This is a genomic window from Streptomyces sp. QH1-20, from assembly GCF_041283565.1.
GTDB lineage: Bacteria > Actinomycetota > Actinomycetes > Streptomycetales > Streptomycetaceae > Streptomyces > Streptomyces syringius.
The window spans coordinates 2,686,791-2,744,242 of record NZ_CP166299.1 but is presented as its reverse complement, the minus strand read 5'-3'; the positions used below and the strand labels follow the sequence as shown (position 1 = coordinate 2,744,242).

The window sequence follows — 57,452 nt, the reverse complement described above, 5'->3', positions numbered from 1 at the left end:
AGCTCCTGACCGTCCACGGCGTCCTCCACCTCCTGGGCTACGACCACGAGGAGCCGGACGAGAAGGCCGAGATGTTCGGCCTCCAGGCGGCGATCATCGACGGCTGGCGTACCGAGCGCGGGATCGAAGGAGCCTCCCCGGCTCCCACGATCACGTGACCGGGCAGCTGATCGCCGCCGCGGTCCTGCTCCTGGTCGTCGCCTGGCTCGCCGCCTGCGCGGAGGCGGGCCTGGCGCGCACCACCCGGTTCCGTGCAGAGGAGGCCGTCCGGGCGGGCCGCCGCGGCAGCGCCAAGCTGATGGCCGTCGCCGCCGACCCGACCCGCTATCTCAATGTGGCGCTGCTGGTGCGCGTGGCCTGCGAGATGGCGGCCGGCGTCCTGGTGACGTACGTCAGCCTGCGCGAATTCGACAAGACCTGGCAGGCGCTGACGGTCGCCATCGCGGTGATGGTCCTCGTCTCCTATGTCGCTGTCGGCGTCTCCCCGCGCACCATCGGCCGCCAGCACCCGCTGAACACCGCGACCGTGGCCGCGTACGTCCTGCTGCCGCTCGCCCGGATCATGGGCCCGGTGCCGCGGCTGCTGATCCTCATCGGCAACGCCCTCACCCCCGGCAAGGGCTTCCGCATGGGCCCGTTCGCCTCCGAGGCGGAGCTGCGGGCCATGGTCGACCTGGCGGAGAAGGAGTCGCTGATCGAGGACGACGAGCGCCGGATGGTGCACTCCGTCTTCGAGCTCGGCGACACCCTCGTCCGCGAGGTCATGGTGCCCCGCACGGATCTCGTCGTCATCGAGCGCGGCAAGACCATCCGTCAGGCGCTGACCCTGGCACTCCGCTCGGGCTTCTCCCGGATACCGGTCACCGGCGAGAGCGAGGACGACATCGTCGGCATCGTCTACCTCAAGGACCTCGTCCGGAAGACGCACATCAGCCGTGACGCCGAGTCCGAGCTGGTCTCGACGGCGATGCGCCCGGCGGTCTTCGTGCCCGACACCAAGAACGCGGGCGACCTGCTGCGGGAGATGCAGCAGCAGCGCACCCACTGCGCGGTCGTCATCGACGAGTACGGCGGCACCGCCGGCATCGTCACGATCGAGGACATCCTCGAGGAGATCGTCGGTGAGATCACCGACGAGTACGACCGCGAGCTGCCGCCCGTGGAGGAGCTCGACGACGACCGTTACCGCGTCACGGCCCGTCTCGACATCGGCGACCTCGGCGAGCTGTACGGCCTGGAGCTGGACGACGAGGACGTCGAGACGGTCGGCGGTCTGCTCGCCAAGTCCCTCGGCCGCGTCCCCATCGCCGGCGCCACGGCCGAGGTCGACCTCACCGACGACACCACCGACCCCACGCTGCGCGCCCTGCGCCTGACCGCCGAATCCGCGGCGGGCCGCCGCAACCGCATCGTGACGGTTTTGGTCGAACCGGTACGCGTGCCGGAACCGGACGAGGACTGAGCGAACACGACACCACGACACCGATGCCCGGCTGCCCCTTGAGGCAGCCGGGCATCAGCGTTAGCCGGGTCTGCGCGGAGGCTGACCGCGTGGGCGGCGGACCGCCGGTCTACTCTGACGGGCCTGCTCCCGTCGCTCACCCAAGGAATCCCTGTGCGTCCTCACCCGCGCCGTGGCGCCTACGCCGCCCTCGCCGCCTCGGCCCTGCTGCTCGTCTCCGCCTGCGGCGGGGCGCCCGGCCGGGAGAGACCCACCGACGACGGGAGCCGCCCGGCGGCGACGCGCGACGCCGCGAACGGTCCGGCGAACGGGACACCGCAGGCGAAGCCCCTCACCGGCGAGCAGGCGAAGGCCGCTGTGCTCACCGCCAAGGACCTGCCCTCCGGCTGGAAGGTCATGGGTGACGCGAGTGACGTCTTCGGCCCGGGGCTGCTGCAGATCGGCACGACGGAGAAGAAGCCCTGCCAGCCGCTGCTCGACGCCTTCGTCGGCCGGAGCGACGGCCCGAAGCCGGCGGTCCACGCCATGGCCGAACTGGTGCAGGGCGGCGACGCGGGCTCCATGCTGGTCAACGGCGTCACCTCCTACCGCGAATCCGACGCGGTGAAGATCATGCGGAGCCCGCTGGACGTCGACGCCTGTGAGAGCTTCAGTGGCAAGCTGGGCGACGACCGCAAGGCCGACTTCACGGCCGAGCGACTGGACGTCCCCAAAACCGGCGACGAGTCGCGCGCCGTTCGCGTGACCGTCGCGGAGACCGCGAACGAGGTCAGCATGCAGCACGACATCGCGGCGGCCCGGGTCGGCGCCACCATCGTGACCGTCGTACGGACCAGCTTCAGCACGGCCGACAGCTCCAGCTTCGAGGACGCGCTCGGCAAGGTCGTCGAGAAGGTGAGGAAGGCGGAGAAGGCCGCGCGCCCGTAAGGCGTCCCGGCCCGGCGCCCGGGGCCGGGGCGGCGTTCAATATGCTCCGCCGTATGACGGACAACGCCACGCTGGACCCCGAAGACCGCAAGCTGATCACGCTCGCCCGATCCACGCGCGCCCGTAACGCCGTGGCCGAGGGCGCCGCCGTGCGTGACGAGAACGGCCGGACGTACGTCGCCGGGACCGTCGACCTCGACTCGCTGAAGCTCAGCGCGCTGGCCACCGCCGTCGCGATGGCCGTGGCCAGTGGCGCGAAGTCGCTGGAGGCCGCCGTCGTCGTCTCCGAGGCCGAGGCCGTCTCCGACGCGGACCGCGCGGCCGTTCGTGACCTGGGCGGGCCCGCGACGCCCGTACTCCTCGCGGGCCCGGACGCGACCGTGCGCGCCGCCCGCACCGCGGGGTAGCCGGGCCGCTGGTCGGCGGGGGGCCGGGGATCGGGGAGAATACCGAGTATGGACAGTGCTGCCTCCCCCTCCCAGGCCCCTCACCGCGCGGGCTTCGCGTGCTTCGTCGGCCGCCCCAACGCGGGCAAGTCGACCCTGACCAACGCACTGGTGGGGACGAAGGTCGCGATCACCTCCAACCGGCCGCAGACCACCCGCCACACCGTGCGCGGCATCGTGCACCGCCCCGACGCCCAGCTCGTCCTCGTCGACACCCCCGGGCTGCACAAGCCCCGCACGCTGCTCGGCGAGCGCCTCAACGACGTCGTGCGGACCACCTGGGCCGAGGTCGACGTGATCGGCTTCTGCCTGCCCGCCGACCAGAAGCTCGGCCCCGGCGACAAATTCATCGCCAAGGAGCTCGCGGGGATCAAGAAGACCCCGAAGATCGCCATCGTCACCAAGACGGACCTGGTCGACTCCAAGCAGCTCGCCGAGCAGCTCATCGCGATCGACCAGCTCGCCGTGGAGCTCGGCTTCGAGTGGCAGACGATCGTCCCCGTCTCGGCGGTGGGCGACAAGCAGGTCTCGCTGCTGGCCGACCTCATCGCCCCGCTGCTCCCGGAGAGCCCGCCGCTCTACCCCGAGGGCGACCTCACCGACGAGCCCGAGATGGTCATGGTCGCCGAGCTGATCCGCGAGGCCGCGCTGGAGGGTGTGCGCGACGAACTGCCGCACTCGATCGCCGTCGTGGTGGAGGAAATGCTCCCGCGCGAGGACCGGCCGGAGAACAAGCCGCTGCTCGACATCCACGCCAACGTCTACATCGAGCGGCCGAGCCAGAAGGGCATCATCATCGGCCCCAAGGGCGCGCGCCTGAAGGAGGTCGGCATGAAGTCCCGCAAGCACATCGAGGCCCTGCTCGGTACGCCGGTCTACCTCGACCTGCACGTCAAGGTCGCCAAGGACTGGCAGCGGGACCCGAAGCAGCTGCGGAAGCTCGGCTTCTGACGGGACACCCTCGGCCGGCCGGAGGACGGCGCAGTCGTCCGAAGCCCGGGAGGCCCCCTGGGGCCGAGCGGTGCGAGGGCGGCAGGGGGGAGAGGCCCCGAAGCAGCTGCGGAAGCTGGGCTTCTGACGGGCTCGGCTTCTGACCCTTACCGCGCGCGTTACGCGCCTTCCTTCAGCACCAGCCGGATCAGCTCCCGCTGTTCCGGCGTGAGGTGCGGGTCGGCGCAGTGGACCGTACGGCTGTCCACCGTGATCTCGTAGTGGAAGCCGTCCGGCACACCGCGCGCGGTGGCGCCCGCCTCCGGGCTCACCGCGAGTGCACGGTGGGCCAGGGCCTGCACATGGGTCGCGTCGGACCGGCCGCTCGTTTCCAGCTCGGCCCGACGCTCGATACCGGCGAAACCGCCGGTACGGGTGATGGCAATCCGCATGACGCCATCCTTACCCCGATCGCCCGGCTCTACGAGACGGGCACTCCCACCGACGACCACGCCTTGAGCACGGCCTCGAGCTCGGCCCCCTCGCCGAACCGGGCCCGTGCCGCCCCCACCGTCAGTCGCGCGAAGTCCTTGAAGTCGGCGTCCGAGGCCAGCTCGCCGCCGGTCAGCGTGTCGTACCAGATGTGGCCCGCGCGCTCCCAGGCGTTGCCGCCGAGGGCGGTGGCCAGCAGATAGAAGGCGTGGTTGGGGATGCCGGAATTGATGTGCACGCCGCCGTTGTCACGTGAGGTGCGGACGTAGTCGTCCATGGTGGCGGGCTGCGGGTCCTTGCCGAGGACGTCGTCGTCATAGGCGGTGCCGGGCGCCTTCATCGAGCGCAGGGCCTCACCGCGGTCCACATTGGGGCCCAGCAGGCCCGCCCCGATCAGCCAGTCGGCCTGATCGGCGGTCTGCCCGAGGGTGTACTGCTTGATGAGCGAGCCGAAGACATCCGCGACGGACTCGTTCAGCGCGCCCGACTGGCCGTAGTACTCCAGGTTCGCCGTGTGCTGGACGACGCCGTGGGTCAGCTCGTGGCCGATGACGTCGACGGGGATGGTGAAGTCGAGGAAGAGGTCGTTGTCCCCGTCGCCGAAGACCATCCGCTCGCCGTCCCAGAAGGCGTTGTCGTAGTTCTCGCCGTAGTGGACCGTCGCGTTCAGCGGCAGCCCGGCGTCGTCGATGGAGTGCCGTCCGTAGACCTTGAGGAACAGGTCGAAGGTCGCGCCGAGCCCCGCGTGCGCGCGGTTGACCGTGGCGTCCTGGGTCGGCTGGTCGCCCTCGGAGTGCACCTTCCGGCCCGGGATCGTCTCCTGGTGCTCGGCGTCGAAGATCGTGCGCTGCGGGGTTTCGGAAGGGGTGCCGAGCGGGGCCGCGACACCGCGCAGAGCGGTGATCCGGCGGCGGGTGCGCTGGAGGGAGTCGTGTTCCAGGGTGCGCCGCGCGGGTCCGGAGAGCCGCTCGTCCTCGGACTGTGCGAGCTTGTCCAGCACATGCGGCGGAACGATGGTGCAGAAGACCTTGTGAGATGTGGCGTCCATGGCCTGAATGTGGCACTGGGTTTCCGTCGTGTCACTCCTTGCGGTCATGATTAATGAAATCGAGTGGTTGGGCTCCTTTTGGGTGGCAGGCGTTCCGGATCCGGTCCGTATGACGCACGTGCATCCCGCATGCTGATACGGGGCCTGTCCATACCGGCCATCTCGGTTAGTGTGCTGTGCATCATGCGTTACGGGCTGCTTCTTCTTAGCTGCCGCGGCGAGGGTCTGTAAGTCGTAGGCCGACCCCCTCCCCGCGGAGTTCGGTGGTGCGCCATCCCGCCCCCGTCGGCCGCTCGTTGCAGCGGACACATGAGGAGCCCTACGCAGATGACCGAGATTTCCGTCGGCAGGCCCACGCCCGTCACCGCGGCCACCGTGACCCAGAAGCCGTCCGGGATGCCGATCCACAAGTACGGCCGCTACGAGGCCGTGGACATCCCCGACCGCACCTGGCCGGACAACCGCATCACCGTCGCCCCGCGCTGGCTCTCCACCGATCTGCGTGACGGGAACCAGGCGCTGATCGATCCGATGTCGCCGGCCCGCAAGCGCGAGATGTTCGACCTGCTGGTCCGCATGGGCTACAAGGAGATCGAGGTCGGCTTCCCCTCCTCCGGGGCCACCGACTTCGACTTCGTACGGTCGATCATCGAAGAGGGCGCGATCCCCGAGGACGTGACGATCTCCGTCCTGACCCAGGCGCGCGAAGAGCTGATCGAGCGGACCGTCGAATCGCTGCGCGGGGCGCACCGCGCGACCGTGCACCTGTACAACGCCACCGCGCCCGTCTTCCGCCGCGTCGTCTTCCGGGGCTCGCGGGAGCAGGTCAAGCAGATCGCCGTGGACGGCACGCGGCTGGTCATGGAGTACGCCGAGAAGATCCTCGGCGACGAGACCGCGTTCGGCTACCAGTACAGCCCGGAGATCTTCACCGACACGGAGCTGGACTTCGCCCTGGAGGTCTGCGAGGGCGTCATGGACGTCTGGCAGCCCGAGGCGGGCCGCGAGATCATCCTCAATCTGCCGGCCACCGTGGAGCGGTCCACCCCCTCCACCCACGCCGACCGCTTCGAGTGGATGTCGCGGAATCTGTCGCGGCGCGAATTCGTGTGCCTGTCGGTGCACCCGCACAACGACCGGGGCACGGCCGTCGCCGCCGCCGAGCTGGCGCTGATGGCCGGGGCGGACCGGGTCGAGGGCTGCCTGTTCGGGCAGGGCGAGCGGACCGGCAACGTCGACCTGGTCACCCTGGGCATGAACCTGTTCAGCCAGGGCGTGGACCCGCAGATCGACTTCTCGCAGATCGACGAGATCCGTCGCACCTCCGAGTACTGCAACCAGATGGAGGTCCACCCGCGCCACCCCTACGCGGGCGACCTGGTCTACACCGCCTTCTCCGGCTCCCACCAGGACGCCATCAAGAAGGGCTTCGACGCCATGGAGGCCGACGCGGCCGCCCGGGGCAAGACCGTGGACGACATCGAGTGGGCCGTGCCGTACCTGCCCATCGACCCCAAGGACGTCGGCCGCAGCTACGAGGCCGTCATCCGCGTCAACTCGCAGTCCGGCAAGGGCGGTATCGCCTACGTCCTGAAGAACGACCACAAGCTGGACCTGCCACGCCGGATGCAGATCGAGTTCTCCCGCACCATCCAGGCCAAGACCGACGCCGAGGGCGGCGAGGTCACCCCGCAGCAGATCTGGTCGGTCTTCCAGGACGAGTACCTGCCCACGCCGGAGAACCCGTGGGGCCGTATCGCCCTGCGCGACACCCAGACCTCGACGGCCGGCGACGGCGTCGACTCGCTGACCGTCGAGGCCGTCCTGGACGGCCGGGACACGGTGCTGACCGGTACGGGCAACGGCCCGATCTCCGCGTTCTTCGACGCGCTCGGCTCGGTCGGCATCGACGCCCGTCTGCTGGACTACTCCGAGCACACGATGAGCGAGGGCGCCAGCGCGCAGGCCGCCTCGTACATCGAGTGTGTGATCGACGGTGTGGTCCTGTGGGGCATCGGCATCGACGCCAACACCACCCGCGCCTCGATCAAGGCCGTCGTCTCCGCCGTCAACCGCGCGTACCGGAAGTGACCTTGGCCTGATCCCGGCCTGATCTTTTCCGGACGGAGGCCCGGCACCGATGCGGTGCCGGGCCTCCGTCATGCCCGTCGTCAATCACGAGCCGCCGAAACCACCGGTTCTGATGGAGTCGGTGGCATGTTCAACCTGCTCTTGCCCGAAGACCCCCCGCAGGAGGTGCTGACGGACATGACCGATGTGGCTAACATCACGTCAACGCGGCGACGAGGCCGTGGCGTTATGGAGGTGCGCCGTGATGCACGCGCAAGGCCGACACAGCCCGGACCGGTGTGTGGTGGGCGTACGCACCGTATGGCGCACCGTCGGGGACGGCGAGTTCTTCTGCCCCGGCTGTGGCGGTGACCGCAACTACCGGCGCCGCACGGGCCACCGTCGCCTCGTCGCCTTCGGGGTGCCCCTGCTGCCGCGCGGTCCCGTCGGGCCGATCGTCGAGTGCGCGGCCTGTCACGCCAGGTTCGGCATGGACGTCCTCGACCACCCCACCACCACCCGCTTCTCCGCGATGCTCCGCGACGCCGTGCACACCGTGGCCCTCGCCGTCCTCGCCGCGGGCGGCACCGAGGCGCGTACGGTCCGCAGGGCCGCCGTCGGCGCGGTGCGCGCGGCGGGCTTCGCCGACTGCAGCGAGGAGCAGCTGATCACCCTGATCGAGGCGCTCGCCGCCGACACCGGGCGGCTGCCCGGCATGTTCGCCGGCGGCGCGTTCCCGGCCGGCACCGGGGGAGGCCGCGGCGGCTTCGACCCGTGCGGCACGGCCCTGGCCATCGAGCTCCACGAGGCCCTGGAACCCCTGGCCCCGCACCTCGCCCCTGCCGGGCGCGAGGCGATCCTGCTCCAGGGAGCCCGTATCGCCCTGGCGGACGGCCCCTACCAGCCCGCGGAGCGGGAAGTCCTGTCGACGGTGGGGCGGGCTCTGCTGATCTGCCCGGAAGACACGGATCGCCTGCTGGCGGCGGCGCGGATGCCCACGTAGTTCGTTCGTGTGTCCTCAAGCGCCGGACGGGCTGGCTTCCAGCCCGTCCGGCGCTTGAGGACCCCGGCCCGAGCCACCCCGCCCGTACGGGACAATGGCTTCATGAGTCTCTTCCGCGACGACGGCATCGTGCTGCGCACGCAGAAGCTCGGCGAAGCGGATCGCATCATCACGCTGCTCACCCGCGGTCACGGCCGCGTACGCGCGGTAGCCCGCGGTGTACGGCGGACCAAGTCGAAGTTCGGGGCGCGGCTGGAGCCGTTCTCGCACGTCGACGTGCAGTTCTTCGCGCGCGGCAGCGAGCTGGTCGGGCGCGGGCTGCCGCTGTGTACGCAGAGCGAGACCATCGCCGCGTACGGTGGCGGGATCGTCACCGACTACGCCCGCTACACCGCCGGCACCGCCATGCTGGAGACCGCCGAGCGGTTCACCGACCACGAGGGCGAGCCCGCCGTGCAGCAGTATCTGCTGCTGGTCGGCGGACTGCGGACGCTCGCCGCCGGCGAGCACGCGCCGCACCTCATCCTGGACGCCTTCCTGCTGCGCTCCCTCGCCGTCAACGGCTACGCGCCCAGCTTCGAGGCGTGCGCGAAGTGCGGTATGCCCGGGCCGAACCGATTCTTCTCGGTCGCGGCCGGCGGGGTCGTCTGCGGGGAGTGCCGGGTGCCCGGAAGCGTCGTACCCTCCTCGGAGTCGATCGAACTCCTCGGCGCATTGCTGACCGGGGACTGGGCGACGGCGGACGCGTGCGAGCCGCGCCATGTCCGGGAGGGCAGCGGTCTGGTGGCCGCGTATCTGCACTGGCACCTGGAGCGGGGGCTTCGCTCCCTGCGCTACGTGGAAAAGTAACTGGTATCGAGGAGAAGTGGCACGCATGGCACGACGCGGGATTCTGGGCCGTTCCCGACGCGAGTACCTCACCCCTGAGCCGCACCCGTCCGGGGCGCGGCCGCCGAAGATCCCGGGCGAGCTGGTGCCCAACCACGTGGCGATCGTCATGGACGGCAACGGCCGCTGGGCGAAGGAGCGCGGGCTGCCGCGCACCGAGGGGCACAAGGTCGGCGAGGGCGTCGTCATGGACGTGCTCAAGGGCTGCCTGGAGATGGGCGTCAAGAACCTCTCCCTGTACGCCTTCTCCACGGAGAACTGGAAGCGCTCGCCCGAAGAGGTGCGCTTCCTGATGAACTTCAACCGGGACGTCATCCGCCGCCGCCGCGACGAGATGGACGAGCTGGGCATCCGGGTGCGGTGGACCGGCCGGATGCCGAAGCTGTGGAAGTCGGTGGTCGAGGAGCTCCAGGTCGCCCAGGAGCAGACCAAGAACAACGACGCCATGACCATGTACTTCTGCGTCAACTACGGCGGTCGCGCGGAGATCGCGGACGCGGCGGCGGCGATCGGCCGGGACATCGCGGCGGGCCGGCTGGATCCGTCGAAGGTGAACGAGAAGACCTTCGCCAAGTACCTCTACTACCCCGACATGCCGGACGTGGACCTCTTCGTGCGGCCCTCCGGTGAGCAGCGCACATCCAACTACCTGATCTGGCAGAGCGCTTACGCCGAGATGGTCTTCCAGGACGTGCTCTGGCCGGACTTCGACCGCCGTGACCTGTGGCGCGCCTGCCTGGAGTACGCGCAGCGCGACCGCCGCTTCGGCGGCGCGGTCCCGAACGAGGACGAGCTCGCCAAGGACCCCGCGTCGAAGGCGTGAGCCCCTCGCTGAGGCGAGACCACGGATATGGCACTGCTCCGGGCGTCGGCCGACGCCCGGAGCAGTGCCATATCCGTCGCTGTGCTCGTCAGCTCCGGGAGCGCGCCGCGGCGCAGTCCCCGCAGGTGCCGAAGATCTCGATGGTGTGGGCCACGTCGACGAAGCCGTGGTCGGCGGCGATGGAGTCCGCCCACTTCTCCACGGCCGGGCCCTCGACCTCGACGGCCTTGCCGCACACCCGGCAGACCAGGTGGTGGTGGTGCCCACTGGAGCAGCGGCGGTAGACCGCCTCGCCCTCGCTCGTGCGCAGCACGTCGACCTCGCCGGCGTCGGCGAGGGACTGCAGCGTGCGGTAGACGGTGGTCAGGCCGACCGAGTCGCCGCGGTGCTTGAGCATGTCGTGGAGCTCTTGCGCGCTGCGGAACTCGTCCACCTCGTCGAGCGCCGCCGCGACAGCGGCTCGCTGCTTGGTGGACCGGCCGCGTACCGGGGGACCCGCGGTCGCCACAGTTGCCTCCTCAAGCTCGCCTGAACACGCATCCGTACGTAGTGCCCGGCCAATTGTGCCAGGCCCGGCGTCATCTCCCGTACGACTGAGCGTCCCCGGTCACCTGCGGGCGGCCGCGGGCGGGACCCGTCAGGCCTCCACCCGTACGTCGTCCGCGGGGGTGCCCGGCACGTCCAGCGTGCAGTGCTTCTCTGCGTCGGCGGTGCGCCTGGCCCGTTTGCGGGCCAGTGGCGCGGCGAGCGCGGTCAGGGCCAGGAAGACGCCGATCGCGAGCAGCACGATGGTCGCGCCCGAGGGCACGTCCACGTAGTACGAGGTGGCGGTCCCGGAGACGGTCACCAGGACGCCGATGGTGACGGCCAGCGCGAAGGTGGTCGCGAAGCTGCGGGCGACGGCCTGGGAGGCGGCCACCGGGATCACCATCAGGGCGCTCACCAGGAGCAGGCCGACCACGCGCATCGCGACGGTGACGGTCAGCGCGGCGGTGACCGCGACCAGCAGGTTCAGCAGCCGCACGGGCAGCCCGGTGACGCGGGCGAACTCCTCGTCCTGGCAGATGGCGAACAACTGCTTGCGCAGCCCCACCGTGGTGAGGATCACGAAGGCGGCCAGCACGCAGATCGCGAGGATGTCCTCCTCGGCGACGGTGGTGATCGAGCCGAAGAGGTAGCTGATGAGGTTGGCGTTGGAGCCGCCGGACAGGTGCATCAGCATGACGCCGCCGGCCATGCCGCCGTAGAAGAGCATGGCGAGCGCGATGTCGCCGCGCGTCTTGCCGGAGGAGCGGATCAGCTCCATGACCACGGCGCCGACCACGCACACGGCGGTGGCCACCCACACCGGGCTGGTGTTGAGCAGGAAGCCGAGGCCGACGCCGGTGAGGGCGACATGGCCGATGCCGTCGCCCATCAGCGCCTGGCGGCGCTGGACGAGGTAGATGCCGATGGCGGGGGCGGTGATGCCGACCAGCAGGGCGGCGAGCAGCGCCCGCTGCATGAAGGCGGGATTCAGGATGTCCATCAGGTGAGCAACCCCGTCCGGATCGGTTCGGCAGCCGGGTCGGCGTGCGGGTGGACATGGTCGTGGCCGGGCAGCGCGTGCTGGCCCACGGCCTCCGGCGGCGGGCCGTCGTGCACGACGCAGCCGTCGCGGAGCACGACGGCGCGGTCGATGAGCGGCTCCAGGGCGCCCAGCTCGTGCAGGACGAGCAGGACGGTGGCGCCCCGGGAGACCTGCTCGCGCAGGGCGCTCGCGAGGACCTCCTGGCTGGCCAGGTCGACGCCGGCCATCGGCTCGTCCATGATCAGCAGCTCGGGTTCGCCGGCCAGCGCGCGGGCGATGAGCACCCGCTGGTGCTGGCCGCCGGAGAGCGCGTTCACGGAGTCCTTGATCCGGTCGGCCATGCCGACCAGCTCCAGGGACCGGACCACGGCCTCCCGGTCGGCCTTGCGGGTCAGGCCCAGCTTCGTACGGGCCAGCCGCCCGGCGGCGACGACCTCGCGCACGGTCGCGGGGACCCCGCTGGCGGCGGTGGTGCGCTGCGGTACGTACCCCAGGCGGGCCCAGTCGCGGAAGCGGCGCTTGGGGGTGCCGAACAGCTCCAGCTCACCGCCGGTGAGCGGCACCTGGCCGACGATGGCCCGGACGGCCGTGGACTTGCCGGAACCGTTGGCGCCGAGCAGCGCGACGACCTCGCCGCGCCGCACGGTGAGATCCACGCCGCGCAGCACGGGACGGGAACCGAGCGAGGCCGTGGCCCCGCGCAGCGCTATGACGGGCTCCGCCCCTTCACGCGCTCGGCTCGCCTCCGGGCGCTTCGATCCGCTCATGTCGGCCTCCGCCGGGTTCGTCTGAGTCACTTGGTGCCGAGTGCCTTCCGCAGGGCGGCGAGGTTGGACTCCATGACCTCGAAGTAGTCGTCGCCCTTGGACTTGTCCGTGATCCCCTCGAGCGGGTCGAGCACGTCGGTCTTGAGCTTGAGGTCGGAGGCCAGGGTCTTCGCCGTCTTCGGGTCGGCGAGGGTCTCGAAGAAGATCGTGGAGACGTGGTGCTTCTCGGCGACCTCGTGGAGCTCCTTCATCCGGGCCGCGCTGGGCTCGGCCTCCGGGTCCAGGCCGTTCACGGCCTCCTCGGTGAGGCCGTAGCGCTCGGCGAGGTAGCCGAAGGCGGCGTGGGTGGAGATGAAGGTGTCGGAGGCCCGGTTCTTCAGGCCCGCCTCGAACTTCTTGTGCAGCCCGTCCAGCTTATGCGCCAGCGCGTCGGCGTTCTTCTCGAAGTCCGCCTTGTGGTCGGGGTCGGCCTCGGCGAGGGTCTTGGCGACACCCTTGGCGACCTCGGCGTACTTCACCGGGTCGAGCCAGATGTGCGGGTCGCCGCCCTCGTGCTCGTGCTCGTGACCCTCGTGCTCGTCCGCGTGCTTGTCCCCGGACTCGTGCTGGTGGCCGTCGACCTCGTCGCCGTGCTCCTCCAGCTCGGTCAGGGAGGCGGCGTCGACGACGTGCTTGGCGCTCGACTGCTTGATCGCCTTGTCGACGCCGGGCTGGAGGCCCTTGAGGTAGACGACCGCGCCCGCCTCGTCGAGGGAGGCGGTCTGCTTGGGGGTGAGCTCCAGGTCGTGGGGCTCGACGCCGGGCTTGGTCAGGGCGGAGACGCTGACGTGAGCGCCGCCGATCTCCTTGGCCAGGAACTCCAGGGGGTAGAACGACGCCACCACCTTGAGCTTGCCCTCCGAATTTTTTCCGTCCGTTTCCGAGGAGCAGGCGGTGAGGGAGAGCAGCCCGAGGGCGGCGAGCGCGGCGATCGCGCCGGTGGTTATTCGGGCGGATCGGGCGGATCGGGGAGAGGTCGGGCGTACGTTCATGACACTCATTTTCAACAAAAGTGGAAACGATTGTCAACAAGACGTTCGCTCGGGGGTCGGGGTGAAGCCCAGGCCAGTGCCGATTTGATTAGGGGGGTGGCGCCGCCGGTAACCTGAAGCATTCGCTGTTCGTCGTCGCAATGAAGAGAGCACCGTGGCCGCCGACAAGATCGACACCATCGTCAGCCTGAGCAAGCGCCGTGGCTTTGTCTATCCGTGCAGTGAGATCTACGGCGGCCAGCGTGCCGCCTGGGATTACGGACCCCTCGGCGTGGAGCTCAAGGAGAACATCAAGCGCCAGTGGTGGCGCTCCATGGTCACCTCGCGCGACGACGTCGTCGGCCTCGACTCGTCGGTGATCCTGGCCCGTGAGGTGTGGGAGGCGTCCGGTCACGTCGCCACCTTCTCGGACCCGCTGACCGAGTGCACCTCCTGCCACAAGCGCTACCGCGCGGACCACCTGGAGGAGGCGTACGAGGCCAAGCACAACAAGCTGCCCGCGAACGGCCTCGCCGACCTCAACTGCCCGAACTGTGGCAACAAGGGCGCCTTCACCGAGCCCAAGCAGTTCTCCGGTCTGCTGGCCACGCACCTCGGCCCGACCCAGGACACCGGTTCGGTCACCTACCTGCGCCCCGAGACCGCGCAGGGCATCTTCACCAACTTCAGCCAGGTGCAGCTGACCTCGCGCAAGAAGCCGCCGTTCGGCATCGCCCAGACCGGCAAGTCCTTCCGTAACGAGATCACGCCGGGCAACTTCATCTTCCGCACCCGCGAGTTCGAGCAGATGGAGATGGAGTTCTTCGTCAAGCCGGGTGAGGACGAGGAGTGGCACGAGTACTGGATGGCGCAGCGCTGGAACTGGTACACCGGCCTCGGCATGCGCGAGGAGAACATGCGGTGGTACGAGCACGCCGCTGAGAAGCTCTCCCACTACTCGAAGCGCACCGTCGACATCGAGTACCGCTTCAACTTCGGCGGTTCGGAGTTCTCCGAGCTGGAGGGTGTGGCCAACCGCACCGACTTCGACCTCAAGGCCCACTCGAAGGGCTCCGGCCAGGACCTGTCGTACTTCGACCAGGAGGCCGGCGAGCGCTACTTCCCGTACGTCATCGAGCCGGCGGCCGGTCTCAACCGCGCCATGCTCGCCTTCATGCTCGACGCGTACAACGAGGACGAGGCGCCCAACGCCAAGGGCGTCATGGAGAAGCGCACCGTCATGCGCCTCGACCCGCGCCTCGCCCCGGTGAAGGTCGCGGTCCTGCCGCTGTCCCGCAACCCGCAGCTGTCCCCCAAGGCCAAGGGCCTCGCGACGGACCTGCGGAAGAACTGGAACATCGAGTTCGACGACGCCGGCGCCATCGGCCGCCGCTACCGCCGCCAGGACGAGATCGGTACCCCGTTCTGCGTGACCGTCGACTTCGACACCCTCGACGACAACGCCGTGACCGTGCGCGAGCGCGACACGATGAAGCAGGAGCGGGTGTCCCTCGACCAGATCGAGGCCTACCTGGGCGCGCGCCTGCTGGGCTGCTGACCCCTGCCTGACGACCGAAGGCCCCGACCCCGCTACGGCGGGGTCGGGGCCTTCGGGCTGTGTCAGGCCTGCCAGTCGGCGGTGCCGAGCTCGCAGTCGAAGGGGGCCGGGATCTGGACCTTGTAACCCTCAGTGGGCTCCGAGGCGTGGCCTATCGTCCGAGGCGGTGTCTCGACCATGGTTGCCGTGATGCTCCTACGGGCGTCGGTAAGCGTCCTGACACACAGCGTAGTGGCGCCTGCTGGCAGTCGAGCCCGGCCGTCGGCACCTGAAGGCGGAGCCGTCATGCTCAGGCGTGCAGGCCCCGCAACACCAGCTCGCACACCGCGTCGAAGGCCGCGTCGATGCCCGGGCGGGACCAGTCGGCCGCGTAGGCCGGGTCGTGGAAGCGGTTGGTCGCGTCCCAGACCGCGCGGGCCGCCGTCGTCGGGTCGACGGGGCGGAACTCGCCCTGGCCTATGCCGTTCTCGACGATTCCCGCGAGCTGCTCGATCATCGTCTCGATGTGCCGGTCGACGACGCCGCTGTTCTCGCCGACGAGCACCATGTACGTCGCGAACAGCTCGGGATCGCTGCCCGACTTGCGGCGCTTGGCGGCGAAGAGGGCGGTGAGCCACGCGCGCAGCCGGGGCCCCGCCGGGCCGGCCGCTTCGGCGACCGCGGACAGCTCGGCGTGCGACTGGTCGAGCCAGCGCTCGGTGACGGCCTCCCGCAGCGCGGCCTTGCTGCCGAAGTGGCGGTAGACGCTGCCGTGGCTGACGCCCAGCGCCCGGGCCACGTCGACCACGGTGGCCTTGGCCGGGCCGAAGCGGCGCAGCACGTCCTCGGTGGCCTCGAGGATGCGGTCGGGGGTCAGGGTCTCGGGCGGCATCGCGGGCAGTGCCTTTCGGTCGGGGCGGGGCGGTGGGACGCCCCCTGGTAGAGGACCGTACCCGGCGGTGCCCCGGAGGGCCGAGGAGGCCGGACTGCGTCGGTACGGCAGGCCGCCGGGCTCCGCCGTGACCCGGCCGCCGCTGCCGACCGGGCTGCCCGGGCAGGGGGCGCCCCTTCCCCCGCAACCGGCCCGGAGGGCTCACCGCTCGCTGTCGAGGTGCGCCATCTGGTCCGTCGGGTAGCGGTCGCCCGCGGCGGCCCCCGCCGGGACGGCTCGCTCGATGGCGGCAAGGTCGTCGGCGTCGAGGGTGACGTCCAGCGCGCCGAGCGCCTCGGTGAGGCGGTCGCGGCGGCGGGCGCCGACGAGGGGGACGATGTCCTCGCCCTGGGCGAGGACCCAGGCGATCGCTGTCTGCGCGACACTCGCGCCCTTCGACTCGGCGATCTTGCGCAGCGCCTCGACGAGGTCGAGGTTGTGCCGGAGGTTCTCGCCCTGGAAGCGCGGGCTCATGCCACGGAAGTCGTTCGCGGCGAGCTGCCGGTCGGGCGTGAAGTGGCCGCTGATCAGGCCGCGCGAGAGCACCCCGTACGCGGTGACGCCGATGCCCAGCTCGCGGACGGTCGGCAGGATGCTCTCCTCGATGCCGCGCGAGATCAGCGAGTACTCGATCTGGAGATCGGAGATGGGCGCGACGGCGGCGGCCCGGCGGATCGTCTCGGCGCCCACCTCGGAGAGGCCGATGTGCCGGACGTGCCCGGCCTCGACCAGCTCGGCGATGGCGCCGACGGTCTCCTCGATCGGCACCTTCGGGTCGAGGCGGGCGAGGCGGTAGACGTCGATGTGCCCGGTGCCCAGGCGCTGGAGGGAGTACGCGGCGAAGTTCTTGACTGCCTCGGGGCTGCCGTCGACGCCGGTGAAGCCGCCTTCGACGGTGCGCAGGGCGCCGAACTTGACGCTGGTGAGGGCCTTCTCGCGGGCCCCGGCGGGCGCGGTGCGCAGGGCTTCGTTGATGAGCAGTTCGTTGTGGCCCATGCCGTAGAAGTCGCCTGTGTCGATCAGGGTGACGCCGGCGTCCAGCGCGGCGTGGATCGTGGCGATCGACTCGGTGCGGTCGGCTTCGCCGTACAGGGCGGACATGCCCATCGCGCCGAGGCCGAGGGCGGATACCTGGGGGCCGGTGGTGCCGAGAGTGCGGTGCAGCACGGGGGACTCCTTCACAGGGGCGGGGAGGGGACGTCGGCGAGAGAGGGGCCGACACCAGAAGAGTGACACATGGAATGACAGATTTCAATATCTGTCATTCCATGTGTCATCGACAGGCGGCAGGCCCTCGGGAGGGTTCCCCGGCTTCCTCCGACGCCCCCCGCTCACCCCACCGCGCGCGGCAGTCGCAGGCTCAGCAGCAGCGTCACGGCCACCGCCGCCAACTGCGCCCCGAGCGTGATCGTCAGCGCGTCGCGCATCCCGACCGAGGGGGCCAGGGAGAGGAAGAGCGTGCCGAGCGTGGCGACGCCGAGCGCCATGAACGACTGCTGCGTGGTGATCATGACGCCGCCCCCGACACCCGCCTGGGTCGCCGGCACCTCGCTCAGCACGGTCCGCAGCGTCAGCGGCAGCAGCACCCCCTGGCCCAGCCCCAGCACGGCGAGCCCCGGGGCCAGCCCCAGCGCGCCGAGCCCGTCCCAGCCCCAGTGGAAGGTCGCCACCAGGGTGATCAGCCCGGTCGCCTGGATCAGCGTCCCGGCCGTCACCGCCCGCCGCCCGTACCGCGCACCCAGCCGGGGCCCGACCATCGAGCCGAGCAGGAACGTCAGGCACAGCGGCACCAGCGCCACCCCCGCCGCGAGCGGGCCCAGCCGCAGCCCCTCCTGCAACGCCACCGCGACCACGAACATGAAGCCGCCCCAGCCGATGGAGAACGGCACGAGGAGCGCCAGCCCGCTGCGCACCGAGTGGATCCGCAGCAGCGACGGCGGCACCAGCGGCGTCCGCCCGGCGCGCTCCTCACGCCGCTCCACCACCACGAACGCCACGGCCGCGAAGGGGAACACCGCCAGCAGCACCCACGACCACACCGGCCACCCCGCCGAACGGCCCTCCGTCAGCGGCAGCAGCAGGGACACCAGCGTCAGCGACAGCAGCGCCGTACCGCGCCCGTCCACCTTCGTCGGGTGCTCCGAGCGCGTCTCGGGCACCGTGCGGACCGTCAGCAGCAGCGCGAGCGCCGCGACCGGGGCGTTGACCAGGAAGATCGAGCGCCAGCCGGTACCGAAGAGGTCGACGGAGACCAGCACCCCGCCCAGCACCTGGCCGACCGCGCTCGCGACCCCGGCCGTGCCGCTGTACATGCTGAGCGCCTTGGTGCGGCGCGCGCCCTGAGTGGTGGCCTGGATGGTCGCCAGCACCTGCGGCATCATCAGCGCGGACGCCGCGCCCTGCGCGACCCGCGCCGCCACCAGCGTCCAGGCGTCGGGCGCGAGCCCGCACGCCACCGACGTCACGCCGAAAGCAGCCGTGCCCCACAGGAACAGCCGCCGCCGGCCCACCATGTCGCCCAGCCGTCCGCCGAGCACCAGCAGCACCGCGTACGCGACGCCGTAGCCGCCGACCACCATCTCCAGCATGGCAGGGCCCGCGTGCAGATCGTGGTCGATGGTGGGCAGCGCGACATTGACGATGAAGAAGTCCACCATCGGCAGCGCCGCGCCCATCAGCACGGTGAACAGCCCGAGCGGGCTCAGCGCGGCTCTGCCGGTCGGGGAGACCGGGGAGGCCGGGGCAGTGGGGGAGATAGGGGCGGACGGGACGGGCTTCGCTATCGGGATTCGACTCACGGATACGACGATGACGGCTCGCGGAGCCAGGTACCAGAGTGCCTTTATCCTGGTACAAGCAGTACCTGGCAACCGACTGGGGCGTCCCGCACCCTTGGAGAATGACCACGATGGTGCAGGAGACCCCGGCAGTCACGACAGCCATGCCGGCCACGACAGCCCCGGCGGCCTCGTCAGCCATGACCGCCTCGGACGTCCGCCGCAGCGAACTCGCCGCCTTTCTGCGCAGCCGCCGCGAGCGCATCTCCCCCGAACAGGTCGGCCTCCCGCGCGGCCGCCGCCGGCGCACCCCCGGGCTGCGCCGCGAGGAGGTGGCGCAGCTCGCCGCCGTCGGCGTCACCTGGTACACGTGGCTGGAGCAGGCCCGGGCCATCCAGGTGTCCGCGCAGGTCCTCGACTCCATCGCCCGCGCGCTGCTCTTCGACCCCGGTGAGCGCGCCCACCTCTTCGCCCTGGCCGGCACCGCCGACCCGATGCCCGACACCGCGTGCGCGGGCGTCTCGCCGCCGCTCCGGCAGATCCTGGAGCAGCTGGACCCCTTCCCCGCCTGTGTGCAGAACGCGCGGTACGACATCCTCGCCTACAACCGCACCTACGCCACGCTGATGTGCGACCTCGACGCCCTGCCGCAGGAGGAGCGCAACTGCCTGTGGCTCACCTTCACCAACCCCGACTGGGCCGCGAGCGTCGTCGACCGGGAGGAGCAGATGCGCGGCATGGCCGGCAAATTCCGGGCTGCCATGGCCGAGCACATCGCCGAACCCGCGTGGAAGTGCCTGCTCAAGAGGCTGCTCGACGCCTCGCCCGAGTTCCGGCAGATATGGGCGCGACACGAGGTCGTCCAGCCCGTCGCCTACCGGACGAAGACCTACCAGCAGGCCCGCGTGGGCCTGCTGCGCCTGGACCACAACGGTCTGTGGACCGGCCCGCACCCCGGAGCGCGCCTGGTGACCTTCACCCCCGCCGACGAGGAGTCCCACGAGCGCCTGCGGCGACTGCACGCCCTGGCCCTCGCCGACGCCTGACCCGCCCCCTTACCCGAATGGGGGACAATGGACGGTCGACCCCCTCCGCACGAGCCCGAGGAAACCCGCTTTCATGACGCAGCTCCAGATCGGCCCGCACTCGGTGCAGCCGCCGGTGGTCCTGGCCCCGATGGCCGGCATCACCAACGCGCCCTTCCGCACGCTGTGCCGTGAGTTCTCCGGCGGCAAGGGGCTCTTCGTCAGCGAGATGATCACCACCCGGGCGCTCGTCGAGCGGGACGCCAAGACCATGCGGCTGATCCACTTCGACGGCACCGAGAAGCCGCGCTCGATCCAGCTCTACGGGGTCGACCCGGTCACCGTCGGCCGGGCCGTCCGCATGATCGTGGACGAGGACCTCGCCGACCACATCGACCTGAACTTCGGCTGCCCGGTCCCCAAGGTCACCCGCAAGGGCGGCGGCTCCGCGCTGCCGTTCAAGCGGAACCTGCTGCGCGCGATCCTGCGCGAGGCCGTCGGCAACGCGGGCGCGCTGCCCGTGACCATGAAGATGCGCAAGGGCATCGACGACGACCACATCACCTACCTCGACGCCGGCCGGATCGCCGTCGAGGAGGGCGTCACCGCCATCGCCCTGCACGGCCGCACGGCCGCCCAGCACTACGGCGGCACGGCCGACTGGGACGCCATCGCCCGGCTCAAGGAGACCGTCCCCGAGATCCCGGTGCTCGGAAACGGCGACATCTGGTCGGCGGACGACGCCGTGCGGATGATGCGCGAGACCGGCTGCGACGGCGTCGTGGTCGGGCGCGGCTGCCTGGGCCGCCCCTGGCTCTTCGGCGACCTGGTCGGCGCCTTCGAGGGTGGCGGGGCCGCCCCCGCCGCGCCCACGCTCAAGGAGGTCGCCCGGGTCATGCTGCGCCACGCGGAGCTGCTGGGGGAGTGGCTGGAGAGCGAGGAGCGCGGTGTCATCGACTTCCGCAAGCACGTCGCCTGGTACACCAAGGGCTTCTCGATCGGCTCGGACATGCGCCGGAAGCTCGCTATCACCTCATCCTTGGGCGAAATGGACGCTCTTCTGAGCGAGCTGGACCTGGACCAGCCCTGGCCGGTCGGTGCCGACGGCCCGCGCGGGCGGACCTCGGGGCGGAACCGGGTCGTCCTCCCGGACGGCTGGCTGAACGATCCGTACGACTGTGCGGCTGTGAGTGCCGACGCCGAGCTCGACACGTCCGGCGGCTGAGAGCGGCGTGATTCTCGCCACCACTGATCGGGTGTCCGCTCAGATGAGCGATTGAGACGAGGGTCAATGTTCTGAGGGGTGGCACTGCGTGCCACCCCTCTTGCGTTCACTTTCCGACGGCGAATGGCTCGATTTCTCGACACCCTGTGATGGTGTGGATGAGATCCGTGAGGTTGAGTTCAAGCTTTGAAGTTGACCCCCTTTAGCGTGCGTCAAGTGGATCACTTTCGATCTGTTGGCGGACGGGTGGTTACAGCCGTATGACGGCGGAGTGGACCTGCCCAGAAGCCTTCGATCTGGGTAGGCTCCCCGCCGTCAGCACGTTTGAGCAGGCCTTCCCCCATCTGTGTACGGGGGGACCCCAGTGAGGAGTCGAGTCCCGTGCCGGAAACCACAGATCGCCAGAAGTTCGTCTACGACTTCACCGAGGGCAACAAGGACCTCAAGGACCTGCTCGGCGGGAAGGGCGCCAACCTCGCCGAGATGACCAACCTCGGTCTGCCCGTTCCTCCCGGCTTCACCATCACCACCGAGGCGTGCAAGGTCTACCTCGCCAGCGGCGCCGAGCCGCCGGAGATGCGTGACGAGGTATCCGCCCACCTCGACGCCCTAGAGGCGGGGATGGGCAAGAAGCTCGGCCAGGCCGACGACCCGCTGCTGGTCTCCGTCCGCTCCGGCGCGAAGTTCTCCATGCCCGGCATGATGGACACGGTCCTGAACATCGGCCTCTCCGACGCCTCCGTCGCCGGTCTCGCGGCCCAGGCGGGCAACGAGCGGTTCGCGTGGGACTCCTACCGCCGCCTCATCCAGATGTTCGGCAAGACCGTCCTCGGCGTCGACGGCGAGCTCTTCGAGGAGGCGCTGGAGGAGACCAAGCGCGCGAAGGGCGTCACGACCGACGTCGACCTCGACGCGGCGGACCTCCAGCGCCTGGTGGAGGAGTTCAAGAGCATCGTCTCCAAGGAGACCGGCCGGGACTTCCCGCAGGAGCCGCGCGAGCAGATGGACCTCGCCATAAGGGCCGTCTTCGAGTCGTGGAACACCGACCGCGCCAAGCTCTACCGCCGCCAGGAGCGCATCCCCGGCGACCTCGGCACGGCCGTCAATGTCTGCTCGATGGTCTTCGGCAACCTCGGCCCGGACTCCGGCACCGGCGTCGCCTTCACCCGCGACCCCGCCAGCGGTCACGCCGGCGTCTACGGCGACTACCTCCAGAACGCGCAGGGCGAGGACGTCGTCGCGGGCATCCGCAACACCGTCCCGCTCGCCGACCTGGAGCAGCTCGACAAGGCCTCGTACGACCAGCTGATGCAGATCATGCAGACGCTGGAGACGCACTACAAGGACCTGTGCGACATCGAGTTCACCATCGAGCGCGGCAAGCTGTGGATGCTTCAGACCCGCGTCGGCAAGCGCACCGCGGGCGCGGCCTTCCGCATCGCGACGCAGCTGGTGGACCAGGGCCTGATCGACGAGGCCGAGGCGCTCCAGCGCGTCTCCGGCGCCCAGCTCGCCCAGCTGATGTTCCCCCGCTTCGACGAGAAGGCCGCCACCGAGCTGCTGGGCCGGGGCATCGCCGCCTCGCCGGGCGCCGCGGTCGGCAAGGCCGTCTTCGACTCCTACACCGCGGTGAAGTGGTCGCGCTCCGGCGAGAAGGTCATCCTGATCCGCCGCGAGACCAACCCCGACGACCTCAACGGCATGATCGCGGCCGAGGGCATCCTGACCTCGCGCGGCGGCAAGACCTCGCACGCGGCCGTCGTCGCCCGCGGCATGGGCAAGACCTGTGTCTGCGGCGCCGAGGAGCTGGAGGTCGACACCAAGCGCCGCCGCATGACCGCCCCCGGCGGCGTGGTCATCGAGGAGGGCGACATCGTCTCCATCGACGGCTCCTCCGGCAAGGTCTACCTGGGCGAGGTCCCGGTCGTGCCGTCCCCGGTCGTCGAGTACTTCGAGGGCCGCATGCACGCGGGCGCCGACGACGCCGACGAGTTGGTCCAGGCCGTGCACCGGATGATGGCCTACGCCGACCGCACGCGCCGCCTGCGGGTACGGGCCAACGCGGACAACGCCGAGGACGCCGCCCGCGCCCGCCGCTTCGGCGCCCAGGGCATCGGCCTGTGCCGCACCGAGCACATGTTCCTCGGTGAGCGCCGCGAGATGGTCGAGCGGCTCATCCTGGCCGACACCGACGCCGACCGGGACGCCGCCCTCGACGCGCTGCTGCCGCTGCAGAAGGCCGACTTCGTCGAGCTGTTCGAGGCCATGGACGGCCTGCCGGTGACCGTGCGGCTGCTGGACCCGCCGCTGCACGAGTTCCTGCCGGACATCACCGAGCTGTCGGTGCGCGTCGCCCTCGCCGAGGCCCGCCAGGACGCCAACGAGAACGACCTGCGCCTGCTCCAGGCCGTGCACAAGCTGCACGAGCAGAACCCCATGCTGGGTCTGCGCGGCGTCCGCCTCGGCCTGGTCATCCCCGGTCTGTTCGCCATGCAGGTCCGCGCGATCGCCGAGGCCGCGGCCGAGCGCAAGAACGCCAAGGGCGACCCGCGCGCGGAGATCATGATCCCGCTGGTCGGCACCGTCCAGGAGCTGGAGATCGTCCGCGAGGAGGCCGACCAGGTCATCGCCGAGGTCGAGGCCGCCACCGGCACGAACCTCAAGCTGACGATCGGCACGATGATCGAGCTGCCGCGCGCCGCGCTGACGGCCGGCCAGATCGCCGAGGCCGCCGAGTTCTTCTCCTTCGGCACGAACGACCTCACCCAGACCGTGTGGGGCTTCTCGCGCGATGACGTCGAGGCCAGCTTCTTCACCGCGTACCTGGAGAAGGGCATCTTCGGCGTCAGCCCCTTCGAGACCATCGACCGTGACGGCGTGGGCTCGCTCGTCCGCGAGGCCGTGAAGGCCGGCCGGGCCACCCGGCCCGACCTCAAGCTCGGCGTCTGCGGCGAGCACGGCGGCGACCCGGAGTCGGTGCACTTCTTCCACGAGGTGGGCCTGGACTACGTCTCCTGCTCCCCGTTCCGCATCCCGGTCGCCCGCCTGGAGGCGGGCCGCGCCGCGGCACTGGGCGGCGGCAGCGACAGCCGCTGACGCGGCGCTGTGTCCTCAAACGCCGGACGGGCTGGAAATCCAGCCCGTCCGGCGTTTGAGGACCGGGGTCCGGGGCGGAGCCCCGGGAGCGTGACCGGCAGGTGACGCGTGGGTTTCACCCGGCGCCCCACCGCCGCCCCCGCCGCGCGGGCACGGCGAAGGGGCGGCGCCCGTGCGGGAGCGCCGCCCCTCTTTACTCCCCCACCGGGAGTTGTTGCCGCCCGCATCGGCTCGGGCGGCAACTCGCATACTCAGCGACCGCTTTTTCGCTCGCCACCCCCCACGGGAACGAGCGGGTGCGGCCCTGAGTGCGTGAATAGCATTTCGCTTCTGCGATGTTCGCCGCGACTCCTTTCAACTGTGGCCAAAAGGGCGTGGTAACACCTCGTATCGGTGTGCATACTCAGTGAGCGGGGGGTGGTTGCGGATGTCTCATGTGGGGGTTTGGTGCTGCGTGTCCATTTCACTGGACTCGATCTGGCCCGGTTGCGCCTGGCCGGAGACCCGGACGCACTCTGGGAAACCGTATTGAGCTTGCACCGACTTCGGGACAAACAAGGCGAGTCGATCTTCGGGGATTGGCGCTCGGAAACCCGCACTCGGTTGAATGGTGAAACTCGGCTTCTCGCGCCGCTGGTACCCTCGCGCGGATATTTCCCCGACTTCCTGACACCGCCCGAAGGCGTACTCGGGCTCGAGTCCGGGATGCAGGCGCTGCGGGCCACGCCCGCCGACCGGGTCCACCAGGAGCTGGGCCGGCTGGCCGGCGCGCGCACGCTGCCCGCTTGGATACGATCGCTCGCCGAGGGCGACGCCCGGGCGTTCGGCAAGCTGATCGGCGCGCTGCACGCCTATCACCAGGCGGCCATAGAGCCCTACTGGCCGCACATCCAGGCGCAGATCGAGGCCGACCGCGCGGTGCGCGGCCGGGCGCTGCTGGACGGCGGGGCCGACGCACTGCTGTCCTCGTTGCCGCCGATGATGCGCTGGCGGGGGCCGGTGCTGGAGTGCGACTACCCCGTGGACCGTGATCTGCATCTGAACGGGCGGGGGTTACTCCTCCTGCCGTCGTTCTTCTGCCGACGCACCCCGGTGGCCTTCCAGAACCCCGAGCTCACCCCGGTGCTCGTCTACCCCGCCCGGCACATGTCGGAGTCCGCGCCCGCGGTCACGCACGCCCCGCGCTCGCTGGGCAAGCTGGTCGGCCACACCCGCTCCGCGGTCCTCGGTTCGATAGGGGGCGGCTGCACGACGAGCGAACTCGCCCGCCGGGTGGGCGTGTCGGCGGCCTCGGCCAGCCAGCACGCCGGTGTGCTGCGCGAGGCCGGGCTGGTGCTCACCCTGCGCAACGGCAGCGCGGTGATGCACACGCTGACACCGCTGGGCGCGGCCCTGCTGCGCGGCGGCCACCGCGGCACCCAGCTGTGCGCCAAGGACCGGTCGACGAGGGTCCAGTCGTCGATCCCCGAGCGCTCGACCCCGGCCACGATGCTGCAGTCCCCCGGGGGGTGACGGCGGCCCCGATCAGCCCGCCGCCGCCTCAGTCGTCGATCCCCGACCGCTCGACCCCGGCGACGATGCTGCACTCTCCCGGGGGATGACCCCCGGACCCCCAGCCGGGCCGTGGCGCGGGCCGTCGCACCGGCCGCCGCCTCAGTCGTCGATCCCCGACCGCTCCACCCCTGCCACGATGTACCGCTGGAGCAGCAGGAAGACCAGCAGCAGCGGGACGATCGAGACGGCGGCCGCGATGAACAGCTCGTGGATGTTGACGACCTGTGCGGTCGTGAACGTGGACAGGGCGACCTGGACAGTCCACGCGTCGCGGTCCTGGCCGATCACCAGCGGCCACAGGAACGCGTTCCAGGCACCGATGAAGACGATCGTGCCGACGGCGGCGAAGACCGGGCGGGAGTTGGGGACGACGACGCGCCAGTAGGTGCGCCAGTACCCGAGCCCGTCCACCTGCGCCGCGTCCTCCAGCTCCCGGGGGAAGCCCAGGAAGTACTGCCGGAAGACGAAGCACGCGAACGCGCTGAACAGCGTGGGGACGATCAGACCGCGCAGCGTGGAGACCCAGCCGAGCGAGGAGACGAGCACGAAGGTCGGCACGAACGTGACCGCCGCCGGGACCATCAGGGTGCCGAGGATCGCGTAGAAGACGGCGTTCGCGTGGCGGTAGGGGATACGGGCCAGGCCGTAGCCGGCCAGGGAGGCGAGCAGCAGGGTGCCCACGGTCGTCGCCACCGCGATGAGCGTGGAGTTCAGCAGCGCGTGCGCCATCGGCACGTTCGGGTCGGCGAAGAGCTCGCGCACGTTCGACCAGCGCAGTTCCCCGGGGAAGAACGTCCAGCCGGGCGCGGTGATCTCCTCCTCCGACGCCAGGCCGTTGCGTACGAGCAGGTAGAAGGGGATCAGGAACAGCGCGGCCAGCGCGATCAGCAGTACCAGCCGCAGCGCCCGGCCGGCCCGTACCAGTGCGTCGTTCATCTAGACCGCCTTCTCGTCCTTGCCGCCGAGCCCGAACCAGCGTGCCTGCGCCACCGTCACCACCGCGATGATCAGCGCGAGGATGACCGCCCCCGCGCTGCCGAGGCCGAGGTTCTGCCCTTGGCCGAGGGCGGTGTAGTAGAGGTAGACCAGCGGCGGCCGGGCGTAGGGCGGGTAGCCGCGCGCGTCGGAGAGCAGGTTGTAGAACTCGTCGAACGCCTGGAAGGCGCCGATGACCAGCAGCAGCACCACCGCGATCGAGGTCGCGCGCAGCGCGGGGAAGGTGATGTACCGGAAGGTCTGCCACCCCGGCCGCGCCCCGTCCACGGCGGCGGCCTCGTACAGCTGGGGTGGGACGCGCTGGAGCCCGGCGAGGAAGAGCACCATGTAGAAGCCCGCCTGGAGCCAGAGCCGGACGGTGACGATGACCAGCCAGTACCAGGGCGGGTCGGTCGTCGACAGCCAGGCGATCTGGTCGGCGCCGAACCAGCCGAGGACGGTGTTGGCCAGTCCGAACCGCACCCCGTTGAAGATCGACAGCTTCCAGACCAGGGCCGCGACGACATACGAGCAGGCGGTCGGCAGGAAGAAGACCGACCGGAAGAACGCCTGGGCGAACCGCAGCCGGTTGACCGCCAGCGCGAGGCCGAGCGACAGCGCGTACGTGGTCGGGACGATGAAGGCGGTGAAGACCGCGAAGGTCAGCAGGGCGGCGCGGAAGGACGGATCGCCCAGCATCGCCGTGTAGTTGTCCAGGCCGACGAAGTCGGTCGGGGAGACGGTGTTGTGGGCGTCGAAGAAGCTGAGATAGACGCTCCAGGCCAGTGGTACGTACGTGAAGAGGACGAGCCCGGCCGCGAACGGGCCGACGAAAATCCAGAACCAGAGGGTACGGTTCCGCTGCCGCGCCGGGCGGGATGTCGTGGGTGTCATGGGTGTCGCGGCACCGGGTGCCATGCCGCGAGGCACCGTTCCGGCCTTGCTCCGCGCCGCCATTCAGGACGTCTTCTTCACGCGTCGCAGCTCGGCCTCGGCCGTGCGGACGGCCGCCCTCAGCTCGCGGTCGGGGTCGGCGCCGTCCTTGATGATGCGGCTGAGAGCGTCCTGATAGGCGGTTTGGCTCGCGACCGTCCACAGAAGGGGCTGCGCGTAACCGTGGTCGACGGTGAAGCGCACGATGTCGGCCGCCGCTCCCGATCGCAGCTTGTCGGCCTTCTTCGCGAGGGAGACGCGGGCCGGGATGTGGAAGCCGTAGGAGAGCGCGAAGTCCTGCTGGAAGTCCGTGCGCTCCACCCACAGCCACTTCACGTACGCCTTGGCCGCCTCCTTGTGCCGGCTGCGGGCGCTGACCGCGCTGCCGTACGCGCCGACGGGCACGGCGGGCCGCCCGCCCGGGCCGTCGGAAGGGAAGGGCAGCACCCCGAAGTCGTCCCCGAGCGCCTTTTTGATCTGCGGCAGTGCCCACAGCCCCGACCACTGCATGGCCGTCAGCCCCTGGACGAGGGCGGAGGGGTCGGACCAGTCGGCGGGGGCGCCCAGCAGCAGTGACTTGTCGGCGTAGAGCCGACGGATCTTGCCGAGCGTACGGGCGGCGGCGGGGTCGTCGAAGCCGACCTTGCCGTCGGCGGTGACCAGGCTCAGGCCCGCCGCGTGCAGCGGGGTGCCGCCGAGGACGCCCGCGCCGCCGTCGTTGCCGAGGAAGAGCCCCTTGGTCCGGGCGTCGGTGAGCTTCTTCGCGGCGTCGACCAGCTCGTCCAGCGTCCGGGGCGGCTTCACCCCGGCCTTGTCCAGCAGGCTCTTGCGGTAGTAGAGCACCTGGGTGTCGATGACCTGCGGGACGGCCCAGATCCGGCCGTCGTGGGTCTTGGGGGCGAGGGCCGCCGGGTGGAAGTCGTCCTTGACGCCGTGCACGAGGTCGGTGAGGTCGACGACCTGCCCGCCCCGGATCTGGTCCAGGGTCGGGCCGTTGACCTCGAAGACATCGGGCCCCGAGTCGGTCAGCAGGGCGGCCGCGGTCTGCTGGTCGTAGTTCCCGGGCCGCCACTGCACCCGGACGTCCGCCTGCTTATAGGCCTTCGCGTACCGCCGCACGGCCGGTTCGGTGCCCGCCTCGCCGTACTGGTGGTACCACTGGGACAGCTGGGACCGGGAACCGCTGCCTTCGCGCCCGGAGTTGGAGCCGCAGGCGGCGGCGAGGCCGCCCGCCAGGGCGAGCCCGCCGCCGGTTGTCAGGAGTCGTCTGCGGCTGATCGGCATGTCGCGTCCCCTCGCTGCGTTGACGTTGGCGTGTCACTGAGCGCCTGGATCGTACGGCTCAACGATCAACGATGGAGGGGGATTACGACAGGGGTGCTACAGCCGTGTGTCGGCCTTTCCGGCCGGTTCGCCACCTTGCGTCGCGCCGATCCGGAACCGCAGTCGGCAGATCACCGCGTCGGTGTCCCGGCGCACCGCGTGCGCGACGACCGCGCCGCGCTGGTTCTGCAGCAGCCGCTGCCAGACGTGCGCGGGCTCGACCTCCGGGATGAGGACGGTGACGCGGTTGTCCGGGTGCCGGTCCGCGATCTCCCGTACGTAGTCCACGATCGGACGGCCCAAGGATCGTGAGGGCGCGGGCAGTTCGACGAGATCGACGCCGGGCCGCCACAGCTCCCAGTCGCGGCGCAGCGACTCCGCCGCCGCCCGCCCGTCCGGGTCGGCCTGGGTGACGGTCACCGCCACGACCTCGTCGCCGAGCGACACGGCGGCGGTCAGGGCCTTGCTGGTCAGCCGCGACAGCGAGGAGACGGGCACGACGACCACGGAGTGGCAGCGGCGCGGCGCCTCGGGCACCCGGCCCAGCACCAGCCGAGCCCCGATCCGCCCGTACGCGCGGTGGACGGCCTCGAACACCAGGACAAGCAGCGGCAGCGCGACCACGATCAGCCACGCGCCCTCGGTGAACTTCGTCGCGGTGACGACGACGGCCGACACGCCCGTGAGCACCGCGCCGAAACCGTTGAGGAGCGCCTTGCCCAGCCAGCCGGCGGAACGTTCCTGCCGCCAGTGCCGGACCATGCCGACCTGGCAGATCGTGAAGCCGACGAACACCCCGATCGCGAACAGCGGCACCAGCGTGTTGACGTCACCGCCGGAGAAGACCAGCAGCAGCGCGGAGACGGCCGCGAGCGCGAGCACCCCGTGCCGGTGGACCTGCCGCTCGGCCTTGAGGCCGAACACGTGCGGCAGGTAGTTGTCCCGGGCCAGCAGCCCCATCAGCACCGGCAGCCCGCCGAACGAGGTGTTCGCCGCCAGCGCCAGCAGCACGACGGTCGCGAACTGCACGACGTAGAACGCCCAGTTGTGGCCCAGCGAGGCGTCCGCGAGCTGCGCGAGGACGGTGACGCCCTCGACCGGCTGGAGGTGGAAGCGGCCGATGAGGACCGACAGACCGATGAGCATGATGCCCAGCAGCGCCCCGAGCGCGACCTCCGTGCGCTGCGCCCGCCGGGTGGCCGGGGTGCGGAAGGACGGCACGGCGTTGGCCACGGCCTCGACCCCGGTCAGCGCGGAACAACCGGCGGCGAACGCCTTCAGCAGGAGCAGCGCCCCGACGGTCGTCGCGTTGTCGGACAGCGCGGACGCGTGACCGGCGGCGGCCTCGGTACTGGCGGGCGCGTCCCGGAACAGCCCCACGACGATCACGGTCATGATCGATCCGACGAAGACGGCGGTCGGAATGATGAAAGCCTTCGCCGAGTCCACGATGCCGCGCAGATTCACGGCGGTGACCAGCGCGAGGACGCCCAGACAGATCCACAGCCGGTCGCCGTAGAGCGAGGGGACGGCGGAGGTGAGCGCCGCGACGCCCGCGGTGACGGACACCGCGACGTTCAGTACGTAGTCCAGCACCAGGGAAGCGGCGGTGAACAGGCTGGTGCGCCGCCCCAGATGGCGCTTGGCGACGGCGTAGCTGCCGCCGCCGTCCGGGAAGGCCGCTATGACCTGCCGGTAGGAGGCGACGAGCACGGCCAGCAGTGCCGCGATCGCGAGCGTCACCGGCAGCGTGAAGCCCAGCCCGTGGGCGCCGGCGGCGGCGAGTACGAGGACGATCGCCTCGGGCCCGTACGCGACGGACGCCATCGCGTCGAGCGACAGAGCCGCCAGGCCCTGCGTCGCGGTCAACCGGTGCCGGTCGTCCGCCGCGGGCCGGGCGGCCTCGGTATCAGGCGGCTGCTCGCCGGTCCCGGCGGGCCGGTCGTGCTTGTTGGCCAGCATGGACATGAGTGGTCGTACCTCCGTGACGATGGGTCGCCGCTTGGCGCGAGTCGCGCTCGGCGCTCCGGAGGCTCAGGTTGCGCCCGTGATGCCAGGGAGGAGCCCGGCCTTGGCGGCGCCTTGGCGCGTTTTGGCGGTTTCTTCACGTGTTCTTGACGCCGGGGGAGGGGCGGTCGTCAGCGCGACGTCAGGGTTGCCGGGGTCGGCGTCATGGCCGCGTCAACACCGCGCGTACGGCGGGCGCGCCGGTTCTAGCGTCAGGACCATGGGACGCCGACAGACATTACGGTCGCGGGTGCATGGTTCGCTGGCGCATGGCCGCGGGGCTGACTACGGGCGAGGGCCGTACCCGTGTCCAACGACGAGCGGGGTGCTCGCCTGGGACCGCGGCTGGCGGCGCGAGGCGCGGGCCGCCTGGCTGTGCGGCCTGGCGCTCGCCGGCGTCCTCACCGCCATCGACCTCGGCCGGGGCGGGCTCGACTGGCCGCACGGCTGCTTCTGGGCGGCGCTCGGCGCCACGCTCGTCCTCGTCCTGCGCCCGGCCCGGATCACCGCCGGCGACGGCTGGCTGGCCTCGCGCGGCGTGCTGCGCGAGCGTCGCGTACGGACGGACCTGCTCACCCGGGTCCGGCGGGAGGACGGCATGGCACCGCGCCTGGTCCTGCGGGACATCACGGGAGGCCGCGTCGAACTCGACCCCCAGGCCCTCGCCGACAACCCGCTGCTCTGGCACTACCTGGACGCCGGAGCCCGCCGCGCCCGCGAACGCGGCGTGCTGCTGGAGGGAGCGGGAGTGCTGACCGCGCTGGCGGAGCGTATTGACGGGGAGGGGGCGCGGAGGCTGTTGAGCTCAGCCGAAATCAGCCCGTCCGGCGATTGAGGACACTGCCGCGCAGCGGAGGTGCACACCAACGTGACCCGCAGAGAAAAGCACGCACCCGCGAAGATCCGCCGGACAGGCTAGCCGTACCGCACGCCGGTCAGCCGCTCCGACGCCGCCCACAAACCCGCGCTCGCCTTGTCGCTCAGCGTCCACTTCGCGCGGGCGGAGCGCGTGGGGGCGCCGCGCCAGAGCTGCACGCGGGGGCCGAAGAAGTCGTCCTGGCGGACGTCCGGCGCGGTGGCCGCGTAGAGCGAGGGAAGCGCGCCCTCCTCGGCGCTCTGCGCGAAGACCCGGTTGAGGAGCTCGGCGCCCCGCTCGGCCCAGGCGCGTTCCTCCATCCGTGCCCCCGTGGTCTGGAGATTGGTCGCCGCGTACCCGGGGTGCGCGGCGACGGCCAAGACCCGCGAGCCCTCGACGGTCAGCCGGCGCGCCAGCTCATGGGTGAAGAGGAGGTTGGCGCTCTTGGAACGCCCGTACTGGATCCAGCGGCGGTAGCGGTGGTCCATGTTGAGGTCGCGCGGGTCGACCGTGCTGAGGAAGTGCAGCCCGCTGGAGACGGTGACCACCCGCGCCCCGTGCCCGGCCTCCCGCAGCCGGGGAAGCAGCAGCCCGGTCAGCGCGAAGTGGCCGAGATGGTTCGTACCGAACTGCATCTCGAAGCCGTCGACCGTGCGGCGCTGCGGCAGCGCCATCACGCCCGCGTTGTTGATCAGCAGGTCCAGGCGGTCGTCCGTGAGGTCCGCCGCGAAGGCCCGTACGGACGCGAGGTCCGCGAGGTCCAGCGGCGCGAACACCACGTCCGCGCCGGGCGCCTCCGCCCGTACCCGCTCCTCCGCCGCCTTGCCGCGCGTCGAGTCACGGCAGGCCAGCACCACCCGCGCGCCGCGCCGGGCCAGCTCCCGGGCGGTGATGTAGCCGATGCCGCTGTTGGCACCGGTCACCACGGCGGTACGGCCGCTCTGGTCGGGGATGTCGTTCGCGGTCCAGCCAGTCACGTCTGCTGTGCTCCTCTGCTCGGCGACCCGGGCGGCTGTCCGCATCGGTCGCTACGCGTCAGTAGCTTGCGTGCGTCCCAGCGTAGGCGAGGAAGGGGGCGCGCGGGCGGCCCGGGTGCCTATCAATGCGCCGTCCGCGCCCTGTTGGGCCGAACGGGTGTGCCGAGGGGCATGGCCGACAGCCGCCGACTTGTGCGGGCGCGGGTCCGCGTTGCCCGTACGATCGCGCCGGTGAGCCCCGACATATCGCTGACCACGCTGCTCCTGCTCTGCCTGGCCGCCGCAGCGGCCGGGTGGATCGACGCCGTCGTCGGCGGGGGCGGTCTCCTCCAACTCCCGGCGCTGCTGGTCGGCCTGCCGCACCTGCCGCCCGCGCACATCCTCGGCACGAACAAGGCCGTCGCCATCTGCGGCACCACCGCGGCCGCCGTCGCCTACACCCGCCGCGACCCCATGACGCTGCGCGCGGGCCTGCGCATCGGCGCCGCCGCCCTCGTCGGCTCCCTGGCCGGCGCCTTCTTTGCCTCCGGAATCAACAGCGCCGTCCTGCGCCCCCTGATCATGGTCGTCCTGCTCGCCGTCCTCGCCTTCGTCCTCCTCCGCCCCACCTTCGGCACGACCGCACCCACCCCGGGCCCGGTCACCCGCCGCCGCGTCCTGACCGCGATCGCCGTGGCAGGCCTGGGCATCGGCTTCTACGACGGCCTCATCGGCCCCGGCACGGGCACGTTCCTCGTCATCGCCCTCGCCGCGATACTCCACATGGACCTGGTGACGGCCTCCGGCACGTCCAAGGTCATCAACGTCTGCACAAACGTGGGAGCGTTGGTGACCTTCTCCCTCCAGGGCGCCGTGCTGTGGCAGGTCGCGGCCCCCATGGCCGTCTTCAACCTCGCGGGCGGCGCGACGGGCGCGCGGATGGCACTGAAGCGGGGGAGCGGGTTCGTGCGCGGGGTGCTGGTCGTGGTGGTGGTGTCACTGGTGTGCAAGCTGGCCTTTGACCAGTGGGGCTGGTGAGACGTTCCGTCATAGGGCTGCACAGAGGCCCGAGATGGGCGATATTTAGCGTGCTCATACAGTTAGCGCTGCTTTGCAGGGCTCAATCTGCCTGTTTCTGACCGTTCCCTGAACAGAGGTTGCCTAGATGAAGTTGTCACGGATCACCGCGGTCGTGGCCGCCGCCTCCATAGCCCCGGCCGTCTTCCTGGCCGCCCCGGCTGTCGCCGACGGCACGGACGCCAAGCCGCCGGTGACGACGACGCAGGAGCAGGTGCCTGTGCCGGTTCCGGCGGGTGGGGAGAAGGCTCCTGCCGATGAGGAGAAGAAGGCTCCCGTCATCACGTCCAAGGACTTCCCCAAGGAGCTCACAGCGGGAGGCGAGTGGACGGCGTTCTCGTTCGTCGTCGACAACCAAAACGGTGAACCCGTCGAGGACTTCACCTTGAGCTTCAGCCTCTTCGGCCTGGAGAAGGGGAACGGTGGTCAGATCGAGCCGCAGGACCAGCGCGCCGCGCGGCTGGAGTACCGGACGGACATTAACGCCTCCACGTCGTCCTGGGAGTCGATGGTCACAGTCGTCAGCCCCGAGAAGGTGCGCGGAGAGGCAAAGATCGGTGACATCGCCAAGGGAAGCAAGGTCACCGTCGACCTGCATGTACTCCTGCCCAAGACCTTCCCAGTAGGCCAGGCGGCCGCGAACGTGACAGCAACCATGGCAGCAAAGGAGGTTCTGACTCCGAAGCTGGGCGCGATCACCATCGTCGCCAAGGACGGCGGCAAGACGGACCCCACAGGCCCGAAGCCCACGGCCTCGGAGACTACGGGCGGTGGGACCAAGACCAAGGACCCCAAGACCGGGCCCAGCCCGAAGGCGTCCGCCACCGCAACCCCGACGACGAGCGCCACGGCCACCGCTACCGCTACCGCCACGGCCACGCCGTCCGCGAGCGAGACGACGGCCGCCGCAGTCGCGGGCAACACCACCACAACCAACAGCGGCAGCAGCGAGCTGGCCAAGACGGGCGCGGGCTCCTCCACCCCGTGGGCCCTCGCAGGCAGCGCGGGGGCGCTCGCGCTGGGCACGGGCCTGGTAGTGATGGCCCGCCGCCGGGGCGCAGCGCAGGGCTGATGCGGTAACCGACTGCATAGAGACGATGAGGCCCGGACCAGACGGTCCGGGCCTCACGCGTTGACAGCTACGGCACGGTGCTTCCGTTGTTGTCCTGTGGCATGGGCGCTTGTGACGCAGGTTCCGCGCCAGTGATTCACAACTCCTTTACAAGTAACGTGGTCCGTACATACAGTGATTGCGCTGTGACCGCAGGGCTTGGTGCGCCTGGCTGCTAACGGGCGAACCAGCCACTCCGGCATGCCCGCATGTCCTTGGCTCTGGGCACCTGGAAGGCAACCAGCACCATGTGAAACACCATCCGCCGGGTCGGCTCATGACCCACACGGGATGCCAGAAGGGGCGCTAAAACAGCATGCACGAGAGACACGTCACCTCCGTTCGGATCCGGGGATTAGCCACGCGCGGAATCGTGACCGCTACCGCGTTAGCCGCTGTAGCTGGCGTAGTCGCGCCGGACACCGCTGTCGCCGCGCCGTCGAAGACAGTGTCCGAGGCCGGCGGCATCGGGACCAATGACGAACAGCGCGTCGCGGCGGCGGCCGTGGTCCGGCTCGACCCGAAGCCGGATGTCCTCCTGCTCAGTGACTACGACTTCATCCACGCACTGTGGCAGAAGGCCAGAGACGCGGGCGAGGAGCTGGGAGCTGTACGCACAGCCGCCGAAGAGGCGATGATGAGCAGCACCAAGGCCGAGGACCACGTACGGTTCATCACGACCGGCATCCACCAGGCGTACAAGCTCGACCAACAGCGGGAGAAGGACAAGGCCGACGCCGAGCGTGCGGTCAGGCTCGCCAAGTCTCAGGTACTGATCGCGGTCGGCATTCCGAGCAGCCCTGACCTGCTGGCGCTCAGCGACGACAACTTCATCCGCGCGATCATGAAGCACGATGCTGCCGGTCCGGAGGTCCGATCGGCGGCCGCCAAGGCGCTGGCCAACGACGCGGCTGCATGGCGGGAGTTCATCGTCAACGGGGCCCGCGAAGCCCGCCAGCGGGACGTGGCCAACGAGCTCAAGGAGCTTGAGGAGAAGAACCGCAAGGAGGCGGAGCGCCGCAAGGAACTGGCTGCGCGAACGAACACCGCGGCGCTCTTCCGTGCGACGCCGACCGAGGCGATGCTCGCCCTGAGCGATGACAACTTCATCCGGGAGCTGCTGCGTACGGCGCCTGAGGATACGCGCAAGTCCGAGCTCTCCGAGGCTGCCGAGCGCGCGGTGCTCAGCTCCGACCCGGTGGAGTGGAAGAAGTTCATCCACTCAGGGGCCGAGGAGGCGTACAAGCGCGACGACGAGGCCCGTCGGAAGAAGCTCGCGGAGGAAAACCGCAAGCTCGCCCGACAGATCATGGCCACGGCCGAGAACAGCGGGGTGACCCCGGGCCTGGTGGAGGCGGCACGCAAGGCCCTTGCCGGTGACGACGCGGAGGTCGCCCGGTTCCTCAAGCCGGACAGCCAGCTCCGCGCACGACGGCAGTCGATCCAGTTGAGCGTCGGTCCGCAGGCGGGGTGGTACCTCCGCGGTTCCGCCCCGGACGACGACTACGGCTTCATCGGCCCCCTCGACGCCAAGAGTAAGCAGGCCGTCCGCGAGGAGGCCACTTGGGTCATCGTGCCCGCGCTCGCCAGCAATCCCGGCTGCTTCTCCTTCGAGTCGGTGCGCAAGCCGGGCTACTACGTGTGGGGCGAGCACGGCGGCGTCTCTAACGTCCGGATAGTCGCGGACGACGGCAGTGCGGAATTCAAGGAGTACGCCACCTGGTGCCGTTACCGGGGATTCGCCGGGACCGGGGTCTCCTTCGAGCTGGCGGGCCGACGCGGGGTCTGGCTGCGGGCGTACGGCGGACAGCTCTACGCCAATTACAGGTCGAAGGAGGAATTCAACCAGGACGCCACGTGGTCGATTGCTCCTCCGCTTGCGCGTTGAGCTCCTCCCTGCCGAGTTCACCCCAGAGAAGAACGGATCCCACGATGTTTCGGACCACGCGAGCCGCGCTGGTCATCAGCGCCAGCATCGCCGCGCTGGCCGGCGGTGCGACCACCGCCTACGCGGCTCCTGCCGACACCTCCTCCTTCGTGCGCCTGCGGGCGGAGCACAGTGACAAGTGCCTCACCGTCAGCGGCGCCAAACTGGGCCGTGCGTCTGTCGTCCAGCAGTCCTGTGCCGACGACCTGGACAACCAGCTCTTCGAGCTGCGCTCTGGTGGCGGGGGGCTGATCTCAATATGGGCCAAGCACAGCGGTCGCTGCATTGGGGGTGCCGCACCGTGGACCGACTGGTACGTCGAACAGAGGTGGTGCTCCGACAACTCCACTGAGCGTTGGCGGGTAATGCTCGTTGAGATCGCCAAGGGCCTGTACGAACTGCGTTCCGCGTCCCGCACGGACTACTGCCTGACCATCCCGTACTCCAGCCAGGCCGAGGGCGAGTGGGCGATGGTTCAGCCATGCACCGGAGCCTCCTCCCAGCGCTGGCGCATGCAGCCGACCGCCTCCTGACGCCCACTGTGTTGAGTAGGAACGGATTTACGATGGCACGGATCATCCGAGCTGCGCTTGCTCTCGGCGCCGGGCTGGCCGCACTGGCCGGCGGCACGACTACCGCACACGCGCAGAGGACCCCCGATACAGCCTCCGAGGACACTGTCGTCCAGATCGAGGTCGGGGACAGCGGGCGGTGCCTGGCCATTCCCAGCAGCCCCGCTGTCAAGAACGGCGGCCGGGCATACCTGGACGTCTGCAATGACCGGGAGTGGACGAAGTGGCGCGCGGTTCCCACTGACAACTCCTCCTTCGAGCTCCGCTCGGTGAAGGACGGCAGGTGCCTGGAGGTGGAGAACAGCGGCACTCAGGTCAAGGCCGCAGTCCAGTCATGGGACTGCTCCGGGGGTAAGCAGATGCGCTGGCAGATGGACCTCGTCGATCCTGCCCGGCAGCTCTACCAGTTGCGTCCCACGCATGTGCAGGACCGTTGCCTCGACGTGCCCGATGGGGGCGTTGTCCCGGGCAGACAGTTGTGGCAGTGGTACTGCAACCAGAGCGCCGCCCAGCTCTGGCGGATCCGGCCCGTCAATTGACCGGCGCTGTGACCACAGCACCGTCCCTCCAGGACTAAGGGCACTGCAATGCAGGTTGATTTCTTGAGAGATTCGAAGTGAGCCGTCAGTGGTGGGTCGCGCAGGCGCTGACGGTCAGCATGCTGACCGTCAGCGGAGCCCTCGCGGGCGCGGCGCCCTCATGGGCCGACGCCCCTGTCCCGATCGCCGTGTCGACCGATCAGCCCTCACCCATTGCGGCCGTCGCGGCTGAGAACGCGCGGAACCGCGTCCTCAAGGTGGCCAAGTCGAACCTCCCCGCTGAGGTGCGCGTGTCGGCGTGGAACGCGCTGCGCAGCTCCCGGGGGGATGCTGCGATCGCGGATTGGCTGGCTCCCGGTGGTGGCTATGACGCCGCCAAGCAGCGGATGAGGACCACTCGGTCTCGAAACACGGCGTTCTGTGAACGGGTCGTGAGCACCCACCCCGTGGAGTTTTCACCCGAGGTGCGTACTGCGGCCGAACGTGCCCTGAAAGGCTCGGACACCGACCGGGCGGCCTTCGTCAGGACCGGATACGCCGAGGCGCAGCAGCGTGACCGGGCTGCCAGGGAGGCTGACGCGCAGCAGAGGCAGGAAGCCGCCGCGAATGACCGGGCCTTCGTGCGCGCCCTGGCAGAGCAGGACCCAGGCGAGCAGGTGCGGGTAGCGGCGCAGTGGGCGTTGCGGACCGGTGCCACGAATGCGGACGTCGTGGAGTTCTTTGGTTACGGCTGGGTGACCGGTGCGGCGCTGGATCTCGAGGGTTACCGGATGCGGGTCGCTGACGCGGAGGTGCTGCGGCATCACACGCTGAAACTCCTGATCGAGAAGGCCACCGCCGCCGAGCAGGACCTGAAGAACACAGCCGACTGGGCCAAGGCCCGGGCTGAGGCCGAGGGAGCCTGGAGAGCGGTGGCAGAGCACGCCGATGCCGCGCAGAAGGCGTGGCTGGCCGAGCAGGACACGGCCAGGGCGCAGGCGGAGAACTGGCGGAACATCGGCAAGGCCGCAAAGGAAAGCGCGGACGGCCTTTGGAAGAACATCGCCGGGCCCGCTGACGCCAACCAGGACTCGTGGGCCAAGGAACAGACAGAGGCGGCCGGTTCGGCCGCATTCTGGAAGGACATGTTCGACCGGGCCAAGGACAGCGAGAACCGCATGCGGGGCTGATGCCGTACGGCCGCCGGGAATGACCCGTCGGTCAATCCCCTGCCATTCCCACGGTTTCTCTTTCTCTATTCGATCCCCCCTGCCCACACGCATAGGGCAGGGGTTTTCTTTTGCATTCCAACAGGAGATTTTTCGTGAGGGACAGAAGATTCCGGACCAGAACCGGAGGGTTACGCGGTCGTGCAGCCGTAGTGGCGAGCAAGGCCGTTTCCATAGCAGCAGCCGTGGCGCTGCTCGGCGGCTTGACGGGGCAGGCCGCTGCCGCCACCGATTCATCTGCCAGAGCAACTGGACTCAGCGCCCAGACACTTTCCGCCCTGGACCGTCTGAATGCCGCTCGGCAGGCGCCTGCCGCCGGGCCGAAGTCCAAACTGGACGAGATCAGTGCTGAGCGGGACCGGCAACTGGTCGAGGACTTCGCGGAGTTCGACGAAGAGGAGGAAGTCAAGGAAGCCGCTAAGAAGGCCCTGGAGAGCAGCGATCCGGACGCGATCCGGGAGTTCCTGGAGCACGGCGAGGCAGAGGCCCGCAAGCGTGCGAAGGAGCAGAGGGACGCCACCGACGTCCAGAATCGCCAGCAGATCGAGGCGATGCGCGGTACCGGCGGCTCGTACTTCGAGAAGGAGGTCGACCGTGTTCTGAAGGGGGCGGCCCGGGATCGTGCCGACTTCCTGGCTTTCGGTGCCGACATAGCCCGGCAGCGGGACAAGAAGACCCAGGAGAACGACCGCAAGCGCGCGGACGAGAACCGCAAGCGCGTGGAGATGCTGGCCGCTGCCGGTGGGCCGGAGGTGAAGAGGGCTGCTCAGGTTGCACTGGCCACGCATGACGACCAGAAAATCTCGGAGTTCCTGGAGAAGGGGTACCTGGTCGCCGCGCAGAAGGATGCCGACGACCGGGCAGCCCACGAGAAGGCCCTGAAGGAAGCCCAGGAGGCTGCGGACAAGCTGCGGGACTTGGCCGAGAAGGCCGCCCGCGCGGCGGATGCCCGCACCAAGCTGATCGCTGCGCACGGAGACGCCGTCAAGGCGCTCAAGTTGTCGTCCAACGCAATGAGTTCGGCGGCCGCGCAGTCGCGCCAGGCCGACCGGATGCTGGCAGCGGATCGAGCCGGCAAAAGGGTGTCCGACTATGACCAGGTCAAAACCGAGGTAGCCCGGCAGGTCAGGAACGCGGACCAGGCCGCCAAGCAGGCTCAGGTCGCGTCCCTCCTGGCCAAGGCTCAGGCCGACATCCTGGTGGAAACTGGGCTGACCTATGGCGTGCAGTGGGCTGAGGTTGCTTCGGGTATTGCGTCGGCGGCGGACGCGGCGGTCAAGGCGGCTGAGACCGCGCAGCATGCGGTGGATGCCACCGAGGCGGATGCCAAGGGCCTCAATGCCCAGAACCAGGCCGAACTGCACGAGCAGCAGGCCAGGAAGTGGCGGGCCAACGCTGAGGAGCACGCCAAGGCCGCGGCCAAGCTGGCAGAAGCAGCCGGCAACCAGGCCAAGATCGCCGCGAACGCCGCCGCAAGGGGCAAGCAGGCCCGCCTCGACGCCGAAAAGGCCGAGCAGGCAGCGTGGGACCACGCCAAGAAGACCCGTGAGGCCCGGGAAGAGGCCCAGCGGCAGGCCAAGGTCGCTGCCGAAGAGCGGGCAACCGCCGAGCGTGAACGCGGTCTGGCCGCCGAGGCGCGGGCTCGGGCCGAACGAGAGCGGGATACCGCCACGGCAGCACGGGCACGAGCGGATGCCGAGGCGCGTACCGCGTCAACGAAGCGGGCGGAGGCGCAGGAGGCCGCCGCTGCCGCGGCAAGGGCGCGAGAGTACGCCGTCGAGCAGGAAGGCAAAGCTGCCAGCGCGGACGAGCGGGCCGGCGGCGAGGAAGCCAAGGCCCGCGAGGCCAGGAACAATGCGGTCGAGGCCGAGCAGAACCACAAGGCCGAAGAGGCCAGGGCCCAGGCCGCTGAGGCGATAGAGGCATCGCTCCGCGGCACCGAGGACGCCGCACTGGCGCATTCCTACGCGGTTGCTGCGCGAGCGGATGCCAAGGCTGCCGGTGAGGCGGCCGGCCAGGCCCGTAGTGCCGCTGACGCAGCCAGTGGTGCAGCCGTACGGGCACGCACGGCGGCCACCGAGGCTGCGGGAGCGGCCGCTCGGGCGCGAGCTGCGGCGGCGGAGTCCGCCGCGCATGCTGCGAACGCCAACGCCGCAGCGAATAACGCCGAAGCCGCGGCAGCCAACGCCAACGCGGCAGCGAACAAGGCCGCGGCCGAAGCCGCAGCTACCCGCGCCGCAGCGCAGCGGGCCAACGCCAAGGCCGCTGTGGCCACGGCTCAGGAAGCCCGCGCGGGCATCGCCGCACACGAAGCCGCCCGTCTGGCCGGTCTGGCCGCGATCCAAGCGAAGAACGCCGTGCAGGCGGCCAACCGCACCAAGGACGAGGCCGACGGCGCGGTACGCGAGGCCGCGATGGCCAAGATCCAGGCCACCATCGCCGTGCAGGCGTCCATGGCGGCGCGCTCCACAGCAGCCGGCATCGCCGACCCCGCCAACACCGCCATTGCACTGACTGCCCCCTTCTCCGGCAAGGACGTCGACGCCGACTTCGCTGCCGCAGTGGCCGCCGCCGCCCAGGAGATGGGACAGGAGCAGGTCGAGTCGGCGGAGGCCAAGGCCACCGAAGCGGTCAAGGCCGCCGAAGCCGCCGAGGCCGCCGCGCAGCGGGCTAACGCGCAGGTTGCCCCTGCGTTCAAGGCTGCTGCGGACGCGGCACGTTCCTCGGTCAGCGCGGCACGCTCAACGGCAGCCGCCCTGAAGTCGGCAGCCCAGGCCGCAGAGGACGGAGCCAAGGCTAGGGCCGCCGCGTCTCGGGCCAATCAAGCCGACGCCCAGGCTCAGGCCGACTCCAATCTCGCCCGGCAGAGCGCCAACGGTGCCTACGCGGATGCGGCAGCGGCGCGTCAGGCAGCCACGCAAGCGGAGGCCGAAGCAGAACGGGCACGCGGCGCCGCCACCGAGGCGGACAACCAGGCCACAGCCGCCAACAGCGCTGCCAGCATGGCCGAGAACCAGGCCACCGTTGCTCAGGGAGCGGCATCACAGGCGGCAGCGGACGCCACGGCCGCAGGCAAGCTGGCCGAATCCGCTGAAGAGCACGCCAAGTCGGCGGAAGCTGCGTCGAAGAACGCCGACAAGTACGCCCGCGAGGCCGATGCAGCAGCCAAGAAGGCCGAGGAATACCAGCGCGAGCTGGAACGCAAGGCCCGCGAGGAAGCCGCCCAGCAGGACGGCAAGGGCAGCAGCGCCAAGCCGACCGAGGCCGAGGAAAAGGCGCTCAAAGAGCTCGGCATCTCGCCCGAGCAGTACGAAGAGGACCGAAAGCTTGCCGACAAGAAAATAGTCGACCACCTGGTCGACATCGGCAGCGATGTACTCCTTGAGTTCATTCCGCTTGAGGACATCAAGAAGTGCTTCGGCGATGGCGACGTCGTGAGCTGCGTCATGGCGCTGATCAAGGCCATCCCTGCCAGTAAGGCGGTGCAGGCCTTCCAAAAATTCCCGGAACTCGTCAAGGCTGCCAAGCGCCTTGCGGGAATCGGTAAATCCCTTGAAAAGTCTGCTGAGGCGAAAAAGCGGATCAAAAGGGTAGAAGAAGCCCTGGAGGAAATTCGCAAGAACCTTCCGGGCTGCGACGTTGAGCACAAGCGGGATAAGTCTAAGCCCAGAAATCCAAAAAAGCCCAAGCATGTCAGCTTCGCATCGCTGGGTAGCGGCACCAGTGGGTCGATCAATAACGTTCGGGCCGGGCGCCAAACGCTGGGTGACGGCCCCACTCCAGTCTTCGCCGACTGCAATATAGTGTATCGAGGTGACAACCGGTCGCCTGCCGAGATAGAGGCTGCTGGGGGCTTCATGCCCAAGGATCCGAATTCGACACGTTCCCTTTTGGCGTACGTGGAGGATAGTAGCGTCCCCAGTCGATTCGTGGGAACGTCCAAGCGTGCCGACGTCGCTGTAACGTTCCCCATGGGTTCTCGGGGCGGTAGCTACGTTTACGAGATCAAGGGTGCGCCTGGGGGGATCGACGTCAATGAAACAGTCGGCAGACTCAACAACCCCAATGCTCACGAAGCCGAGGTGGCTTTCGATGGCGGCGTACCCTGGCGATATGTGACGAGGATTTGGCAGAAGGATGAATGGGGTGACATAGATTTCGACTACGATGAGCCTATTTGGCAGAGATAGTGGATCTTTCGGTGCCCGGAGAGCGCGAAGTTAGGGTGAAGGGTATGGCGGTCTACGAGTACTTGCCGATTGAAATGGCGAGGCTCGGGGTGGTCAGAAAGGCTACCGGGTTGAGCCTTGACCAGGTGCAGGATTGCGTGCGGTTCGCCGAGGAACGCGAGGCGCGTGCACGTATAGAGCCAGCGGAGCCGCTCAATCTCTGCGAGCTCGCGATCTCCCAGTGGGAGTCGCTTGCCTGGCAGCGGATCGCACATGTGATGGCGGAACAGCAGATGGCGGCCTACAACCCTGAGCAGGACTACCGCGCTGTCCGCTGGCGCCAACAGCGTTCGCAGCGTCTGGCCACCGAGGTTGCCGATGCCGAAAAGCGCAGCGGAATACCTGCCGAGATCCTGCGACATCGCGTCTACCGGATCACCGCCGAGCCGGCCGCCAGCCGGACCGTTGGGGAATCGCCCTTCGTGGTCCACCTAATGGGCTCCTGCCTCAGCGAAGCCGTCAACCTGGCCTGGAACGTCTACGGACGACCCGGAGGCCTCTACCAACAGCGCGGGTACCGGATCACGCAGGCCGAGCAGGTTCTACCCGGGGCCGGAGAATGGTTTTGAACCACCTCCGAGCCTTGTGACCATATGGCAAGAGGCCCCTGCGTTCCTGTCCTGACAGCAGGAGACGCAGGGGCCGCCTCCATGTGACGAGCTCCACGGACACCGCCACTGCCGCGCCGTCCGCAAGCGCAGGCTCTCTCCTCACAGGTCCCACTCGCCGTCAAACCGCCACGACCCTCGGTCGGGTGGTTTGGGACGCAGCTTGCCCCGACCCGTCGAACTGGCCGGAAGAATAGGTCTGTTGTTGCCGTCGGGAGGGACATTCGGATGGGAACGAAGTGGTCTGCTGCCCCATGGGGCATGGGGCTGGCCTTGGTGGCCGTCATGGCATCAGCGGCAACACCGGCAGCCGCTCACGGCCGAACATCGCATCAGCTGGCCAAGCGCATCGTGCTCACGAACCCGGACAGCGGCCGGTCCGTGCCCGCGAGCACGGGCGACGACATCGAAGTTCGCCTCACCCACTACAGCGAACGCGGACTCAACTACAGCTGGGGCATCCCGAAGCCCAGTGACCCCGCGGTGCTCCGACGGACCTCGGGTGGCAGCACACCGGCCGGCGACGCAGCAGTGACCTTCCACGGGGAGAAACCCGGCACAGTCACCCTCAGTGCGCCTCGCCGTTGCCGCCCCGATCCGGGCAAGATCTGTCCCTTGGTCGTCTCACCTTGGCGCGTCACGGTGACCGTGAAGTGACCGGACGGACGCAGGCCGCCAGGGCCTCCGTCACGCGACCCGACGGCGGCCCTGGAAGAGAGCGTCAGCGAGACGGTCGACCTGGTCGATGTCCGAGGACCAGCAGTAGAGGATGACCTCGTCGGCGCCGATGTCGGCAAAGGCCGCGGCCGCGTTGCGGATCTCCTGCGGTGTGGTGAGAAGACCGTTCGCCACATGGTCTGCGCGACCGGTGAAATCGTAGTAGCTGCGGATGTTACGCCGGGCCTGCTCCACCGTGCTCTGCGGGCCAAGGGCGATGTTCACCTGGGCTACCAGGCGCGGGCTGCCGGGGCGGTCGTACTTCTCCCAGACCGCCTCGACGCTGCGGTACAGGTCGGCCATGAACTGCGGTGGCAGCGCCGCGCCGAGGAACCCGTCCCCGAACCGGCCGACCCGCTCGATCGCGGCCGGAGAGAAGCCTCCGAACAGCACTTCCGGGCCGCCAGGTGTCGTGGGCGGAGGACCGATGGGCCCGACACCCGCGTCGTACGGCTCGCCGGCCCAGGTCCGACGCAGCAGCGGCATCTGCTCGTCGAGGCGGCGGCCCCGACGGCGGATGTCGATGCCTGCGGCCAGGCAGTCGTCCTCGCGACCGCCGACGCCGATGCCGAGCGTGAAGCGGCCGGCCGACAAACGGTCGAGGGTCGCTGTCTGCTTTGCGAGCATCGCGGTGTTGTGGACGGGCGCGATCAGCACCTCGGTCTGGAGGCGGATCCGGGACGTGGCACCAGCGAGGGTTGCGAGGGTGATGAGGGGCTCGGGGTTGTCGAAGACAAGCCGGTCCAGCAGGCCGAGCGTGCTGAACGGGCCGGCGTCGGCACGTTGCGCCCAGCTCAACAGCAATGCGGGGTCGTCAATGGGAAGGCCAAGGCCGATGTTCATGGGAAGGATCCTCCGGAGGGCATGCCGAATCAGGTGCCGCCCCTCCGTGGCTCCGCGCATGTGCTGCGCGGGCTCGCTCCCGTTCTGCGACGTGGTTCCAGAGAGCGTGATCTTTAGAGTGCGGTGACCGTAACGCGGTCATCCATGCCTGAGCAACGCCTTTTCCGGCACGCGCTCCGGCCGGGCGGCCATCGGCCCTACGTCTCACCGTCGCTCCGCCGCACGGCGGAGCGGGACCCGCCTCTGGTGTGATGTGACGGTGTCGGCACGGGCGGCATCGTGGTGGGAGGTGATCAGCACATCGCTGGCGCCGCTCATCCAGGAGGAAGCAATGTCCCGTGTTCGCCGTCCGTTTGGCGCTGCCATCGCCCTTGCCGTGTGCGCGGCCGCCGTGCTGACCTCGGGTGCGAGCGGGCCGGCCGCGGCGGCCGGGAGTGACACCCGGGCCGTCGTCCGGCAGACGCCGGACGAGCCCTCGCTCACCGGGTCCGCCAAGCTCAAGCGCAAGCCCGGCGACGACGTGCACTTCTCCTTCAACGCCCACGGCTTTGCCGACAAGGCGCGCGGCACGTTCTACGTCAGCCACCACATGGGCAAGGACTGGGGCGGCTACTTCAAGGGGCGTATCGACTGCCTGCTGACCGGCGGTCCGGTCGCCGTGGCGACGGGCGTTGTGACCGAGTCGCACTTCGAGGCCGCGCCCGGTCTGCCGCAGATCGGGGATCTGAAGGGCAAGCGGTTCGGCTTCACCGTGCTGGACGACGGCAAGAAGGGTGACCGGCTGGGCTACAGCTGGGCGCTCGACGGGCTGCCGGAGAAGAGTGTCGGCCCGTGCCAGGGCAGTGCGCCCTTCGAGACCCTGGAGAAGGGCAACTTCAAGGTCCACCACTGGATGCCGTCACGGGAAGCGGAAGCCATCGGTTAATCCTGCTCTGCTACTCCGCCCCGTCGGGTCGACCCGACGGGGCGGAGTGATGCGACGTGGTTGGTGCGTGTGCGGGCCCGGCGGGTGCCGGCGCGGGGTAGGGGTTTGATCGGGGTGCCGGTCAGCCGGTGCTGGAGGCTGTACTTGGCGACCCGCGCCTCCGAGCCGGACGAGAGGGGGAAGCGGTAGTCCGAGCGCAACACCGGCAGCCTGGGCGAGGACCCCGTCGACCCGATGCCGTGCGAGAGCCCCGACGGCCACCGGTGTCCATCAGGAGGACATGGACGCACAAGGACGGCGGCCACACTTCCAAGGATCGGACACAGCTGTCCCCCAGCAGACGCTGCGGGACACGGGCTGTGCAGGTGGAACGAGGGAATCAGCCGACGAGCTGCACCTCGCCGTGTGTACCTTCCGCGTCCACGCCCGGGTAGTAGCTGACGTTGCCGTCGTTCCACCGGATGAGGATGTCGTTGGGACGGATGTTGGCGGCGAACGCGCCCACGGTGAGTACCTGACCGTTCTTCCATGCGGAATCCACCGGACGGATCCGGGTGCGGCCGTGGTACCCGGCGGTGTCGACGCCGGGGAAGACGGTCGTGTCGCCGTCGTTCCAGCGGATGACCAGGTCTGCTGTCTTCTTGCCGGTGAACTCACCGGAACTGATCTGTGCCGCGTTCTGCCAACCCTTGTCGGCGTTGGTCAGCTGGGACTCCTTGCGGACACCGTTGGTGTTGGTGTCGGAGTACATCGAGGTCGAGCCGTCGTCCCACAGGACGAGCAGGTCATCGCGGAGAGCGTTGGCGGTGTAACGGCCGGCGGTGATGAGGCGGGCGCGCTTCCACGTGTCGCTGTAGGCGAGGGTCTTCTCGTCGTGCACGCCGTTCTGGTCGACGTGGGTGTACGTCGACAGCTTGCCGCTGGCCCAGCGCACGGTGATCCCATCGCTGCCGCTACCGGTGAAGCTGCCACCGGTGACAGCACGCGCGTCCTTCCAGTAGCTGCCCTTCTCGGCAACCTTGTACTCGGCGGAGAAGGGTTGCTTAGGGTCGTCGTGGTCGGCGCCCTGGAAGAGAGAGGCCGAGCCGTCGGCCCACACGACAAAGAGGTCCATGCGGCGCTTGCCGCCGGCCGAGCCACCGGTGAAGTAGCCGGACGCCAGGCGCTCGGCGCTCTTCCAGTTCGCACGGCCCAGGAGCGTGCGCGAGGAGACGGATTGGATCCATCCGGCGATGTCGTCGGCGCGGGCGTCGACGGCCCCCTTGCGCTTCTCCTCCTCGTTGCCGAAGCAACCACCCTGCCAAGAACGGCTGTTCACTCCGACCAGCTCATACCGGCCGCCGACGTCGCGGAATGCGGGGGCACCGGTGTCACCCTGGCAGACGACCGCGTCATCGGACTTGCCATCGAGGCCGACTGTGGTGTCCTTGACGGCGCCCACACCGAACTTCGCGTAGTGCAGGCGGTCGGGGACCCACTCGTCCTTGGCACGGCCGTAGCCGCTGATGAACACGTCCTCGCCCTGCTGCGGTGCGTTGAAGCCGAGGTTCACTGGCGCGATGCCGGTGACGCGTTTGTCGAGCTTGGCCATGACCAGGTCGCGGTCGGTGCGGGGAACGAGCTCGACGACGTTGGCGGTGGTGCCGCCATCGCGGGTGAGGTCGGTGCGGCCGATTGTGGCGACGGTCTTCAGCTTGGGCGCACCGGCGGCGACCTTGAAGCCCTGTTCGGGGTTGTCGGCGAAGCAGCTGGCGGCGGTGACCAGCCACTGCTGCTCGACGAGCGCGGCGGTGCAGCTGCGCTCGCCGCCGATGTCGAGCTTGGCGGTGAAGGCGTAGGAGCCTTCCTTGGTGGCTGTACCCACAACCGCGTGAGCCGGGGCAGCGGTCAGCAGGCCGGCCATGACGGTGGAGGCGAGGAGGCCTGCGGCCAGCGTCGCGCGCGGACGTCCGACAGACATGTCTATCTTCCTGTCTGGATCTGAGTTCAGGAGGCGGTGCACCGGAAATCGGGTGCATGGGAAAGGCGTGCCGAAGTCGGCGGGAGGAGCCCTAGGGAGGGCTTTCCGAGATCAGCCGGTGACGCGGAGCTCGACCAGGACCGGAGGAGCGCCCGGAACGGGAGCACCCGTGCCGACGCCCACGCCGTCGTTCTTGGGCACGGCGACCGTCTGGCTCTTGCCCTCGGCGATGAGGTTCGCCTTCACGGCGACATCGCCGGTCATGATGTTGTAAACCGTGGGGATTTCCAGCGTGAGGTAACCGGACTTACCGGTCCCGGTGACCTTGAAGCAGTACGTGCCCTGTTCGCTCTGTCCCGGGTGAATCAACGACGTCCCGACCTGGATGTCCCTCGAGACCTTGCAGTCGGCGAGCAGGATGTGGCCGTCGCCCTTGCGGAGGACGATGCCTTGCTCCTTGAGGATCTTCTCCGCGTTCGGGTATTTGAAGGTCTCAACGGCAGACGGCGGAGTGGCGTCGTCCGCGGGTGCGGGAGCGGCAGTGGCGATGCCCAGGGCCGAGACGCTCGCGATGGCGGAAGCCGCGCCGATGGCGCCAGCGGTCAGCATCCGGCGCGTGCGAAGTATCACCAGAGAATCCTTCCAAGGGGTACGCGACGGCAGAAGCCGTGCGTAATGGCGAAGTAAAGACAACCGAGCGGGAACTTATCACCACATATGACTTTGCCTGATCTTGACGTTCCTGGGGCTCGCTTCACCTAGTAATCCGAAGGATTTTCTGCGATGGATAGGTGTCGTGTACATGATTGTTTTTTCGGCTTACGAGGTGCGGGGGGCTTGAGGTCGGCCGATATGACGGTACGTAGACCTGCAAGGTGATGGTTATGCTCACGGCGCCGAAGTACGGCGACAAGCAAGTGGCAGGGAAGAACAGACTGGTGAGAGACAATCTCTTTTTGGCGAGAACCGGGGGAGGGCGAGGAATCGGTGTGCGCCTACTGAGTCTGGGCCTGTTGCCTTCGGCGCTTTTGGGAGGCTTGCTTGGGACGGCGAGCCCCGCTATGGCTGCGGGTACCTCGGTTACGGCAACCAACCGCGCTCGCGTCGTGGAGCTGTGGACGACGGGCGGCCCTTCAGTCAAGGCTGCGGCCGAAGCTGCGCTCATGGGCACCGATGAGGACATCAGTAAATTCCTCAGCAGCGAGAAGGACTTCGCCGAGTTCACCGACGACCGCATCAACGCCACGCGCATCTTTACCGCCGGTGGTGTGACGGTCCGTGAGGTGGCGTACAAGGCGCTGACGGGTTCGAAGGAAGACCTGCGAAACTTCCTGAAGGACGGCTGGAAGGCGCCGTTCGAGACGGACATGCGAATCCGTGCCACGCAGATCATGGGAACGGCTGGTCCTGCGACCAAAGAAGCTGCCCGAGCAGCGCTGCGGGGCTCAATCGATGACGTCCGTAAGTTCCTCGACGACAGCCAGTACGCCACCCGGGACAACGACGACCGGCTGCGGGTCACTCAGATCATGAGTTCGGGTGGTCCGGCGACGAAGGAAGCGGCGAAGGTCGCACTGCGCGGCTCGATGGACGACATCCGCGAATTCCTTGCGGTGGGACAGGACATCGCACGTTCCCGTGACCAGGAGCGGGCGAGTGTGGCCCAGTTGGCTCAGCAGGCCAAGGAGGCCGGAGAGGTCGCCAAGCAGCAGACCGACGCGGCCAAGGAGGCCTCGCAGCGTGCGGTGAAGGCGTCCGAGCTGGCGAAGATGGAGGCGAAGAAGGCCGCTGCCGAGACGAAGGCGGCGGGGAAGGACGCCGGTCGGGCCGCCAACGCGGCAGGACGTGCGGCGGACGCGGCACAGGGCGCCGCCAGTGCGGCGCAGGAAGCCATCGGTGCCGCCCAGGCTGCCAACTACGCGGCTCGGATGGCTGCCAACGCCGCCGCGAACGCCGCTGCCGCCGCTTCGGCAGCGGCTTCGGCCGCGGCGCGGGCACGCGATGCTGCGGCCAATGCGGCGACGGACGCCGGTATGGCCGCGGCCGCACGTCAGGCCGCCGAGGATGCCGACTCCGCCGCACGCGCGGCTGAGAAGTCCAGGGACGCAGCCAAGCAGGTAGAGGTCGCCGCCCGGGCGGCCGGTGCGGCGGCTGACGCTGCTGCTGGAGCGGCATCCAACGCCGACGAGGCAGCCGACGCGGCTGACGAGGCGGGCGGTTACGCTGGCGAGGCAAGCTCCGAGGCAGCTCGGGCCAAGGCCTGGGCGGCGACGGCACGCAGCCAGGCGCGGGAGTCGCGCCGGGCCGCCATCGCAGCACGGGACCTCGCCTACCAGGCCGCCGATGCCGCGGCAGAGGCGCGGGAGATGGCCGACTCGGCTGCCCAGCACGCCAAGGCGGCGGCAGCGGCCGCGCGCCGCGCTGCCGAGCACGCCGGTGAGTCGGCCAAGGCGGCGAAGGAGTCCACGGATCACGCCAAGGCGGCCAAGGGGGCCGCTGACAAGGCGTCCGCTGCAGTCGAAACGGCCAAGAAGCTCCACAACGTCGCGACGAAGATCGAGGCCGAGGAGCTCAAGGCCCGGACCGCCGCCGGTATCGAGCAGGCCAGGGCCGAGAAGCAGGCCCAGGCCCTTGGCAAGACGGAGGTGGATCGGGCGGTCAAGGAAGCCAAGGACCTTGACGAAGAGGCCGCCCGCCTGGCGGCTGAGGCTGCCAAGCCCGGCACGGAAACCAAGGATGTCGCGGCCAAGGGGCGCAAGGTTGCCGTCCTGGCGATGAAGACCCGCGGTCCCTGGAGCCAGGCGGCCGCAAAGTCCGCCCTGACGGGTTCGGACGAGGCCGTTCGCTCCTACGTACGCACCGGCTGGCAGCAGGCCGGGGCCCAGGACGAGCGCGCGAAGGTGCAGGGTCTCGCGACCGCCAGTGGCTATGAAAGCGTTCGGAATGCCGCTACTGAGGCACTGAAGGGTGACGAGAAGCAGGTCGGAGAGTTCCTGCGTACCGGCCGGAACGACGTAGCACTGACCGATTACCGCATTCGCGTGACCCAGATCATGGGCAGCGGCGGCCCGGAACTCAAGAGCGCGGCCCGGGCAGCGCTGAGGAATGGTTCGGTCGGTAACCTCGTCGCGTTCCTCGGAGAGGGCCAGTACACCGCCCGGACGGTCGATGAGCGGATTCGGGCGACGCAGCTGATGGGCAGTGGTGGGCCTGAAACGAAGTCCGCCGCTAGGATCGCCCTTGAAGGAACCGACCAGTCCCTGCACGCCTTTATTCAGTTCGGGCAGTTCTCGACTGCTCGTCTGGACCATCTCGCTGCCACCCACATCGCAGCGATCCAGCAGCTCATCGCCGAGGCTGGCGGAGTGGCGGCCCTCGCGCAGAAGAACGCTGCCGAAGCGGCCATCGTCGCGGTCAAAGCCAACCAGGCCGCAGACCGAGCCAAGGGCTACGCCGAAGAGGCTGCGAGGCAGGCTGGCCAGGCCAAGGAATTCGCTTCCAAGGCCAACGGTTACGCGAAGCAGGCCGAGACTTCGGCAGCTGATGCCGCGAAGTCCGCACGTGTCGCCGACGCCGCGGCGTCTGCAGCAGAGCGTGATGCCAGTGAGGCTGAGTTCTCCGCAGCGCGCGCCATGGTGTCCGCCGAACAGGCAAGCGCCTCGGCGGAATCGGCTTACGCATCCGCGGGCGCTGCGCGAATCTCTGCCGAGACTGCGGGCAGGGATGCCGCAGCCGCTGAGGCCGCTCACCAGGATGCCTTCAAGGCCTATCAGGAAAAGTACCGTGCGGAGCAGGTGATTCGTCTCGCCCAGGCGGAAATAGCCCGCCAGTCCGAAAAGATGCTCTCCGACGTCGAGCGGTGGCAGCTTGAGAACATGCGAATGGCGCTCGAGGCCAAGACCGACTCTCCGAGCGCGTGGCAGCTCGGACTTGAGTGGATCACCGGGACCGGCAAGAAGGTCGATACTTACGGGGCCAACGACAACTTCACCAAGCAGCTTCGCGGGGACCACTCGATGGACAACGTCCGTGATGGGATCCGCGAGGATCTTTCCCAGGGCAAGACCGAGGGTAAGGGCGCCTACAGGGTGATGAAGGAAGAGGGAGTCCTGCGTTTCGCGACTGACCTTGAGTACCTGAGGACCTTCGGCCTCTCTGGCAGCCTTCAGAACCTCTGGACCGGTGGGAGGTATGGCACCGACGCGTCCGTCTTCGTCGGTACATATAACTATGATTACCAGGTCATCTCACAGAGCGGCGGAAAGGCAGAGGTGAAGATCACCATCACGAACACAACCACGATCAGCTCTCTGACGCACCTGCCTGGCATCCAGGGGTGGATGGAGAGGAATGTGGGTGGTCCGCTCGACAGCCTGGCGAACAAGATCGGTGGACCATTGAGGACGAAGACGCAGCAGGCGAGCTGGATCGAGACGGTGGACGTTCCGTGAAGAGAGTTGGCATCCCGCTGGCCGTCATCTGCTTCGTGCTGGCAGTGGGCGCTGTGGCTTTGCTCCTCTTGACCCAGGGAGACAACGGCTCGGCGAAGCCGAGTGAACTCGTCGGTTCCTGGCGTGGCAGTCAGGGGGCAGAGTTGACCCTGCGCGAGGACGGATCCCTCACCGCGGTGAACGTCCCCACCCACTTCTCCGTCGACAATGAGCCCTTGAAGCCTTTCACCGGCAAGGGGTCGTGGGACTTGGAGGAGAAGCCGGAGCTCGACAATCAGGAGATCGACGTCACGCTCGGCGAGGTGTTCGGATCCAAGATCGGTATTAGGCTGGAGATTTTGGGCAAAGCGGCCCGGGATGGCCTCGCCATCCCGATCTCTGAGGACACCGGAAAGAAGTTCACCTTCAAAAGGTCCCGCTAGCAGGCTGCGGCCGCTGACACAGCCGTAGCAGGGGATCAGCAGTGGAGCCCTCCAGTCTGAACAGACTGGAGGGCTGGCCTGCACGCCGTTCCGCAATGGCTCGGCCACGAGGATTGTCCAGGCCCGCCATCCCGGTCACAGGTTTCAGCGGGGCCCGGCCGGGGCGTGGTCGGGTCCCGCTGCGTTGTGCCCCGGTCAGCGCCGGGTGCTCGGGACGTGGTCGTAGCAGTAGCCGCGGTGGTGGCCGGCGTTGTCCAGGACGCTGTTGCCGGTCTTGGGGCCGACGATGCCGTCCGCCGGGAGCTTGGACGCCTTCTGGAACTTCACGACCCACGTCTTCGTGGCGGACCCGAACTTGCCGTCCTCGCCGATCGGACGCCCCTTGCCCGTCCGCTCCGCCCAGTTGTTCACGGCCCGCTGAACACACCACACGCCGTGGGAGTTGCCGGACCCGACAGAGATGTTGGCGATACCCGGCTTGGCGGTCGCCGTACCGGCCAGGCCGCCGCCCACCATGCCTGCCGCCGCCGCCATGATGCCGATCGTGCAAACGGTCTTCCTGATGCCTGTCATGAGCGCGTGTCCTTCCCGAGGATCGTGCCGCCGGTCGTCGGCGCGTTGGAAAAGTTATGCGCGGCGGGGTCCTGACCGCGTCCCGCAGGTGTTTGATCTCTGCGGTCCATCCGCTGCGGTACGCCGCGATCACCTCAACCCGGCGCGGTACGACGGCGCGCCGCGCCGCGCCAAAACCACACCGTCTACCCCGCCGCTTGATCAATGCGCCTGCATTCGGGCCGAGTTACGGTCTGGACCAGGCTGCCGGTTGGGTAGCTGACCACCGGAAGATCTACGGATGGAAGCGGTATTCCGGCTCGAGTTTCCATCTGCCCCGGGCCGACAGCAGGCGTTTCGAGAAGATCGCCGCCATTGAACGATGCACTATCCAGGGCGAGTTGGCTTCTTCATGACCCACGCCCGTCCGGGCCCCTCTGCGGGATCGTCCGCCGCTGTCAGCATGTGGCGGCACAGGCGGACGGAGCGATCTCGTCCCGCCTCATGAAGAAACGTTCCTGCTGCGGGCTTTCGCTCGCGCTGGACAGACGAGAGGAGAGACCGTGCAACGTCTCACCCGCCGCGACATGGTCCGACGGTCCCTGCTGGTGGCGGCCGGTACCGCGCTCGCCGGCCAGACCGCCGTCGCCACTGCGAATGCCTCGCCCCGGACCCCGCATGCCCCGCGCGCCGCCGATGTGCCGGCTGCGTTCGACGAGACGTATCTCGGCCGACACATCAAAGGCTGGCCCGCCGAGGGGGGCCATGGCGGCCATACCGGTCATGGCGGAGCCGACGGCCATGGTCTCGTCGAGTTCGTCGTCCGTATCGACAACGACGATCTGCACGTGATGCAGAACGCCGACGGCACCTGGATCAGCGTGATCGACCACTACGAGACGCACCCCACCCCCCGCGACGTGGCACGCGCCGCCGTACGGGACCTCAACGGAGCATCACTCGTGCCCCTCGCCGTCTGACATCGCGCTCGGCACCCCCACACCGAAAGGACCCGTCGCCATGGCAGACCGCAAGAACCAGGCAGACCTGTCGGCCACCGAGAAGCGGAACTTCATCGACGCCATCCTCGCCCTCAAGCGCCAAGGCCGCTACGACGAGTTCATCACCACGCACAACGCCTTCATCATGAGTGACACCGACGACGGCGAGCGAACGGGACACCGTTCACCGTCGTTCCTGCCCTGGCACCGCCGGTTCCTGCTCCAGTTCGAGCGGGCGCTCCAGACCGTCAACCCCTCCGTCATGCTGCCCTACTGGGACTGGACGGTCGATCGTTCGCCCAGCAGCTCGCTGTGGGCGGACACGTTCCTCGGCGGTGACGGCCGCAGCGGAGACGGGCGGGTCACCTCCGGCGCGTTCGCCTTCGGCGGCGGTAATTGGCCCATGAACATACGGGTCGACGGCAGGACCTTCCTACGGCGGGCCCTGGGCGTCGGCACCCGCGAGCTCCCCACCCGGGCGGAGGTGGACGCCGTGCTGGCCATGCCCACGTATGACGCCGCCCCGTGGAACAGCAGGTCCGAAGGCTTCCGCAACCACGTCGAGGGATGGCGCGGCCCCAACCTGCACAACCGGGTCCACGTCTGGGTCGGCGGTCAGATGACCAGCGGGGCCTCGCCGAACGATCCGGTCTTCTGGCTGCATCACTGTTTCATCGACAAACTGTGGGCCGACTGGCAGCAGCTGCACCCCTCCTCCGGCTACGCGCCCGTCACGGCCCCGCGCAATGTGATCGGCCTCCGCGACACGATGAAACCCTGGAACGACGTCACGCCGGAAGACATGCTCGACCACACGAAGTTCTATACCTACCGCTGACGGTGGCGGGGGGGGGGCTTGGCGGGCTGAGAGGAAGTCGGTATGAGCGTGGTGAAGGCTGTCGATGTCCCGCAATCCCTGGCGGCGTCGTACGCCAGAAGCTTCGGCGAGCAGGGGACGGCCTGGATCACCGCGCTGCCGGCTCTCGCCGCGGAATTCCTGGACCGCTGGGAGCTGAAACGGGACGGCGCGGCCGGAGCGGGGGAAGCCTCGCTGGTGTTGCCGGTGTCGGGCAAGGACGGCACGCGTGCGGTCCTCAGACTCCAGATGCCCAGGGAGGAGACAACCGCCGCGCTCATCGGCCTGCGCACCTGGAACGGTGAGGGGATGGTGCGCCTGCTCGACCACGATCCCGACAGCGGCACCATGCTCCTGGAGCGGCTGGACGGTGCCCGCACACTGGCATCGATCGAGGACGACGACGCCGCGATGGGCATCCTGGCCGGGCTTCTGGCCCGGCTGATCCGCGTTCCCGCGCCGCAGGGGCTGCGCAGCCTCAAAGTCATCGCCGACGAGATGCTGGAGGAGGTTCCGCATGCGGTCACGGCTCTGGCCGCCCCGGCCGACCGGCAGCTCCTACGCGGCTGGGCGTCAGCGGTGGCCGAGCTGATCGACGAACCCGGCGACCGGCTACTGCACTGGGACCTGCACTACGGCAACGTGCTCGCCGCCTCGCGCGAGCCGTGGCTCGCCATCGACCCCGAGCCGCTCGCCGGGGATCCCGGCTTCGACCTGTGGCCCGCGCTTGACAGCCGGTGGGACGACGTCGTCGCGGCAGGCGACACCCCGCGTATTGTGCGGCGCCGCTTCGACCTGCTCACCGAGGCCCTGGGCCTGGACCGCGCACGGGCGACCGGTTGGACGCTGGGGCGGCTGCTGCAGAACTCCCTCTGGGACATCAGCGACGGCGAGACCGCGCTCGCCCCGTCGTCCATCGCTATCGCGGATGCGCTGCTGAAGCGGTGACCTCTCGTAGAGCAGGAGCCGGTTGTCAGAACGGGTCCTTCTCCAGCTTGAGGGGCTGGAAGGGGTTCCCCGGCCCGCGAAGCTTGTTCTGGACGGGGTCCTCCGGGTCGGCGTTCGTCGGTAGCACCACCGACTCGTAGCGTTTCGCCTGGCCGGCGACCCTCATCTTCTCCCCGCCGCTCAGCTTGACGGGGTACCACCCGTCATTCGTTCCGCTGGTGACGTTGACCTCGACCCCGAATTCACAGTCCTTGTTTCCTGTGAAGAAGTAGAGGTCGAAGGAGCGGGCATCGGCCTGTTTCCCGCCGTCGAGGTAGATGCCCTTCGAGAAGGCGTTGCCCTTGATTCGCCAGACCTCCGCCTTCGCGGCCGGGTCGGAAACGACCCTTCCCTCGTGTTGTCTCGGCCGGGGGACGGGCTCCGTGAGGTCGAAGGCGATCTCCGTGGGCGGCATTTCCTCCCCGCCGTCCCCGATCGGCGGCGGAACGACGGCGGTCCCCGCGTACCGGGTCGGCTGGCACTTGAGACCGGAGAGCCGCATGTTCTGGACGACGACGGTTCCCTCGTGGAGAGGAGACAGGGTGACCCTCGTCGCGGCCACCCCGACGGGAGCGACTCGGTTCTTGGCGAACCATGTCGAGTACGCCTCCGTCCCGTAGAGGGCCGATTTTCCTTCCCCCAGCTCGGTGGTTCGATCGGGGAAGGCGAAACGTGAGCCGTAGAAGGCAGGGGCCCCGGCCACGCTCGCGACCGGCGGGCCGGCTTCCTTCTTCTTGTCCTCTTCCACCTCCCCCTTCTCCCGGTCTTCCGCTTCCCGAGCGATCTTCACCGAGTCCTCGCCGGACTTGGTGCTGCGGTCCTGGTACCAGAGGCCG

49 protein-coding genes (2 of these 49 cut by a window edge) are annotated in these 57,452 nt (G+C 69.3%); 30 read left to right on the top strand and 19 right to left on the bottom strand.

The window, feature by feature from the left end; all coding sequences use genetic code 11:
* From ybeY to era, 5 genes are all read left to right on the top strand, one after another.
* A protein-coding gene (gene ybeY, locus AB8O64_RS12360; protein ID WP_130877678.1) for an rRNA maturation RNase YbeY crosses the window boundary here: on the top strand, positions 1–158 show its final stretch. It extends 340 nt beyond the left edge of the window; the window shows 158 of its 498 coding nt (coding positions 341–498); its start codon lies off the left edge, out of view; it ends in the stop codon at positions 156–158.
* A complete protein-coding gene (locus tag AB8O64_RS12355) occupies positions 155–1,462 on the top strand; it encodes a hemolysin family protein (RefSeq protein ID WP_365215589.1) in 1,308 nt (435 codons plus the stop codon). The genes ybeY and AB8O64_RS12355 overlap by 4 nt, the downstream gene beginning before the upstream one ends.
* Before the next feature lie 153 nt (positions 1,463–1,615).
* Positions 1,616–2,389, top strand: coding sequence for a hypothetical protein (locus tag AB8O64_RS12350; protein ID WP_370419220.1), 774 nt, complete (start codon positions 1,616–1,618; stop codon positions 2,387–2,389).
* Between the two features lie 53 nt (positions 2,390–2,442).
* A complete protein-coding gene (locus AB8O64_RS12345) occupies positions 2,443–2,796 on the top strand; it encodes a cytidine deaminase (RefSeq protein ID WP_370419218.1) in 354 nt (117 codons plus the stop codon).
* A 48-nt stretch (positions 2,797–2,844) separates the two neighbouring features.
* A complete protein-coding gene (gene era, locus AB8O64_RS12340) occupies positions 2,845–3,786 on the top strand; it encodes a GTPase Era (RefSeq protein ID WP_356458967.1) in 942 nt (313 codons plus the stop codon).
* Between the two features lie 158 nt (positions 3,787–3,944).
* Here era and AB8O64_RS12335 read toward each other — a convergent pair whose 3' ends face one another.
* Together AB8O64_RS12335 and AB8O64_RS12330 are read right to left on the bottom strand one after the other, a co-directional pair.
* Positions 3,945–4,217 carry a protealysin inhibitor emfourin gene (locus AB8O64_RS12335; RefSeq protein WP_370419216.1) on the bottom strand — a complete coding sequence of 91 codons (273 nt, stop codon included), beginning with the start codon at positions 4,215–4,217 and terminating at the stop codon, positions 3,945–3,947.
* 29 nt (positions 4,218–4,246) lie between these two features.
* Complete coding sequence (locus AB8O64_RS12330; protein ID WP_365370683.1) at positions 4,247–5,305, bottom strand: M4 family metallopeptidase; 1,059 nt, start codon at positions 5,303–5,305, stop codon at positions 4,247–4,249.
* A 327-nt stretch (positions 5,306–5,632) separates the two neighbouring features.
* On the opposite strand from AB8O64_RS12330, the gene leuA reads away from it, so the two are divergent.
* The 4 genes from leuA to AB8O64_RS12310 all read left to right on the top strand — a co-directional run bounded on the left by leuA (position 5,633) and on the right by AB8O64_RS12310 (position 10,089).
* Positions 5,633–7,396 (top strand): 2-isopropylmalate synthase, encoded by a 1,764-nt coding sequence (gene leuA / locus AB8O64_RS12325; protein ID WP_370419215.1) that lies wholly within the window; start codon positions 5,633–5,635, stop codon positions 7,394–7,396.
* Between the two features lie 244 nt (positions 7,397–7,640).
* Positions 7,641–8,378: a TerB family tellurite resistance protein gene (locus AB8O64_RS12320; RefSeq protein WP_370423851.1), complete on the top strand. Its 738-nt coding sequence runs from the start codon at positions 7,641–7,643 to the stop codon at positions 8,376–8,378.
* A 102-nt stretch (positions 8,379–8,480) separates the two neighbouring features.
* On the top strand, positions 8,481–9,227 hold the full coding sequence (gene recO, locus AB8O64_RS12315) for a DNA repair protein RecO (RefSeq protein WP_130877670.1): 747 nt from the start codon (positions 8,481–8,483) through the stop codon (positions 9,225–9,227).
* A gap of 25 nt (positions 9,228–9,252) precedes the next feature.
* A complete protein-coding gene (locus AB8O64_RS12310; protein WP_370419213.1) occupies positions 9,253–10,089 on the top strand; it encodes an isoprenyl transferase in 837 nt (278 codons plus the stop codon).
* Between the two features lie 88 nt (positions 10,090–10,177).
* Here AB8O64_RS12310 and AB8O64_RS12305 read toward each other — a convergent pair whose 3' ends face one another.
* The 4 genes from AB8O64_RS12305 to AB8O64_RS12290 form a co-directional block, all read right to left on the bottom strand.
* A complete protein-coding gene (locus AB8O64_RS12305; RefSeq protein WP_130877668.1) occupies positions 10,178–10,597 on the bottom strand; it encodes a Fur family transcriptional regulator in 420 nt (139 codons plus the stop codon).
* 129 nt (positions 10,598–10,726) lie between these two features.
* Positions 10,727–11,617, bottom strand: coding sequence for a metal ABC transporter permease (locus AB8O64_RS12300; RefSeq protein WP_370419211.1), 891 nt, complete (start codon positions 11,615–11,617; stop codon positions 10,727–10,729).
* Entirely contained in the window at positions 11,617–12,426 is an 810-nt protein-coding gene (locus AB8O64_RS12295; RefSeq protein ID WP_366687103.1) for a metal ABC transporter ATP-binding protein, read from the bottom strand. The genes AB8O64_RS12300 and AB8O64_RS12295 overlap by 1 nt, the downstream gene beginning before the upstream one ends.
* A 26-nt stretch (positions 12,427–12,452) precedes the next feature.
* The gene (locus tag AB8O64_RS12290; protein ID WP_370419208.1) at positions 12,453–13,457 is read right to left on the bottom strand and encodes a metal ABC transporter substrate-binding protein; all 1,005 of its coding nucleotides are present in this window, start codon (positions 13,455–13,457) and stop codon (positions 12,453–12,455) included.
* Between the two features lie 154 nt (positions 13,458–13,611).
* Between AB8O64_RS12290 and AB8O64_RS12285 the strand changes: the two genes are divergently transcribed.
* On the top strand, positions 13,612–14,994 hold the full coding sequence (locus tag AB8O64_RS12285) for a glycine--tRNA ligase (RefSeq protein ID WP_130877664.1): 1,383 nt from the start codon (positions 13,612–13,614) through the stop codon (positions 14,992–14,994).
* 289 nt (positions 14,995–15,283) lie between these two features.
* Here the strand turns inward: AB8O64_RS12285 and AB8O64_RS12280 are convergent, their stop codons facing one another.
* From AB8O64_RS12280 to AB8O64_RS12270, 3 genes are all read right to left on the bottom strand, one after another.
* Positions 15,284–15,865 (bottom strand): TetR family transcriptional regulator, encoded by a 582-nt coding sequence (locus AB8O64_RS12280; protein ID WP_370419207.1) that lies wholly within the window; start codon positions 15,863–15,865, stop codon positions 15,284–15,286.
* Positions 15,866–16,066: 201 nt separating this feature from the next.
* On the bottom strand, positions 16,067–17,071 hold the full coding sequence (locus tag AB8O64_RS12275; RefSeq protein WP_370419206.1) for an aldo/keto reductase: 1,005 nt from the start codon (positions 17,069–17,071) through the stop codon (positions 16,067–16,069).
* A gap of 164 nt (positions 17,072–17,235) precedes the next feature.
* Complete coding sequence (locus tag AB8O64_RS12270) at positions 17,236–18,702, bottom strand: MFS transporter (RefSeq protein ID WP_370419205.1); 1,467 nt, start codon at positions 18,700–18,702, stop codon at positions 17,236–17,238.
* A gap of 101 nt (positions 18,703–18,803) precedes the next feature.
* Here AB8O64_RS12270 and AB8O64_RS12265 point away from each other — a divergent pair, with 101 nt between their 5' ends.
* The 4 genes from AB8O64_RS12265 to AB8O64_RS12250 all read left to right on the top strand — a co-directional run bounded on the left by AB8O64_RS12265 (position 18,804) and on the right by AB8O64_RS12250 (position 25,539).
* Positions 18,804–19,727 carry a helix-turn-helix transcriptional regulator gene (locus AB8O64_RS12265; protein ID WP_370419204.1) on the top strand — a complete coding sequence of 308 codons (924 nt, stop codon included), beginning with the start codon at positions 18,804–18,806 and terminating at the stop codon, positions 19,725–19,727.
* Positions 19,728–19,800: 73 nt separating this feature from the next.
* Positions 19,801–20,931 carry a tRNA dihydrouridine synthase DusB gene (gene dusB / locus AB8O64_RS12260; protein WP_370419203.1) on the top strand — a complete coding sequence of 377 codons (1,131 nt, stop codon included), beginning with the start codon at positions 19,801–19,803 and terminating at the stop codon, positions 20,929–20,931.
* Positions 20,932–21,312: 381 nt separating this feature from the next.
* The gene (gene ppdK / locus AB8O64_RS12255) at positions 21,313–24,027 is read left to right on the top strand and encodes a pyruvate, phosphate dikinase (protein WP_370419201.1); all 2,715 of its coding nucleotides are present in this window, start codon (positions 21,313–21,315) and stop codon (positions 24,025–24,027) included.
* A gap of 447 nt (positions 24,028–24,474) precedes the next feature.
* Complete coding sequence (locus AB8O64_RS12250; RefSeq protein WP_370419200.1) at positions 24,475–25,539, top strand: ArsR/SmtB family transcription factor; 1,065 nt, start codon at positions 24,475–24,477, stop codon at positions 25,537–25,539.
* A 141-nt stretch (positions 25,540–25,680) separates the two neighbouring features.
* On the opposite strand, the gene AB8O64_RS12245 is transcribed toward AB8O64_RS12250, so the two are convergent.
* From AB8O64_RS12245 to AB8O64_RS12230, 4 genes are all read right to left on the bottom strand, one after another.
* On the bottom strand, positions 25,681–26,517 hold the full coding sequence (locus tag AB8O64_RS12245; protein WP_370419199.1) for a carbohydrate ABC transporter permease: 837 nt from the start codon (positions 26,515–26,517) through the stop codon (positions 25,681–25,683).
* Positions 26,518–27,450: a carbohydrate ABC transporter permease gene (locus AB8O64_RS12240; protein ID WP_370419198.1), complete on the bottom strand. Its 933-nt coding sequence runs from the start codon at positions 27,448–27,450 to the stop codon at positions 26,518–26,520.
* 63 nt (positions 27,451–27,513) lie between these two features.
* Positions 27,514–28,773 carry an ABC transporter substrate-binding protein gene (locus AB8O64_RS12235; RefSeq protein WP_370419197.1) on the bottom strand — a complete coding sequence of 420 codons (1,260 nt, stop codon included), beginning with the start codon at positions 28,771–28,773 and terminating at the stop codon, positions 27,514–27,516.
* 96 nt (positions 28,774–28,869) lie between these two features.
* Positions 28,870–30,780 (bottom strand): APC family permease, encoded by a 1,911-nt coding sequence (locus AB8O64_RS12230; RefSeq protein WP_370419196.1) that lies wholly within the window; start codon positions 30,778–30,780, stop codon positions 28,870–28,872.
* Positions 30,781–31,144: 364 nt separating this feature from the next.
* Between AB8O64_RS12230 and AB8O64_RS12225 the strand changes: the two genes are divergently transcribed.
* Positions 31,145–31,654, top strand: a complete 510-nt coding sequence (locus AB8O64_RS12225; RefSeq protein WP_370419195.1) for a hypothetical protein — start codon at positions 31,145–31,147, stop codon at positions 31,652–31,654.
* A gap of 80 nt (positions 31,655–31,734) precedes the next feature.
* Here the strand turns inward: AB8O64_RS12225 and AB8O64_RS12220 are convergent, their stop codons facing one another.
* Complete coding sequence (locus AB8O64_RS12220) at positions 31,735–32,652, bottom strand: oxidoreductase (RefSeq protein ID WP_370419194.1); 918 nt, start codon at positions 32,650–32,652, stop codon at positions 31,735–31,737.
* A gap of 231 nt (positions 32,653–32,883) precedes the next feature.
* Here AB8O64_RS12220 and AB8O64_RS12215 point away from each other — a divergent pair, with 231 nt between their 5' ends.
* The 9 genes from AB8O64_RS12215 (at position 32,884) to AB8O64_RS12175 (ending at position 44,559) form a co-directional block, all read left to right on the top strand.
* On the top strand, positions 32,884–33,669 hold the full coding sequence (locus tag AB8O64_RS12215) for a sulfite exporter TauE/SafE family protein (RefSeq protein WP_370419193.1): 786 nt from the start codon (positions 32,884–32,886) through the stop codon (positions 33,667–33,669).
* A gap of 127 nt (positions 33,670–33,796) precedes the next feature.
* The gene (locus AB8O64_RS12210) at positions 33,797–34,780 is read left to right on the top strand and encodes an LPXTG cell wall anchor domain-containing protein (protein ID WP_370419192.1); all 984 of its coding nucleotides are present in this window, start codon (positions 33,797–33,799) and stop codon (positions 34,778–34,780) included.
* Positions 34,781–35,267: 487 nt separating this feature from the next.
* Complete coding sequence (locus tag AB8O64_RS12205; protein WP_370419191.1) at positions 35,268–36,707, top strand: AbfB domain-containing protein; 1,440 nt, start codon at positions 35,268–35,270, stop codon at positions 36,705–36,707.
* A 44-nt stretch (positions 36,708–36,751) separates the two neighbouring features.
* Positions 36,752–37,279, top strand: a complete 528-nt coding sequence (locus AB8O64_RS12200; RefSeq protein WP_370419190.1) for an RICIN domain-containing protein — start codon at positions 36,752–36,754, stop codon at positions 37,277–37,279.
* A 32-nt stretch (positions 37,280–37,311) separates the two neighbouring features.
* Positions 37,312–37,857 (top strand): RICIN domain-containing protein, encoded by a 546-nt coding sequence (locus AB8O64_RS12195; protein ID WP_370419189.1) that lies wholly within the window; start codon positions 37,312–37,314, stop codon positions 37,855–37,857.
* A 77-nt stretch (positions 37,858–37,934) separates the two neighbouring features.
* Positions 37,935–39,026 carry an ALF repeat-containing protein gene (locus AB8O64_RS12190; protein ID WP_370419188.1) on the top strand — a complete coding sequence of 364 codons (1,092 nt, stop codon included), beginning with the start codon at positions 37,935–37,937 and terminating at the stop codon, positions 39,024–39,026.
* Positions 39,027–39,250: 224 nt separating this feature from the next.
* Positions 39,251–43,255 carry a hypothetical protein gene (locus AB8O64_RS12185; RefSeq protein WP_370419187.1) on the top strand — a complete coding sequence of 1,335 codons (4,005 nt, stop codon included), beginning with the start codon at positions 39,251–39,253 and terminating at the stop codon, positions 43,253–43,255.
* A 44-nt stretch (positions 43,256–43,299) separates the two neighbouring features.
* Positions 43,300–43,863, top strand: coding sequence for a hypothetical protein (locus AB8O64_RS12180; RefSeq protein WP_370419186.1), 564 nt, complete (start codon positions 43,300–43,302; stop codon positions 43,861–43,863).
* Between the two features lie 300 nt (positions 43,864–44,163).
* A complete protein-coding gene (locus AB8O64_RS12175; protein WP_370419185.1) occupies positions 44,164–44,559 on the top strand; it encodes a hypothetical protein in 396 nt (131 codons plus the stop codon).
* A 30-nt stretch (positions 44,560–44,589) separates the two neighbouring features.
* Here the strand turns inward: AB8O64_RS12175 and AB8O64_RS12170 are convergent, their stop codons facing one another.
* The gene (locus tag AB8O64_RS12170) at positions 44,590–45,462 is read right to left on the bottom strand and encodes an LLM class flavin-dependent oxidoreductase (protein ID WP_370419184.1); all 873 of its coding nucleotides are present in this window, start codon (positions 45,460–45,462) and stop codon (positions 44,590–44,592) included.
* A gap of 331 nt (positions 45,463–45,793) precedes the next feature.
* Here AB8O64_RS12170 and AB8O64_RS12165 point away from each other — a divergent pair, with 331 nt between their 5' ends.
* Positions 45,794–46,387 carry a hypothetical protein gene (locus tag AB8O64_RS12165; RefSeq protein ID WP_370419183.1) on the top strand — a complete coding sequence of 198 codons (594 nt, stop codon included), beginning with the start codon at positions 45,794–45,796 and terminating at the stop codon, positions 46,385–46,387.
* Positions 46,388–46,766: 379 nt separating this feature from the next.
* Here the strand turns inward: AB8O64_RS12165 and AB8O64_RS12160 are convergent, their stop codons facing one another.
* Entirely contained in the window at positions 46,767–48,347 is a 1,581-nt protein-coding gene (locus AB8O64_RS12160) for a trypsin-like serine protease (protein WP_370419182.1), read from the bottom strand.
* A gap of 111 nt (positions 48,348–48,458) precedes the next feature.
* Positions 48,459–48,977, bottom strand: a complete 519-nt coding sequence (locus AB8O64_RS12155; protein ID WP_370419181.1) for a hypothetical protein — start codon at positions 48,975–48,977, stop codon at positions 48,459–48,461.
* Between the two features lie 248 nt (positions 48,978–49,225).
* Between AB8O64_RS12155 and AB8O64_RS12150 the strand changes: the two genes are divergently transcribed.
* Both AB8O64_RS12150 and AB8O64_RS12145 read left to right on the top strand, forming a co-directional pair.
* Positions 49,226–52,798 carry an ALF repeat-containing protein gene (locus tag AB8O64_RS12150; RefSeq protein WP_370423850.1) on the top strand — a complete coding sequence of 1,191 codons (3,573 nt, stop codon included), beginning with the start codon at positions 49,226–49,228 and terminating at the stop codon, positions 52,796–52,798.
* On the top strand, positions 52,795–53,220 hold the full coding sequence (locus AB8O64_RS12145) for a hypothetical protein (protein WP_370419180.1): 426 nt from the start codon (positions 52,795–52,797) through the stop codon (positions 53,218–53,220). The genes AB8O64_RS12150 and AB8O64_RS12145 overlap by 4 nt, the downstream gene beginning before the upstream one ends.
* A 195-nt stretch (positions 53,221–53,415) precedes the next feature.
* Here the strand turns inward: AB8O64_RS12145 and AB8O64_RS12140 are convergent, their stop codons facing one another.
* On the bottom strand, positions 53,416–53,793 hold the full coding sequence (locus tag AB8O64_RS12140) for a peptidoglycan-binding protein (protein WP_370419179.1): 378 nt from the start codon (positions 53,791–53,793) through the stop codon (positions 53,416–53,418).
* Between the two features lie 542 nt (positions 53,794–54,335).
* On the opposite strand from AB8O64_RS12140, the gene AB8O64_RS12135 reads away from it, so the two are divergent.
* From AB8O64_RS12135 to AB8O64_RS12125, 3 genes are read left to right on the top strand one after another with little or no spacing between them, the layout of a single operon-like run.
* Positions 54,336–54,752, top strand: coding sequence for a tyrosinase family oxidase copper chaperone (locus AB8O64_RS12135; protein WP_370419178.1), 417 nt, complete (start codon positions 54,336–54,338; stop codon positions 54,750–54,752).
* Between the two features lie 40 nt (positions 54,753–54,792).
* Positions 54,793–55,611, top strand: coding sequence for a tyrosinase family protein (locus tag AB8O64_RS12130; protein WP_370419177.1), 819 nt, complete (start codon positions 54,793–54,795; stop codon positions 55,609–55,611).
* A 42-nt stretch (positions 55,612–55,653) separates the two neighbouring features.
* A complete protein-coding gene (locus AB8O64_RS12125; protein ID WP_370419176.1) occupies positions 55,654–56,577 on the top strand; it encodes an aminoglycoside phosphotransferase family protein in 924 nt (307 codons plus the stop codon).
* A 25-nt stretch (positions 56,578–56,602) separates the two neighbouring features.
* Here AB8O64_RS12125 and AB8O64_RS12120 read toward each other — a convergent pair whose 3' ends face one another.
* Positions 56,603–57,452: the 3' portion of a hypothetical protein gene (locus tag AB8O64_RS12120; RefSeq protein ID WP_370419175.1), read on the bottom strand. The gene runs 152 nt beyond the window's last position; 850 of the gene's 1,002 nt are visible here — the last part of the coding sequence; its start codon lies beyond the right edge, outside the window; it ends in the stop codon at positions 56,603–56,605.

Excerpts from the sequence above, each read along its gene's own strand:
- AB8O64_RS12345 (WP_370419218.1), top strand. The coding sequence starts at position 2,443 with ATGACGGACAACGCCACGCTGGACCCCGAAGACCGCAAGCTGATCACG.
- era (WP_356458967.1), top strand. The coding sequence starts at position 2,845 with ATGGACAGTGCTGCCTCCCCCTCCCAGGCCCCTCACCGCGCGGGCTTC.
- AB8O64_RS12335 (WP_370419216.1), bottom strand. The coding sequence starts at position 4,217 with ATGCGGATTGCCATCACCCGTACCGGCGGTTTCGCCGGTATCGAGCGT.
- AB8O64_RS12330 (WP_365370683.1), bottom strand. The coding sequence starts at position 5,305 with ATGGACGCCACATCTCACAAGGTCTTCTGCACCATCGTTCCGCCGCAT.
- leuA (WP_370419215.1), top strand. The coding sequence starts at position 5,633 with ATGACCGAGATTTCCGTCGGCAGGCCCACGCCCGTCACCGCGGCCACC.
- AB8O64_RS12320 (WP_370423851.1), top strand. The coding sequence starts at position 7,641 with ATGCACGCGCAAGGCCGACACAGCCCGGACCGGTGTGTGGTGGGCGTA.
- recO (WP_130877670.1), top strand. The coding sequence starts at position 8,481 with ATGAGTCTCTTCCGCGACGACGGCATCGTGCTGCGCACGCAGAAGCTC.
- AB8O64_RS12310 (WP_370419213.1), top strand. The coding sequence starts at position 9,253 with ATGGCACGACGCGGGATTCTGGGCCGTTCCCGACGCGAGTACCTCACC.
- AB8O64_RS12300 (WP_370419211.1), bottom strand. The coding sequence starts at position 11,617 with ATGGACATCCTGAATCCCGCCTTCATGCAGCGGGCGCTGCTCGCCGCC.
- AB8O64_RS12295 (WP_366687103.1), bottom strand. The coding sequence starts at position 12,426 with ATGAGCGGATCGAAGCGCCCGGAGGCGAGCCGAGCGCGTGAAGGGGCG.
- AB8O64_RS12290 (WP_370419208.1), bottom strand. The coding sequence starts at position 13,457 with ATGAACGTACGCCCGACCTCTCCCCGATCCGCCCGATCCGCCCGAATA.
- AB8O64_RS12280 (WP_370419207.1), bottom strand. The coding sequence starts at position 15,865 with ATGCCGCCCGAGACCCTGACCCCCGACCGCATCCTCGAGGCCACCGAG.
- AB8O64_RS12265 (WP_370419204.1), top strand. The coding sequence starts at position 18,804 with ATGACCACGATGGTGCAGGAGACCCCGGCAGTCACGACAGCCATGCCG.
- dusB (WP_370419203.1), top strand. The coding sequence starts at position 19,801 with ATGACGCAGCTCCAGATCGGCCCGCACTCGGTGCAGCCGCCGGTGGTC.
- AB8O64_RS12245 (WP_370419199.1), bottom strand. The coding sequence starts at position 26,517 with ATGAACGACGCACTGGTACGGGCCGGCCGGGCGCTGCGGCTGGTACTG.
- AB8O64_RS12240 (WP_370419198.1), bottom strand. The coding sequence starts at position 27,450 with ATGACACCCACGACATCCCGCCCGGCGCGGCAGCGGAACCGTACCCTC.
- AB8O64_RS12235 (WP_370419197.1), bottom strand. The coding sequence starts at position 28,773 with ATGCCGATCAGCCGCAGACGACTCCTGACAACCGGCGGCGGGCTCGCC.
- AB8O64_RS12230 (WP_370419196.1), bottom strand. The coding sequence starts at position 30,780 with ATGTCCATGCTGGCCAACAAGCACGACCGGCCCGCCGGGACCGGCGAG.
- AB8O64_RS12210 (WP_370419192.1), top strand. The coding sequence starts at position 33,797 with ATGAAGTTGTCACGGATCACCGCGGTCGTGGCCGCCGCCTCCATAGCC.
- AB8O64_RS12200 (WP_370419190.1), top strand. The coding sequence starts at position 36,752 with ATGTTTCGGACCACGCGAGCCGCGCTGGTCATCAGCGCCAGCATCGCC.
- AB8O64_RS12195 (WP_370419189.1), top strand. The coding sequence starts at position 37,312 with ATGGCACGGATCATCCGAGCTGCGCTTGCTCTCGGCGCCGGGCTGGCC.
- AB8O64_RS12180 (WP_370419186.1), top strand. The coding sequence starts at position 43,300 with ATGGCGGTCTACGAGTACTTGCCGATTGAAATGGCGAGGCTCGGGGTG.
- AB8O64_RS12175 (WP_370419185.1), top strand. The coding sequence starts at position 44,164 with ATGGGGCTGGCCTTGGTGGCCGTCATGGCATCAGCGGCAACACCGGCA.
- AB8O64_RS12170 (WP_370419184.1), bottom strand. The coding sequence starts at position 45,462 with ATGAACATCGGCCTTGGCCTTCCCATTGACGACCCCGCATTGCTGTTG.
- AB8O64_RS12165 (WP_370419183.1), top strand. The coding sequence starts at position 45,794 with ATGTCCCGTGTTCGCCGTCCGTTTGGCGCTGCCATCGCCCTTGCCGTG.
- AB8O64_RS12160 (WP_370419182.1), bottom strand. The coding sequence starts at position 48,347 with ATGTCTGTCGGACGTCCGCGCGCGACGCTGGCCGCAGGCCTCCTCGCC.
- AB8O64_RS12150 (WP_370423850.1), top strand. The coding sequence starts at position 49,226 with ATGGTTATGCTCACGGCGCCGAAGTACGGCGACAAGCAAGTGGCAGGG.
- AB8O64_RS12140 (WP_370419179.1), bottom strand. The coding sequence starts at position 53,793 with ATGACAGGCATCAGGAAGACCGTTTGCACGATCGGCATCATGGCGGCG.
- AB8O64_RS12130 (WP_370419177.1), top strand. The coding sequence starts at position 54,793 with ATGGCAGACCGCAAGAACCAGGCAGACCTGTCGGCCACCGAGAAGCGG.
- AB8O64_RS12125 (WP_370419176.1), top strand. The coding sequence starts at position 55,654 with ATGAGCGTGGTGAAGGCTGTCGATGTCCCGCAATCCCTGGCGGCGTCG.